52 protein-coding genes (2 of these 52 only partly in view) are annotated in these 56,281 nt (G+C 72.1%); 14 read left to right on the top strand and 38 right to left on the bottom strand.

Features of this window, described 5'->3' with window-relative positions; all coding sequences use genetic code 11:
* The 9 genes in view from PVE36_RS02725 to fabG are tightly spaced (at most 53 nt apart) and all read right to left on the bottom strand, a layout consistent with a single transcriptional unit that may run on beyond the window.
* Nucleotides 1-850, bottom strand: partial view of an AMP-binding protein gene (locus tag PVE36_RS02725; RefSeq protein ID WP_277454421.1) — the 5' portion only. Its footprint begins 824 nt before the window's first position; 850 of the gene's 1,674 nt are visible here — the first part of the coding sequence; it begins with the start codon at nt 848-850; its stop codon lies beyond the left edge, outside the window.
* 14 nt (nt 851-864) lie between these two features.
* Nucleotides 865-4,053 carry a carboxyl transferase domain-containing protein gene (locus PVE36_RS02720; RefSeq protein ID WP_277454420.1) on the bottom strand — a complete coding sequence of 1,063 codons (3,189 nt, stop codon included), beginning with the start codon at nt 4,051-4,053 and terminating at the stop codon, nt 865-867.
* Between the two features lie 53 nt (nt 4,054-4,106).
* Nucleotides 4,107-5,303: an acetyl-CoA C-acyltransferase gene (locus PVE36_RS02715; protein ID WP_277454419.1), complete on the bottom strand. Its 1,197-nt coding sequence runs from the start codon at nt 5,301-5,303 to the stop codon at nt 4,107-4,109.
* A 31-nt stretch (nt 5,304-5,334) separates the two neighbouring features.
* Nucleotides 5,335-6,405, bottom strand: coding sequence for an acyl-CoA dehydrogenase family protein (locus PVE36_RS02710; protein WP_277454418.1), 1,071 nt, complete (start codon nt 6,403-6,405; stop codon nt 5,335-5,337).
* Complete coding sequence (locus PVE36_RS02705; protein ID WP_277454417.1) at nt 6,402-7,589, bottom strand: acyl-CoA dehydrogenase family protein; 1,188 nt, start codon at nt 7,587-7,589, stop codon at nt 6,402-6,404. Before PVE36_RS02705 ends, PVE36_RS02710 begins: the two co-directional genes overlap by 4 nt.
* On the bottom strand, nt 7,582-8,799 hold the full coding sequence (locus tag PVE36_RS02700) for an acyl-CoA dehydrogenase family protein (protein ID WP_277454415.1): 1,218 nt from the start codon (nt 8,797-8,799) through the stop codon (nt 7,582-7,584). The genes PVE36_RS02705 and PVE36_RS02700 overlap by 8 nt, the downstream gene beginning before the upstream one ends.
* A 15-nt stretch (nt 8,800-8,814) precedes the next feature.
* A complete protein-coding gene (locus tag PVE36_RS02695) occupies nt 8,815-10,338 on the bottom strand; it encodes an AMP-binding protein (protein ID WP_277454413.1) in 1,524 nt (507 codons plus the stop codon).
* Entirely contained in the window at nt 10,338-11,141 is an 804-nt protein-coding gene (locus PVE36_RS02690) for an SDR family oxidoreductase (protein ID WP_277454412.1), read from the bottom strand. Before PVE36_RS02690 ends, PVE36_RS02695 begins: the two co-directional genes overlap by 1 nt.
* 11 nt (nt 11,142-11,152) lie before the next feature.
* Complete coding sequence (gene fabG, locus PVE36_RS02685) at nt 11,153-11,914, bottom strand: 3-oxoacyl-ACP reductase FabG (protein ID WP_277454411.1); 762 nt, start codon at nt 11,912-11,914, stop codon at nt 11,153-11,155.
* Between the two features lie 107 nt (nt 11,915-12,021).
* Between fabG and PVE36_RS02680 the strand changes: the two genes are divergently transcribed.
* Nucleotides 12,022-12,492, top strand: coding sequence for a MaoC family dehydratase (locus PVE36_RS02680; RefSeq protein WP_277454409.1), 471 nt, complete (start codon nt 12,022-12,024; stop codon nt 12,490-12,492).
* Nucleotides 12,493-12,591: 99 nt separating this feature from the next.
* Here PVE36_RS02680 and PVE36_RS02675 read toward each other — a convergent pair whose 3' ends face one another.
* The 3 genes from PVE36_RS02675 to PVE36_RS02665 form a co-directional block, all read right to left on the bottom strand.
* Nucleotides 12,592-13,098 carry a thioesterase family protein gene (locus tag PVE36_RS02675; RefSeq protein ID WP_277454408.1) on the bottom strand — a complete coding sequence of 169 codons (507 nt, stop codon included), beginning with the start codon at nt 13,096-13,098 and terminating at the stop codon, nt 12,592-12,594.
* Nucleotides 13,095-14,048, bottom strand: coding sequence for an NADPH:quinone oxidoreductase family protein (locus PVE36_RS02670; RefSeq protein ID WP_277454407.1), 954 nt, complete (start codon nt 14,046-14,048; stop codon nt 13,095-13,097). The genes PVE36_RS02675 and PVE36_RS02670 overlap by 4 nt, the downstream gene beginning before the upstream one ends.
* A 91-nt stretch (nt 14,049-14,139) precedes the next feature.
* The gene (locus tag PVE36_RS02665) at nt 14,140-15,141 is read right to left on the bottom strand and encodes an NADP-dependent oxidoreductase (protein ID WP_277454406.1); all 1,002 of its coding nucleotides are present in this window, start codon (nt 15,139-15,141) and stop codon (nt 14,140-14,142) included.
* Between the two features lie 140 nt (nt 15,142-15,281).
* On the opposite strand from PVE36_RS02665, the gene PVE36_RS02660 reads away from it, so the two are divergent.
* Nucleotides 15,282-16,067 carry an SDR family oxidoreductase gene (locus tag PVE36_RS02660; RefSeq protein WP_277454405.1) on the top strand — a complete coding sequence of 262 codons (786 nt, stop codon included), beginning with the start codon at nt 15,282-15,284 and terminating at the stop codon, nt 16,065-16,067.
* A gap of 113 nt (nt 16,068-16,180) precedes the next feature.
* Here the strand turns inward: PVE36_RS02660 and PVE36_RS02655 are convergent, their stop codons facing one another.
* From PVE36_RS02655 to PVE36_RS02640, 4 genes are read right to left on the bottom strand one after another with little or no spacing between them, the layout of a single operon-like run.
* Nucleotides 16,181-16,864, bottom strand: coding sequence for a TetR/AcrR family transcriptional regulator (locus PVE36_RS02655; RefSeq protein WP_277454404.1), 684 nt, complete (start codon nt 16,862-16,864; stop codon nt 16,181-16,183).
* A gap of 10 nt (nt 16,865-16,874) precedes the next feature.
* A complete protein-coding gene (locus tag PVE36_RS02650) occupies nt 16,875-17,918 on the bottom strand; it encodes a phosphotransferase family protein (RefSeq protein WP_277454402.1) in 1,044 nt (347 codons plus the stop codon).
* A gap of 23 nt (nt 17,919-17,941) precedes the next feature.
* Entirely contained in the window at nt 17,942-19,165 is a 1,224-nt protein-coding gene (locus PVE36_RS02645; RefSeq protein WP_277454401.1) for an acyl-CoA dehydrogenase family protein, read from the bottom strand.
* Between the two features lie 38 nt (nt 19,166-19,203).
* A complete protein-coding gene (locus PVE36_RS02640) occupies nt 19,204-19,884 on the bottom strand; it encodes an HAD family phosphatase (RefSeq protein ID WP_277454400.1) in 681 nt (226 codons plus the stop codon).
* A gap of 82 nt (nt 19,885-19,966) precedes the next feature.
* Here PVE36_RS02640 and PVE36_RS02635 point away from each other — a divergent pair, with 82 nt between their 5' ends.
* Genes PVE36_RS02635 through PVE36_RS02625 form a run of 3 tightly spaced genes read left to right on the top strand, consistent with a single transcriptional unit; the run spans nt 19,967 to nt 22,785 of the window.
* Nucleotides 19,967-21,298, top strand: coding sequence for an MFS transporter (locus PVE36_RS02635; protein ID WP_277454399.1), 1,332 nt, complete (start codon nt 19,967-19,969; stop codon nt 21,296-21,298).
* Between the two features lie 45 nt (nt 21,299-21,343).
* Nucleotides 21,344-22,153 carry an enoyl-CoA hydratase-related protein gene (locus PVE36_RS02630; protein WP_277454397.1) on the top strand — a complete coding sequence of 270 codons (810 nt, stop codon included), beginning with the start codon at nt 21,344-21,346 and terminating at the stop codon, nt 22,151-22,153.
* A gap of 32 nt (nt 22,154-22,185) precedes the next feature.
* Nucleotides 22,186-22,785, top strand: coding sequence for a dienelactone hydrolase family protein (locus PVE36_RS02625; protein ID WP_277454395.1), 600 nt, complete (start codon nt 22,186-22,188; stop codon nt 22,783-22,785).
* 6 nt (nt 22,786-22,791) lie between these two features.
* Here the strand turns inward: PVE36_RS02625 and PVE36_RS02620 are convergent, their stop codons facing one another.
* The 10 genes from PVE36_RS02620 to PVE36_RS02575 form a co-directional block, all read right to left on the bottom strand.
* Complete coding sequence (locus PVE36_RS02620; protein ID WP_277454393.1) at nt 22,792-23,754, bottom strand: phosphotriesterase-related protein; 963 nt, start codon at nt 23,752-23,754, stop codon at nt 22,792-22,794.
* Between the two features lie 73 nt (nt 23,755-23,827).
* Complete coding sequence (locus PVE36_RS02615; RefSeq protein WP_277454391.1) at nt 23,828-25,174, bottom strand: MFS transporter; 1,347 nt, start codon at nt 25,172-25,174, stop codon at nt 23,828-23,830.
* A gap of 85 nt (nt 25,175-25,259) precedes the next feature.
* A complete protein-coding gene (locus PVE36_RS02610) occupies nt 25,260-26,150 on the bottom strand; it encodes an SRPBCC family protein (protein ID WP_277454390.1) in 891 nt (296 codons plus the stop codon).
* A gap of 3 nt (nt 26,151-26,153) precedes the next feature.
* The gene (locus tag PVE36_RS02605; protein WP_277454389.1) at nt 26,154-27,008 is read right to left on the bottom strand and encodes a xanthine dehydrogenase family protein subunit M; all 855 of its coding nucleotides are present in this window, start codon (nt 27,006-27,008) and stop codon (nt 26,154-26,156) included.
* Entirely contained in the window at nt 27,005-29,410 is a 2,406-nt protein-coding gene (locus PVE36_RS02600) for a xanthine dehydrogenase family protein molybdopterin-binding subunit (RefSeq protein WP_277454388.1), read from the bottom strand. The genes PVE36_RS02605 and PVE36_RS02600 overlap by 4 nt, the downstream gene beginning before the upstream one ends.
* Nucleotides 29,407-29,874, bottom strand: coding sequence for a (2Fe-2S)-binding protein (locus PVE36_RS02595; RefSeq protein ID WP_277239187.1), 468 nt, complete (start codon nt 29,872-29,874; stop codon nt 29,407-29,409). Before PVE36_RS02595 ends, PVE36_RS02600 begins: the two co-directional genes overlap by 4 nt.
* Nucleotides 29,875-29,899: 25 nt before the next feature.
* On the bottom strand, nt 29,900-31,078 hold the full coding sequence (locus tag PVE36_RS02590; protein WP_277454387.1) for an XdhC family protein: 1,179 nt from the start codon (nt 31,076-31,078) through the stop codon (nt 29,900-29,902).
* A gap of 282 nt (nt 31,079-31,360) precedes the next feature.
* Nucleotides 31,361-31,942: a methylated-DNA--[protein]-cysteine S-methyltransferase gene (locus PVE36_RS02585; protein ID WP_277454386.1), complete on the bottom strand. Its 582-nt coding sequence runs from the start codon at nt 31,940-31,942 to the stop codon at nt 31,361-31,363.
* Entirely contained in the window at nt 31,939-32,451 is a 513-nt protein-coding gene (locus tag PVE36_RS02580) for a sigma-70 family RNA polymerase sigma factor (protein ID WP_277454385.1), read from the bottom strand. The genes PVE36_RS02585 and PVE36_RS02580 overlap by 4 nt, the downstream gene beginning before the upstream one ends.
* Nucleotides 32,438-32,956 carry a methylated-DNA--[protein]-cysteine S-methyltransferase gene (locus PVE36_RS02575; protein WP_277454383.1) on the bottom strand — a complete coding sequence of 173 codons (519 nt, stop codon included), beginning with the start codon at nt 32,954-32,956 and terminating at the stop codon, nt 32,438-32,440. The genes PVE36_RS02580 and PVE36_RS02575 overlap by 14 nt, the downstream gene beginning before the upstream one ends.
* Nucleotides 32,957-33,034: 78 nt before the next feature.
* Here PVE36_RS02575 and PVE36_RS02570 point away from each other — a divergent pair, with 78 nt between their 5' ends.
* Complete coding sequence (locus PVE36_RS02570) at nt 33,035-34,030, top strand: NADPH:quinone oxidoreductase family protein (protein ID WP_277454382.1); 996 nt, start codon at nt 33,035-33,037, stop codon at nt 34,028-34,030.
* Nucleotides 34,031-34,139: 109 nt separating this feature from the next.
* On the opposite strand, the gene pepN is transcribed toward PVE36_RS02570, so the two are convergent.
* Nucleotides 34,140-36,611 (bottom strand): aminopeptidase N, encoded by a 2,472-nt coding sequence (gene pepN, locus PVE36_RS02565; protein ID WP_277454381.1) that lies wholly within the window; start codon nt 36,609-36,611, stop codon nt 34,140-34,142.
* Nucleotides 36,612-36,712: 101 nt separating this feature from the next.
* On the opposite strand from pepN, the gene PVE36_RS02560 reads away from it, so the two are divergent.
* The 3 genes from PVE36_RS02560 to PVE36_RS02550 all read left to right on the top strand — a co-directional run bounded on the left by PVE36_RS02560 (nt 36,713) and on the right by PVE36_RS02550 (nt 40,896).
* Nucleotides 36,713-37,936 (top strand): helix-turn-helix domain-containing protein, encoded by a 1,224-nt coding sequence (locus PVE36_RS02560; RefSeq protein ID WP_277454379.1) that lies wholly within the window; start codon nt 36,713-36,715, stop codon nt 37,934-37,936.
* A gap of 214 nt (nt 37,937-38,150) precedes the next feature.
* Nucleotides 38,151-40,409 carry a molybdopterin cofactor-binding domain-containing protein gene (locus PVE36_RS02555; RefSeq protein ID WP_277454378.1) on the top strand — a complete coding sequence of 753 codons (2,259 nt, stop codon included), beginning with the start codon at nt 38,151-38,153 and terminating at the stop codon, nt 40,407-40,409.
* A gap of 10 nt (nt 40,410-40,419) precedes the next feature.
* On the top strand, nt 40,420-40,896 hold the full coding sequence (locus PVE36_RS02550; protein ID WP_277239170.1) for a (2Fe-2S)-binding protein: 477 nt from the start codon (nt 40,420-40,422) through the stop codon (nt 40,894-40,896).
* A gap of 129 nt (nt 40,897-41,025) precedes the next feature.
* Here the strand turns inward: PVE36_RS02550 and htpX are convergent, their stop codons facing one another.
* The 11 genes from htpX to PVE36_RS02495 all read right to left on the bottom strand — a co-directional run bounded on the left by htpX (nt 41,026) and on the right by PVE36_RS02495 (nt 50,722).
* Nucleotides 41,026-41,880, bottom strand: coding sequence for a zinc metalloprotease HtpX (htpX, locus tag PVE36_RS02545; RefSeq protein WP_277454372.1), 855 nt, complete (start codon nt 41,878-41,880; stop codon nt 41,026-41,028).
* A 24-nt stretch (nt 41,881-41,904) separates the two neighbouring features.
* Nucleotides 41,905-43,431 (bottom strand): proton-conducting transporter membrane subunit, encoded by a 1,527-nt coding sequence (locus PVE36_RS02540; RefSeq protein WP_277454371.1) that lies wholly within the window; start codon nt 43,429-43,431, stop codon nt 41,905-41,907.
* A complete protein-coding gene (locus tag PVE36_RS02535; RefSeq protein WP_277454369.1) occupies nt 43,428-45,023 on the bottom strand; it encodes an NADH-quinone oxidoreductase subunit M in 1,596 nt (531 codons plus the stop codon). Before PVE36_RS02535 ends, PVE36_RS02540 begins: the two co-directional genes overlap by 4 nt.
* Complete coding sequence (locus PVE36_RS02530; RefSeq protein ID WP_277454367.1) at nt 45,020-46,888, bottom strand: proton-conducting transporter membrane subunit; 1,869 nt, start codon at nt 46,886-46,888, stop codon at nt 45,020-45,022. The genes PVE36_RS02535 and PVE36_RS02530 overlap by 4 nt, the downstream gene beginning before the upstream one ends.
* Nucleotides 46,885-47,184 (bottom strand): NADH-quinone oxidoreductase subunit NuoK, encoded by a 300-nt coding sequence (gene nuoK / locus PVE36_RS02525; RefSeq protein ID WP_277454364.1) that lies wholly within the window; start codon nt 47,182-47,184, stop codon nt 46,885-46,887. The genes PVE36_RS02530 and nuoK overlap by 4 nt, the downstream gene beginning before the upstream one ends.
* Entirely contained in the window at nt 47,181-47,693 is a 513-nt protein-coding gene (locus tag PVE36_RS02520; protein WP_277454363.1) for an NADH-quinone oxidoreductase subunit J, read from the bottom strand. The genes nuoK and PVE36_RS02520 overlap by 4 nt, the downstream gene beginning before the upstream one ends.
* Nucleotides 47,690-48,175: a 4Fe-4S binding protein gene (locus PVE36_RS02515; RefSeq protein ID WP_277455740.1), complete on the bottom strand. Its 486-nt coding sequence runs from the start codon at nt 48,173-48,175 to the stop codon at nt 47,690-47,692. The genes PVE36_RS02520 and PVE36_RS02515 overlap by 4 nt, the downstream gene beginning before the upstream one ends.
* 107 nt (nt 48,176-48,282) lie before the next feature.
* Complete coding sequence (nuoH, locus tag PVE36_RS02510; protein WP_277454362.1) at nt 48,283-49,239, bottom strand: NADH-quinone oxidoreductase subunit NuoH; 957 nt, start codon at nt 49,237-49,239, stop codon at nt 48,283-48,285.
* Entirely contained in the window at nt 49,236-49,790 is a 555-nt protein-coding gene (locus PVE36_RS02505) for an NADH-quinone oxidoreductase subunit C (protein WP_277454360.1), read from the bottom strand. Before PVE36_RS02505 ends, nuoH begins: the two co-directional genes overlap by 4 nt.
* Nucleotide 49,791: 1 nt before the next feature.
* Nucleotides 49,792-50,361: an NADH-quinone oxidoreductase subunit B gene (locus PVE36_RS02500; protein WP_277454359.1), complete on the bottom strand. Its 570-nt coding sequence runs from the start codon at nt 50,359-50,361 to the stop codon at nt 49,792-49,794.
* Nucleotides 50,362-50,365: 4 nt separating this feature from the next.
* Nucleotides 50,366-50,722, bottom strand: coding sequence for an NADH-quinone oxidoreductase subunit A (locus PVE36_RS02495; protein WP_277454358.1), 357 nt, complete (start codon nt 50,720-50,722; stop codon nt 50,366-50,368).
* Nucleotides 50,723-50,850: 128 nt separating this feature from the next.
* Between PVE36_RS02495 and PVE36_RS02490 the strand changes: the two genes are divergently transcribed.
* The 5 genes from PVE36_RS02490 to PVE36_RS02470 form a co-directional block, all read left to right on the top strand.
* The gene (locus PVE36_RS02490) at nt 50,851-52,368 is read left to right on the top strand and encodes a M20/M25/M40 family metallo-hydrolase (RefSeq protein WP_277454357.1); all 1,518 of its coding nucleotides are present in this window, start codon (nt 50,851-50,853) and stop codon (nt 52,366-52,368) included.
* 204 nt (nt 52,369-52,572) lie between these two features.
* Nucleotides 52,573-53,190, top strand: coding sequence for a DUF4870 domain-containing protein (locus tag PVE36_RS02485; RefSeq protein WP_277454356.1), 618 nt, complete (start codon nt 52,573-52,575; stop codon nt 53,188-53,190).
* Entirely contained in the window at nt 53,187-53,633 is a 447-nt protein-coding gene (locus tag PVE36_RS02480) for a hypothetical protein (RefSeq protein WP_277454354.1), read from the top strand. The genes PVE36_RS02485 and PVE36_RS02480 overlap by 4 nt, the downstream gene beginning before the upstream one ends.
* A gap of 177 nt (nt 53,634-53,810) precedes the next feature.
* Nucleotides 53,811-55,682, top strand: a complete 1,872-nt coding sequence (locus PVE36_RS02475) for a 2-oxoacid:acceptor oxidoreductase subunit alpha (protein WP_277454353.1) — start codon at nt 53,811-53,813, stop codon at nt 55,680-55,682.
* 2 nt (nt 55,683-55,684) lie between these two features.
* Nucleotides 55,685-56,281, top strand: partial view of a 2-oxoacid:ferredoxin oxidoreductase subunit beta gene (locus PVE36_RS02470; RefSeq protein ID WP_277454352.1) — the 5' portion only. 504 nt of this gene lie beyond the right edge of the window; the window shows 597 of its 1,101 coding nt (coding positions 1-597); the start codon lies at nt 55,685-55,687; the stop codon falls past the right edge of the window.

The raw sequence follows: 56,281 nt of genomic DNA, 5'->3' as shown, positions 1-56,281 counted from the left end.
GGTGGCGCTCGACGAGATCGACCACCGTGGCCGCGTCCCACCGCTCGAGCAGCACCGTCGTCCCGCCCATGACGAGCGGGATGAGGATGCCCAGGTCCTCCCCGGCGATCCAGAAGACGGGGATGAAGCACAGCGAGACGACATCGGTGCCGTCCAGCCCGTTGGCCCCCGAGGCACTCACCGCCGTGTAGACCATGTGCCGTTGGGTGTGCTCGCACCCCTTGGGCAGACCGGTCGTCCCGCCCGTGTAGTTGAGGGCGGCGAGCGCGTCGAGGTCACGGGCCGGCTCGCGGAGCGGCTCCGCGGCCAGGGTGTCGCTCCAGCGCACCACCTCGACACCCTCGACGACGGGAAGGGGGTCCCGCTCGCCGGCGAGGACCACGACCGTGCGCACCTCGGTCTCGGCCGCCGTGTCGCAGAGCCGCTGCGCCAGCGCCGCGCTCGTCACGACGACGCTCGCGCCGGAGTCCGCGAGCTCGTGGACGAGCTCGGCGTGCCGGAACATCGGGTTGACCGGCACGTGGACGCACCCGGCCCGCAGCGAGCCGAGGAAGGCGACGACGAATTCCGGGACGTTGCCCAGGTGGACGCCGACGCGCTCGCCGGGGGCGACCCCCTTCGCCCGCAGCCAGCCGGCCCACCGGGCCTGCCGGTCCGCGAGCTCCCGGTAGTCGATGACGACGTCGTCGTGGACCACGGCCGCCCGTCCCGGCCGGCGCTGCGCCCAGGCGTCGACGTACTCCGGCACGGTGAGCTCCCCGAGGGGGTGCACGACGTCCCGGGGCGTGTCCGCGGGACGGACCCGCTCCTGCCGCCGCCGGACCTCCTCGAGGTGCTGGGTGTACTCCACTGCTCGCTCCTTGCTCACCAGGTGTCGACGTACCGCGACGGCACGTCCGCGGGCGGCGACGACGACATCGCGGTGAGGATCCACTGCCGGGTGTCCACCGGGTCGATCACGTCGTCGAGCTCGACGACGGCGGCGGCGTTGACCGCCCGCCCTCGCTCGTACAGGTCGTCGAGGAGCCGCTGCTCCAGCGCGCGGCGCTCGACCGGGTCGGTGACCGCGTCGAGCTCACGGCGGAAGCCGAGGCGCACAGCGCCCTCGAGTCCCATCCCCCCGACCTCGCCCGTGGGCCAGGCGAGGGTGGCCGCCGGCCGCCGGAAGCTGCCCGCCGCCATCGCCTGGGCGCCCAGGCCGTAGGCCTTGCGCAGGACGACGGTGACGATGGGCACCCGCAGGTGGGCCCCGATGACGAAGAGACGCGCGAAGTGGCGCACCGTCGCGGTCCGCTCGTGGTCGGGTCCGACCATGAATCCCGGCGTGTCGCACAGGGACACGACCGGCAGTCCGTGCGCGTCGCACAGCTGGAGGAAGCGGGCGAGCTTGTCCGCGGCCGGGGTGTCGATCGCGCCCCCGAGGTGGCGCGGGTTGTTGGCCACGAGCCCCATCGGCCGTCCCTCGATGTGCACGAGCGCGGTGATGACACCAGGGGCGAAGCCGGAACGCAGCTCGAGGACCGACCCCTCGTCGGCGAGCGTCTCGACCGCCCGGTGGACGTCGTAGGCACGCACCCTGTTCTCCGGCACGACGTGGCGCAGTGCCCGCTGGTCGGCGGCGGTCCACTCCTCGCGCCGGCCCCGGAAGTAGCCCAGGTACTGGCGCGCCACGGCGACCGCCTCGGCCTCGTCCTCCACCACGACGTCGACGACGCCGTTGCTGCCCTGGACCTCGATCGGCCCGACCTCCTCGGGCGCGAAGACACCCAGGCCGCCGCCCTCGATCATCGCCGGTCCGCCCATCCCGATCGTCGAGTCGCGGGTGGCGATGATGACGTCGCAGCAGCCCAGGAGGGCCGCGTTGCCAGCGAAGCACCGGCCGGCGGCGATGCCGACCGTCGGGACGAGTCCGCTCAGCCGGCCCATCGTGGCGAAGGTGGGCACGTCCAGCCCGCTCGCGACGGTGGTGTCGGTGTCCCCGGGACGTCCGCCACCTCCCTCGGCGAAGAGGACGACGGGCAGGCGCTGCTGCTCGGCGGTCTCCAGGAGACGGTCGGTCTTCTTGTGGTTGAGGTAGCCCTGCGTGCCGGCGAGGACGGTGTAGTCGTAGGCCAGCACCGCGCAGCGGTCCTCGCCCCCGGCCGACGCTGCGCTCACCCGGCCGATCCCGGTGACGATCCCGTCGGCGGGCGTGCTCGCGATGAGGTCCTCCTCGCTGCGTCGGGCCCGCTGCGCCGCGACCGCGAGGCCGCCGTACTCGACGAAGCTGCCGTCGTCGACGAGGTCGGCGATGTTCTCCCGCGCGGTCCGCTGCCCGCGCCCGTGACGCTTCGCGACCGCGTCGGGCCGCGCCTCGTCCAGTCGACGGTCGCGCCGCTGCTGCAGCCGGGTGAGGTCGCTGCGCTCGGCGTCGAGGTCGGGACCCTCGACGGCGTCCGCGCCGCCCGACTGGTCCGCCGAGGGGCGCAGCCGCACGAGCAGGTCGTCGGGGGCGGTGCTCGCTCCGGGACGGGCACGCACGGTCGTCACCACGCCGGAGGCGGGCGCGGGCACGAGGTGCTCCATCTTCATCGCCTCGAGGACGACGAGCGGGTCACCCACGGCGACCGTCTGGCCCTCCTCGACGAGCACCGCGACGACCGTCCCGGCCATCTCGGCGACGACCTCGCCGTCGCCGGCGTCGCCGGCCGACGCGGCACGCGAGAGGCCCGACTGCCCGAACCACTGCGTCGTCACCGCCCACCGCGCGACGTCGTCGTGCTCGAGCAGCTCGCGCAGCAGGGGCAGGTTGGTCTCCACCCCCGCGATCTCGCACTCGACCGCGGCACGGCGCGCCTTGTGGAGAGCGCCGGTGACGCCGCCGTGGCTGTGCGTGACGAGCTTGGCCACGAGGGAGTCGAAGGCACCGTCGACCCGGGTCCCCTCGACGAGGTGGGTGTCGACGCGCACTCCCGGCCCGGTGGGCAGGGTCAGCCTGCCGACGACGCCGTGGGAAGGCAGCGCCTCACCGCTCGCGCCGATCCGCTCGGCGGCCACCCGCAGCTCGACCGCCGCCCCGCTCACAGGCGGTGGGGTGCGCAGACCGAGGTCGTCGAGGGACGCCCCGGCGGCCAGACGCAGCTGGGTCAGGACGAGGTCGACCCCCGTGACGAGCTCGGTCACCGGGTGCTCGACCTGCAGGCGCGGGTTGACCTCGATGAACCACCAGCGAGCCGGGTCGTCGGCGTCGACGAGGAACTCGACGGTCGCGAGCCCGCGGTAGCCACGGCCGGCGAGCAGCCGCACGGCCGCGTCGTGGAGGGCCGTGCGGACCTCCTGGGGCAGTCCCGGCGCCGGGGCCACCTCGACCACCTTCTGGAAGCGGCGCTGGAGGGTGCAGTCCCGCTCACCGAGGTGGACGACGCCCCCTTCGCCGTCGGCCGCGACCTGGACCTCGACGTGGCGGGCGCGCTCGACGTACAGCTCCGCGAACAGGTCTGCGGACCCGAAGCTGCGCCCGGCCTCGGACCCGGCCCGCTGCCAGGCCTCCGTGAGCGACGCGCCGGCGGGGACGGCCCGCATCCCGCGGCCGCCCCCGCCGGCGGCCGCCTTGATCATCACGCCGGCCGGGCGCTGGGCGGCCGCGAACTCCGCGGCCTCGGCCTCGGTGACCCCGACCGGGGTGGCCGGCAGGACCGGCACCCCGGACCCGACCGCGGCCTCGCGCGCCCGGCCCTTGTCGCCGAAGAGCTCCAGGAGCGCGGCGTCCGGCCCGATGAAGACCACCCCGGCCCCGGCACACGCCCTGGCCAGCACCGGGCTCTCGCTGAGGAACCCGTAGCCCGGGTGCAGCATCGTGCACCCGTGCTCGGTGGCCCCCGCGACGAGCACCTCCGCATCGAGGTAGGCAGCCGCGCCCTCACCGGGCAGGACGTGGACCCCCGTGGCCAGACGGGCGGCGAGCGAGTCCGTCTCCGCCCGGGTCACGGCCACGACGACCTCGTGCCCCGCCTCCAGCGCGGCCCGGACGATCCGGACGGCGATCTCCCCACGGTTGGCGACGTAGACGGACACGCGGTGGCTCCTCGGTGGTGTGCGGCGGTCGGGCCGGCGTCGGGCGGGGTCGGTCAGAAGATCTCGAAGAGACCGGCGGCGCCCATGCCACCACCGACGCACATGGTCACCACGCCGTACCGGGCGCCACGACGCCGGCCCTCGATGAGCACGTGGCCGGCCATCCGCGCGCCGCTCATGCCATAGGGGTGGCCGATGGAGATCGCACCCCCGTTGACGTTGTACTTCGCCGGGTCGATGCCCAGGTGGTCACGGCAGTAGAGCGCCTGGACGGCGAAGGCCTCGTTCAGCTCCCACAGGTCGATGTCGTCGACGGTCAGGCCGTGCTGCTTCAGCAGCTTCGGCACCGCGCGGACCGGACCGATGCCCATCTCGTCGGGCTCCACCCCGGCGACGGCCATCCCGCGAAAGGCACCGAGGGGGGTCAGGCCGCGGCGCGCGGCCTCCTCCGCCTCCATGACCACGGCAGCAGACGCGCCGTCGGACAGCTGGGAGGCGTTGCCGGCGGTGATCGAGAAACCCTCGGTGCCGTCCTTGGCCAGCACCGGGTTCAGCTTGGCGAGGTCCTCGATCGCCGTCCCGGGACGGTTGCCCTCGTCCTTGGCGAGCGTGACCTGCTCCGAGCCGACCTCGCCGGTCGTCTTGTCCTTGGTCAGCTTCGTCGACGGCAGCGGCACGATCTCGTCGTCGAAGGCCCCGGACTCCTGGGCCGCGGCGGTCCGCTGCTGCGACTGCAGGGCGTACTCGTCCTGCTGCTCGCGGGAGACGCCGTAGCGCTTGGCGACCACCTCCGCGGTCTCGAGCATCGACATGTAGGTCGCGGGCACGTGCTCGACGAGCCACGGGTCCTGGGCGCGGTGGGTGTTCATGTGCTCGTTCTGCACGAGCGAGATCGAGTCGACGCCGCCGCCAACGGCGACCTGCTGGCCGTCGAGGACGACCTGCTTGGCGGCGGTGGCGATGGCCATGAGGCCGCTCGCGCACTGCCGGTCGACGGACATGCCGGCGACGGTGACGGGCAGCCCGGCCCGCAGTGCGGCCTGGCGGCCGATGTTCATGGCGGTCGAGCCCTGCTGGAGGGCGGCGCCGATGATGACGTCCTCGACCAGGCCGCCCTCGACGCCGGAGCGCTCGACGGCGTGCCGGACGGCGTGCCCGATGAGCTCCTGGGCCTGGGTGTCGTTGAAGGCGCCGCGGTAGGCGCGCCCGATCGGGGTGCGGGCGGTGGAGACGATGACTGCTTCGCGCATGGTGGTCACTCCTGGTGTGGTGATGAGGTGGTCAGTGGGCGGGGAGGTCGACGAGCCCGGCGAGGTCGGCGCGGTGCCGCTCCGGGGTGCCGAGGGCCAGCTGGTCGGACTTCGCCCGCTTCAGGCGGGTGTGCACCGGGTGCTCCCAGGTCATGCCGATCCCGCCGTGCAGCTGCAGGGCCTCCTCCGCGGCGCGCACGGCGGCATCGCCGCAGAACGCCTGGGCGAGGGCCTGGGCGACGTGCTGGTCGGGGTCGCCGTCGGCGAGGGTCCCCGCGGCGTACCGGGCGGCGGCCTGGGTGTTGACGAGGAGCAGGTAGAGGTCGGCCAGGCGGTGCTTGATCGCCTGGAAGGAGCCGATCGGCCGGGCGAACTGCACGCGTGTCTTCGCGTACTCCACGGTCGTCTCGAGGCACCACTGCGCCAGCCCGAGCTGCTCGGACGCCAGGAGCGCGGCACCGGCGGCCAGGCCCGCGTCGACCGCGGCCTCGGCCTCCGGCCCGGAGGCGATCTCGGCCCCCTCGCCGCGCACGGTGACACGGGCGAGCGGGCGGGTCATGTCGAGCGAGGTGATCATCTCCACCTCGACGTCGCTCCGCTCGTACGCGCGAAGGGAGGTCACTCCCCCTTCGCCCGCGGTCGGCACGACGAAGAGGTCGGCGGCCAGTGCCCCGGCGACCGGCTCGGCACTCCCCCGCACCGGTGACCACGCGCCGCGACGCGCCGTCCACGGCAGGACGAGCGCCGCGGTGCGCTCACCGGAGGCCAGGGCGGGCAGGTGTGCCTCGTCGCCGGCGGCCAGGAGCGCGCTCGTGGCGATGACGGCGCTGGTGAGGAACGGTGTCGGAGCGACGGTGCGCCCGAGCTCCTCGAGGACGACGGCCGCCTCGCGCGGGCCGGCGCCGACGCCGCCGAGCGACTCAGGGACGAGCAGACCGGCCAGGCCGATCTGGCCGGCGAGCGCCTGCCAGATCCCGCTGGTGTCGGTACCCGGCTCGTCGTAGAGGCGGGCGGGCAGTCCCTCGTCGAGGGAGCGCTGGAGGGTGGACCGGACGCTGGATCGCAGGGACTCCTCGACGTCGGTGTAGAGCATGTCGGTCATCGCGGCACGTCCTTGAAGGGGATGCCCTTGTCGGGGCGGTGTTCCGGGGGGAGGCCGAGCACGCGCTCGGCGATGATGTTGCGCATGATCTCGCTGGTGCCACCCTCGATGGAGTTGCCCTTCGCCCGCAGGTAACGGAAGCCCGGGCCGTGGCCGAGGAAGGAGCCGCCCTCGGGGCGCACCATGGTCCAGTCGTGGTACGTCAGCCCCTCCTCGGGCGCGAGCTCGAGCGCGAACCCGGCCACCTGCTGCGCCTGGTGGGCGAAGGCGAGCTTCATCGCCGAGCTCTCCGGGCCGGGCTGGCCGACCTCGAGGCCCTGGCGCAGGCGCTCCCCGGCGAGCCGGGTCACCTCCGTCTCGACCCACCACTGCATCAGCTCGCTGTGGTTGCCGGCGGTGCGCACGGAGGGGTCGCGGCGCCAGCGCTCGGTCACCAGCCCGATCTGCCCGGCCTCGCGATCGTTGCCGGCGCCGATGGCGACGCGCTCGTTGTTCAGCGTCGTCGTCGCGACCTTCCACCCCTCACCGACGGCACCGACGCGGTTGCGGTCGTGGATGCGCACCCCGGTGAGGAAGACCTCGTTGAACTCGGCCTCGCCCGTGATCTGGCGAAGGGGGCGGACCTCGATCCCGGGGTCGGTCATGTCGACGACGAAGTAGGTCAGCCCGGCGTGCTTGGGGACCGAGGTGTCGGTACGGGCCACGAGGATGGCGTAGTCGGCGTTGTGCGCCCCGGAGGTCCACACCTTCTGCCCGTCGACGACCCACTCGTCACCGTCGGGGACGGCGCGGGTCGCGACGGCCGCCAGGTCGGAGCCGGCCCCGGGCTCGCTGAAGAGCTGGCACCAGATGTCGGTGCAGGTGAACAGCGGACGCAGGTAGCGCTGCTGCATCTCCTCGGTGCCGAAGGCCACCATCGTCGGTGCGGCCATGCCCAGACCGATCGAGTTGCGCCCGAAGTCGGGTCGCGGCGCGCCGGCGGCCTCGAGCCGCTCGTCGATCTCGGTCTGGCGGCCCCGGGAGAGGCCCAGTCCGCCCAGGCCCTCGGGAAAGTGGACCCAGGCGAGGCCTGCGTCGTACTGGGCGCCGAGGAAACTGGCAGGGGGTGTCGTCGCGGGGTCGTGGCTCGCGAGGAGCTCGTCGACCCGCTGCTGCAGGTCAGGACTCTGCTGCTGATCAGGCACGTGTGCTCAGCCTCCGGATCTCGTGTCGGGCAAGGGCGTTCTTGTGGACCTCGTCGGGCCCGTCGGCGAAGCGCAGGGTGCGCACCTGGGCGTACCACTCCGCGACCGGGAAATCCTGGCTGAGCCCACCGGCCCCGTGCACCTGGACGGCCTTGTCGAGGATCCACTCCACGGTGCTCGGCGCGGCGATCTTGATCGCCTGGATCTCGGTGTGGGCGCCCTTGTTGCCCACCGTGTCCATGAGCCAGGCCGCCTTGAGGGTGAGCAGCCGCAGCTGCTCGATGCGCACCCGGGACTCGGCGATCCAGTCGCGGACGACGCCCTGCTCGGACAGGGGCTTGCCGAAGGCCACGCGCTCGGACGCACGCGCGACCATCAGCTCGAGGGATCGCTCGGCGATGCCGATCAGACGCATGCAGTGGTGGATGCGCCCCGGACCGAGGCGGGCCTGGGCGATGGCGAAGCCGCCGCCCTCCTCGCCGATGAGGTTGCCGACGGGGACGCGCACGTCGGTGAAGTCGATCTCCGCGTGCCCGCCGTGGTCGCGGTCGTCGTATCCGAAGACCTTCATGCCGCGGCGCACGTCGACACCGGGGGTGTCCCGCGGCACGAGGATCATCGACTGCTGGCGGTGCCGGTCCGCGGACGGGTCGGTCTTGCCCATGACGATGAGGACCTTGGCGTTGGGATTCATCGCGCCGGAGATGTACCACTTGCGGCCGTTGATGACGTACTCGTCACCGTCGCGCACGATCGAGGTCTCGATGTTGGTGGCGTCGGAGCTGGCCACCCGCGGCTCGGTCATGGCGAAGGCCGAGCGGATCTCGCCGTCGAGCAGTGGCCGCAGCCACTGCTCCTTCTGCTCCGGGGTGCCGAACATGTGCAGCACCTCCATGTTGCCGGTGTCCGGTGCTGCGCAGTTCGTGGCGACGGGGGCGATGTGCAGGCTGCGCCCCAGGACCTCGCACAGGGGCGCGTACTGGAGGTTGGTCAGGCCGGCGCCGTCCTGCCCGGGGAGGAAGAGGTTCCACAGCCCCTGGGTGCGGGCGGCCTCCTTGGCCTGCTCGATGACCGGAGGCGGCGACCACCGGTCGGGAGCGTCGTCGAGCTGCTCCTGGTAGGTCGCCTCGATCGGGTAGACGTGCTCGTCCATGAAGGCGGTGAGCTGCTCGCGCAGCTCGAGGGTCCTCGGGTCCGGTGCGAAGTCCACGTCTCGCTCCCTTCGTCAGTGGGTGGAGGTGGCGGCCCGGGACGGGCGGTCACCGGAGGCGGAGACGGACTCCCGGTCGATCCCCCGCTTGAGGATCTTGCCGGTCGCGCCCTTCGGCAGCTCCTCGACGAGCTGGTAGATGCGCGGGACCTTGTAGGCGGCGACCCGCTTCTCCAGCCAGGCGCGCAGCTCGGTCGGGTCGATGTGGACGCCCGGCTGCGGCGAGATCACCGCGGCGATCTCCTCGCCGAGTCGCGCGTCGGGCACCCCCACGACGGCCACCTCCCGGATGTCCGGGTGCCCGTAGAGCACCTCCTCGACCTCGCGCGGGTAGACGTTGAACCCGCCACGGATGACCAGGTCCTTCTTGCGGTCGACGATCCACAGGTCGCCGTCCTCGTCCATCCGCCCGATGTCGCCGGTGAGGAACCACTCGCCGTGCCGGACCGCCTCGGTCGCCTCGGGTCGGTTCCAGTACTCCCGCATGACGAAGGGCCCGCTGATGGCGACCTCTCCGACCTCACCCGGCGCCAGCGGCTTCCGGTCCTCGTCGAGGATGGCGAGCTTGCTGCCCGGGAGGGCACGGCCCACGCTCATCTCCTTGCGCGGGTGCTTCGCACGGTTGAACGTCGAGGCGCCCGCCGTCTCGCTCAGGCCGTAGCCGTCGAGGACGAGCGCCCCGAACCGGTCCTTGAAGGCCTTGGACACCTCGAGGGGGAGCGCAGCGCCACCCGAGCAGGCCAGCCGCAGGTCGGCGAGGTCCTCCGCGGTGACGTCCGTCTCGGCGTGGAGCATCGCGTTCCACATCGTCGGCACGCCCGCGAGCCCGGTCAGCCGCTGGTCCGCCGCCATCCGCAGCAGCGCCGCGGCGTCGAAGGGGCGCTGCAGGGAGAGCGAGGCGCCGATGGTGAAGCAGGTGAGCATCACCGCCGCCTGGCCGAAGACGTGGAAGAGGGGGAGGGCGGTGCCCATCCGGTCGTCCGGCGTCTGGTCGAGCGCCTCGGCCAGTGCCGCACCGCAGGCCAGGAGGTTGCCGTGGGTGAGCACGGCCCCCTTGGGCGCACCGGTGGTGCCCGAGGTGTAGAGCAGGACCGCGGCGTCGTCGCTCGCGACGTCGGCGGGCTCGACGTCCCCACCGGGTGTGACGCCGCCCGGCCCGAGCAGCCACAGCGGGATGCCGGCGGACTCGGCGGTGGCCGCGACCGCGGCGGCGTCCTCCTGCCAGCCCAGGGCGAACGAGCACCCGGCGTCGTCGACGAAGTGGCCCAGCTCCCGCTCGGTGCACAGCGGGTTGACGGTCACGGCGGTCGCGCCGAGCGCGAGGACCGCGTGGTAGGTCAGGACGAACTCGGCACTCGTCGGGAGGACGACGAGCACCCGGTCACCGCGGCCCACGCCGCGTGTGGCCAGCTCGGCCATGGCGCCGCGGACCCCGTCGCGCAGCTGCGCGTAGGTCCACGACCGGTCACCCTCGCGCAGGGCGAGGGCATCGGGGGTCTGCTCGGCCCAGGTCCAGACCAGTCGGACGGTGTTGTCCATCACGAGTTCTCCTTCAGCTGTCGCTGGTAGCGCTGCATCCCGCGGATCCACCGGTCGTGGTCGTCGACCTTGCGTCGGAGGAACTCGCGCACGTCGGCGTGCGGGGTGATGAGGAAGGTGCCCTCCTCGACGGCCCGGAGGACCTGCTCGGCCACGTCACCGGGGGCGAGCACCTCACCGGCGCTGGTCACCGCCGCGGCGGCGACCTTCCCCCCTTCGCCACCCGCCGAGGTCATCCCGGACCGGAGCATGTCGGTGTCGACCCCCATCGGGCACAGGCAGCTGACGCCGACGCCGTCGTCGCCGTAGGTCACCGCGAGCCACTCGGCGAAACCGACGGCACCGTGCTTGGACGCCGAGTAGGTGGCCGAACCGATCTGCGTGAGCAGCCCGGCGGCCGAGGCGGTGGAGACGAAGTAGCCCCTCCCCCGCTCGACCCAGCCGGGCACGAGCTGGCGGGCGGCACGCACGTGGGCGAGGAGGTTGACGTCGAGCGCCCGCTGCCACTGCTCGTCGTCCGCCGCCAGGCCGGAACCGTCGCCGACACCGGCATTGGCGAAGAAGAGGTCGACCGGGCCGAAGTGCTCCTCGGCAGCCGCGATCATCGCGGCGATGTCGGCGTCGCTGGAGGCGTCACCCGCGACGGCGACCGCCCCCAGCCGCTCGGCCGTCCCGGCGAGGCGCTGCTCGTCGACGTCCGAGACGACGACCCGGGCGCCTCCCGCCAGGAGTGCCTCGGCCAGAGCCGCGCCGATGCCCCCGGCGGCTCCGGTGACGACGGCGACGGTGTCCTTGATCTGCATCGCGGGCGCCATCAGTCGCAGGGCCCGCCGGCGACGTAGAGGACCTGGCCGGTGGTGAAGCCGGCGCCCTCACTGGCGAAGAAGGAGACGGCGTGGGCGATGTCCTCCGGCCTGCCGGTGCGGGCGACCGCGGCTCGCGCCGAGGCGTTGGCCTTGAGGTCGTCGAAGCTGATGCCGATCCGGGCCGCGGTCTCCGCGGTCATCTCGGTCTCGATGAACCCGGGGGCGATCGCGTTCGCGGTGACCCCGAACTTCCCGAGCTCGATGGCCAGGGTCTTGGTGAAGCCCTGCATGCCGGCCTTGGCCGCGGAGTAGTTGACCTGCCCACGGTTGCCCTGGGCGGACGTGGACGAGAGGTTGATGATCCGGCCGTACTTCGCCTGGGTCATGTGGGCCTGGCAGGCCTTGGTCATGAGGAAGGCGCCGCGCAGGTGCACCGCCATGACGGAGTCCCAGTCCTCGACGCTCATCCTGAACAGCAGGTTGTCGCGGATGATGCCGGCGTTGTTGACCAGGACCGTGGGAGCCCCGAGCTCCTCGGCGATGCGACGGACCGCGGCCTCGACCTGCTCGGGGTCGGAGACGTCCGCGCCCACGGCGAGGGCCCGGCCCCCGGCCGCGGTGATGTCGTCGACGACGGTCGCGCAGGCCGACTCGTCGAGGTCGAGGACGGCGACGGCCATCCCGTCCGCGGCGAGGCGGCGGGCGACGCCGGCTCCGATGCCCCGTGCCGCGCCGGTGACGACGGCGACGCGCTGCTGGTCAGTGGTCATGTGAGAACTCCTGTGGTCTCGACGTCCGGTTGCTCCGAACCTACTTGAACCCGCCTTCAAGTTCAACTAGTTTCGGAGCGTCCGATTCGTGATCGAAGGAGCTCACCGTGACCCAGACCGCGCAGTACCGCCCGACCTCCGTGCAGGAACTCAAGGACCTCGTCGGCGTCGAACTCGGCCCCACCGGGTGGCACGTCGTCGACCAGGCCGCGATCGACGGTTTCGCCGACCTCACCGGGGACCACCAGTGGATCCACGTGGACCCCGCGAGGGCCGCGGACTCCCCCTTCGGCTCGACGATCGCGCACGGCCTCTACAGCCTGTCGCGCACACCGGCCTTCTTCGAGGAGCTGATGGCCTTCGACGGCTTCACGCACAGCCTCAACTACGGCTACGACCGGATCCGCTTCCTCCACCCGCTGCCCGTGGACTCGCGCATCCGGATGCGCGCGGAGGTGACCTCGGTCGAGGAGACCGCCCCCGGCCAGGTCAACGTCGTCACCAAGCTGACCGTCGAGGCGGACGGCATCGACAAGCCGATCCTCATCGCCAACTCGATCGGTCGCTTCAGCGTCTGAGCCGGCCCCCGGTTCGCAACTGCTTAGGCTCCTGCGACACCCCGGCCGCCCCCCGTTCGCAACTGCTTAGGCTCTTGCGAGCGGGGGAAGGGGGGCGCGTCAGCGGCGCACACCCATCGCACCCGCGAGCGGCAGCTGCCACGGCAGCGCGCGATGGCGGGCCACCTCGGCGTCGATCGCCTCCGCGAGGTCGTCGGGGAAGGGAGCCAGTCGGCGGCTGACGAGGTCGACGTGCCCCTCGAGGACCTCGAGGGTGTTTGCGATCCGACCGGTCGAGTGGTTGACCACGACGGAGATCCCATGGAAGACCTTCTCGCCACGGTCCAGCCACCGCACGTGGCCCGAGATCTCCTCGCCGACGTGCACCTCGTCGTGGAAGCGCAGGTGCTGCTCCATGCTGAAGACCCCGCGGCGCCGCAGCGTGCGGTACTCCTCGTCGACACCGATCCGGCGCAACGCCCCCTCCGCCGCCAGGATGTGGAAGCCGTAGAAGTGCTGGACGTTGACGTGACCGTTGCCGTCCTCCCACTCCGGGCCGGCGACCGTGCGGCAGACCTCGGGGAGCTGCGCGACCTCCTCCGCTGATGGCAGTCCTGCGCGGGTCATGGCACCAGGACGACCTTGCCGGTGACCGTGCGGCCCTCGAGGGAGGTCAGCGCTGTCGCCGCGGCCTCGAGCGCGTGGGTGGATCCGACGACCGGCCGCAGGGCACCGCTGCGCAGGTGCGGGAGCATGGCCTCCCACTCCTTCTGCACGTGGCCCGGACGGCTCATGGCGAACGCGCCCCAGCCGACCCCGACGACCGCGACGTTGTTCAGCAGCAGCCGGTTGACCTTGACGGTGGGGATCTCCCCGGCGGTGAAGCCGATGACGAGCAGCCGGCCGTGCTCCTTGAGCGCGCGGAGGGAGTCGGTGAACCGGTCCCCGCCCACCGGGTCCACGACGACGTCGACGGAGGACTTCCCGATCGTCGCGAGGAAGTCGTCGGCGAGGACGACCTCGTCGGCCCCCGCGGCACGCGCCACCTCCCCCTTCGCCTCGGTGGAGACCACCCCGATCACGCGACCGGCACCGAAGGCCTTGGCCATCTGGATGGCCGCCGTCCCGATGCCGCCGGCCGCGCCGTGGACGAGGACGCTCTCCCCCTCCGCGAGGCCACCGCGCTCGACGAGCGCGAAGTAGACGGTCGCGTAGTTGAAGGTGAAGGACGCCGCCTCCTCGAAGGCGACGTTGTCCGGCAGGGCGAAGGTGAGGTCCGGGCGGGCCTGCGCCTTCTCCGCGAAGCCCCCGAGCAGCGTGAGCGCCGCCACGCGGTCCCCCGGCGCGAAGCCGCTCCCCTCGGGAGCGCTCTCGACGACACCGGCGACCTCCGCCCCCGGGACGAAGGGGAGGTCGGGCTTCATCTGGTACAGGCCCCGGGTCTGGAGCAGCTCCGGGAAGGCGACGCCGGCCGCCTTGACCGCGATCGTCACCAGGGAGTCGTCGGACGGCTCCGGGACGTCGACGAGCTCGACCGCGTCGGGCCCGTCGAGGGAGGAGATGTGGATGGCGCGCACAGGGAAACCTTTCGTTGGACGCTGGCTGAGGTGCGAGGCCGCCTGCGGGCTGGGTCCCATGCTCTGCATGGGCGCCTCGAAGCCTCTTGGGTCAGACCTTGAGGAGCAGCTTGCCGGTGTTGACCCCGTCGAAGAGTCCGAGCAGCGCGTCGGGGAAGCCGGCGACGCCACCCTCGAGCACCGTCTCGGTGGCGACGAGGCGGTCCTGCTCGATCAGCTTCGAGATCGCCGCGATGCCCTCGGGGTAGCGGTCGAGGTAGTCCATGACGAGGAAGCCCTGCATGCTCGCGCGGAAGACGAGGAGGGCCATGTACCGACGCGGCCCCTCCGCCAGCGTCTCGTCGTTGTAGGTGGAGATGGCACCGCAGATCGCGATGCGGGCGCCACGGGCGAGGTTGGCCAGGGCGGCGTCGAGCAGCTCGCCACCCACGTTGTCGAAGTACACGTCCACGCCGTCGGGCGCTGCACGACGCACCTGGCGCAGCAGGTCGCCCTCCTTGCGGTCGATGACCTCGTCCAGCCCGAGGTCACGCAGCCAGGCGACCTTGTCCGGCCCGCCGGCGACGCCGATCACGCGGCACCCCTTCGCCTTGGCGAGCTGGGCGACGACGCTGCCGACCGCACCGGCAGCGGCCGAGACGAGCACGGTCTCCCCCGGCTGCGCGCGACCGACGTCCTCGAGACCGAAGTAGGCCGTCATGCCGGGCATCCCGAGCGCACCGAGCCAGGTCGCCATCGGGGCGACGTCGAGGTCGAGCTTCGTCACCCCCTTCCCGTCGGAGAGCACGTGCTCGCGCACGCCGAAGGTGCCGCTGACCGCGTCACCGACCGCGAAGTCCGCGTGCTCGGAGGCGATGACCTCCCCGGCCGCGAAGGCGCGCATGACCTCGCCGATGCCGACGGGCGGCACGTAGGAGCGCACGTCGTTGAGCCAGCCGCGCATCGCCGGGTCGAGGGAGATCAGGTCGATGCGCACGACGAACTCACCCGGGCCGGGCTCGGGGACCTCGGTCGTGGCGAGCTGCCACGTGCTCGCATCGGGTCGACCCTGCGGCCGCTGGGCCAGACGTACTTCCTGCGACGACCAGCTCATGGGAACTCCTGCCGATGGTGGGATGGACGGTCGCCGTCACCCTCCCACAACATGAATCCGACCTCAACTATATCTTGAATCGGAATTCAAGTATCGCTACTGTCGGCCCAACGCACCCCCTCCGACGCAAGGACCTGCACATGGACATCCCCTCCCTCTTCTCCCTCGACGGCCGCGTCGCCCTCGTGACCGGCGGCTCCCGCGGCATCGGCCGGATGATCGCCGAGGGCCTGCTCTGCCAGGGCGCCCGGGTCTACATCACCGCCCGCAAGGCCGAGGCCTGCGAGGCCACCGCGGCCGAGCTGTCGGAGCAGTACGGGCAGGGCCGCTGCGTGGCGCTCCCGGTCGACGTCTCCACCACCGACGGCATCGCCGCGCTGCTCGAGGCCTTCCGCACGCACGAGGACCACCTCGACATCCTCGTCAACAACGCCGGTGCGGCCTGGGGTGCGCCCTTCGACGAGTTCCCCGAGGACGGGTGGGACAAGGTCATGGACCTCAACGTCAAGACGCCGTTCTTCCTCACCCAGGCCGCCAAGGACCTCCTCCTCGCCGGCCACGAGCGCGGCGGACACCTGGCCAAGGTGATCAACATCGGCTCGATCGACGGCCTCTCCCTCAACCCGCTGGAGACGTACTCGTACCACGCGAGCAAGGCGGGGATCATCCACCTCACCAAGCGGATGGGTGTGCGACTGGCCCCGGAGGGGATCGTCGTCAGCGCCATCGCGCCGGGGGCCTTCGCCTCGAACATGAACAAGGACGCCCGCGACAACTCCGAGGAGGTCAGCGCCCACATCCCCTCCGGTCGCATCGGCCGCCCGGAGGACATGGCCGCCGCGGCCGTCTACCTCGCTTCCGCCGCCGGGGACTACGTCGTCGGCACCACCCTGACCGTCGACGGTGGGGTCACCATCGCCCGGTGATCCCCCCTTCGCCCGGCTCTGCATGACAAACCCCCGCTCCGCAAGGGTCTCGAACCCTTGCGGAGCGGGGGTTTATCGGGTGACCCGATATTCGGGGGGCACGTGGGGCCAGGTCAGTCGGCGCGCAGCTCCGGCGTGGTCAGGCCCAGGGCGTTGGTCCACATCCGGGTCGCCGCCTCGACCAGGTCGTCGACGGGCTCGGGTGCGTAGTCGCCGATGAAGACGTCCTGCGCCAGTCGCGAGATCATCCCGGACAGCGCCATCGCGGCGAGCTTGGCATCGATCTTGCGGTCGGCCAGGCCCCGCCGCTGCAGGTCGGCGATGGCGCGGGCGTTGCGGGTGACGAAGGCATCGGCGCGCGCCTGCCGCATCTGCCGGAACCGCGGGTCCACCGCGGCCACCTGCAGGAGCAGCTGGTTGAGCCGGGCATTGCGTCGGTAGGCCTCGAAGTAGGCGCGGTTGCTCGCCCCGATGATCTCCACGGGGTCGTCCACGCTCTCCATGCGCCCCGTGCCGGGGTGGAGCATCTCGCTCTGGGCCTCGTGCAGGACCGCGGCGAAGACCTCGTCCTTGCTGTCGAACCACGTGTAGAAGCTGCCGATCGAGCACTTCGCCTCGGCCGCGATGTCGACCAGCCGCGAGTCGACGTATCCGTCCCGCTCGAAGACCGTGCGGGCCGCGGCGATCAGCGCGGCGCGGGTGCGCTGGCCACGGGCCGTCTGCGGCTGCGTGCCCAGCTTCTGGGGGTCGACGAGGGCGGGGGCCTCGGTGGGAGCGCTCTCGCTCTGACTCGCCATGGCGGTCACCTCAGTCTTCCCGGTCCAGGACGCTGTGCCCGCACACGACGATCTCGTCGACCGCCGAGGCCGGGATGGCCCCGGCGGCGGTCAGGTTGCGCGGGTCGTCCTGCTGCCGGCGACGCACCCCCTCGAGGATGATCGCCAGCTTCCACAGGCCGAGCGCGTTCCAGAAGGGTACTGCCGAGACGTCCCGACCGGTGACCTGCGCGTAGTGCTCGACGAGCTCAGAGCGCGTGGCGAAGCCCGGGACCATCGAGGCGTCGAAGCGCCTCGACGGTGGGTCCCCGGGCTGCGGCCAGTAGGCCAGGAGGGTGCCGAGGTCGGCGAGCGGGTCCCCGAGCGTGCACAGCTCCCAGTCGAGGATGGCGCGCACGTCGGCCTCCTGCGGGTCGATGATCACGTTGCGCAGGTGGCTGTCCCCGTGGACGAGGGTGATCTCGCCCGGCCCGGGGTCGAGCGCGGCGAGCCGCTCCGTGAGCCGCTCGAGCTCGGGCAGCTCACGCGTCTTGGACAGGTCCCACTGACGGGACCACCGGCGCAGCTGCCGGGCGCCGTAGGGCTTGTGGCTGGCCAGGTCCGACAGGCCGACCTCCTCGAGGTCGACCGCGTGGATGTGCCCGAGGGTCTCGACGAGGGAGAACCCGACGCGGTGGCGGGCCGGTGGCGTGAGCTCCTCGGCGTCGGCGCGGTCGTCGAGGACCGCGCCCTCGACGAAGGAGACGACGAGCACGGGCACGTCCGTGACGGCCGGGTCCTCGCACAGCCCGTGCACGACCGGCAGGGGGACATCGCTCCCCTGCAGCGCCGAGAGGATGCGGTGCTCCCGCGCCACGTCGTGCGCGGAGGCGAGCAGCTCACCCAGGGGCGGCCGCCGCAGGACGAGCCGCTCCCCCTTCGCATCCGTCGCGAGGTAGGTGAGGTTGGACTGGCCCAGGCCCACCCGCTCGAAGGTCACGGGCGGCTCGAAGCCGATCCCCAGGCCCTCGAGCCAGCTCGACATGGCCTGCGGGTCCAGTCCCTCGGTCACGCTGCCGTCGCTCGCATCCTGCATCGCGTCTCCTTCGTCCGGCCGTTCTACTTCTTCTTGCCCCACTCGGGGCTGCGCCGCCGGTACTCGCGACGCGCGATGGTCATCTTGTGCACCTCGTCGGGCCCGTCCGCGAGACGCAGCGTACGCATGTGTGCGTACCACATCGCCAGCGGGAAGTCGTCGCTCACGCCGCCGCCGCCGTGCACCTGGATGGCCCGGTCGATCACCTTGAGCGCGACGTTGGGCGCGGCGACCTTGATCGCCGCGATCTCCGTGCGCGCCACCTTGTTGCCGACGGTGTCCATCATGTGCGCGGCCTTGAGGGTGAGCAGCCGGGCCATCTCGATCTCGATGCGGGACTCGGCCACCCAGTCCATGATGTTGGCGCGGTTGGCCACCGGCTCACCGAAGGTCGTGCGGCTCTGCGCCCTGTCGATCATCAGGTCCAGGGCGCGCTCGGCCACGCCGATGGCGCGCATGCAGTGGTGGATGCGGCCGGGCCCGAGACGGGCCTGGCTGATCATGAAGCCGTCACCCTCACCGGCCAGCAGGGCGTCGACGGGCACGCGCACGTCGGTGAAGGTCACCTCGGCGTGGCCCTCGCGGTCCATGTAGCCGAAGACCGGCAGACCCCGCTCGATCTTCACCCCGGGGGCGTCGATCGGCACGACCATCATCGACTGCTGCCGGTGGGTCGGGGCCTCCGGGTCGGTCTTGCCCATGACGATCATGACCTTGCAGTTCTTGTGCAGGGCGTTGGAGGTCCACCACTTGCGGCCGTTGATGACGTACTCGTCACCGTCGCGGACCATGCGCGTCTCGACGTTCGTCGCGTCGGAGCTGGCGACGGCCGGCTCGGTCATCGCGAAGGCCGAGGCCATCTCGCCGGCGAGCAGCGGCTTGAGGTACTTCTCCTTGTGCTCGTCGGTCCCGAAGAGGGTGAGCACCTCCATGTTGCCGGTGTCCGGGGCGTTGCAGTTGATCGCCTCGGGAGCGAGCTCCAGGCTGCGCCCGGTGATCTCGGCCAGGTGCGCGTACTCGAAGTTGGTCAGGCCCGGCCCCCACTCCGGGTGCGGGTGGAAGAGGTTCCACAGGCCGCGGCTGCGCGCCTCGGCCTTGAGGTCCTCGAGGACCTGGGGGTGGTGGTTGGGGTCGCCGGCCGCAGTCATCTGCTCCCGGTAGACCGACTCGGCCGGGTAGACGTGCTCGTCCATGAAGGCGAGCAGCCTGTCGCGGTACTCCTGACCGCGCTCACTGAGATCGAACATCGGAACCGTCCTTGGTTGGGTTGGCTGGTGGTGCTGGGTCATGGCGTGGCGGCGGGCGAAGGGAGGTCGAGCAACTCGCGCACGCGCGGCGCCGTCTCGCCCGCGTGCCGGTGGTGGACGCCGGTGATGCCCAGGCGCGCCGCGCCGACGAGGTTGTGCTCGAGGTCGTCGACGAGCACGCACTCCTGCGGCGGTAGACCGAGCCGCTCGCAGGCGATGGCGTAGATGCGCCGCGAGGGCTTGCGCACGCCCACCCGGCCCGAGATCACGGTGACGTCGAAGAGCTCGTCGAGGTCGACCCGGGCGTAGCAGTCACGCCCCAGGGAGTTGGACACGAGTGCCACCGGGACGTCCCGGCGGCGCACCTCGCGGACCAGCTCGACCATGGCCTCGTCCAGCTGCAGGCGCGCCGCGATGCGCGCCAGCAGCCCGCGGGCCTCCAGCCGGCCACCCGCCTCGGTGAGCGCCTGCGCGAAGGCGTCCTCGAAGCCCTCGTCGTCGAGACGGCCCTCCTCGTGCTCGCGGAGCGCGACGCGGGCCCCCTCGTGGCGGGCGAGCAGGGAGAGCGCCTCGCCGGGCGCCAGCCCGGCCTCGGCACCCAGGGCACCGAACGCATCGGCGATCGGGGTGGTGAGCACTCCGCCGAAGTCGATGAGCATGCCCGACAGCGGGCCGCCCGCCCCGCTCCCCGGCGCCTCGGGCGATGATGGTGAGCTCATGTGACTCCCCCTCCTCGGACAAAAGCGTGTGGGGACTGTATACTTGAACTCTGATTCATATTCAAGTGCGGATCGAGGCGATGTGGCGGAGCTGGCGTCCGGCCGGACCGAGGTGCGTGGCGCCGTGGCGACCGGCCTGGCGGTCCTCTTCGGCGTGACCGGCCTGGGCAGTGCCGCGGTCGCCGTGGCGCTGCCGACCATCGTGACGGACCTGGACGTCACCGCGGGTCGGGCCGCGCTCGTCGTCAGCTGCTACTCCCTCGCCCTGGCCGTCGGCAGCGCCATCTTCGGCCGGCTCGGCGACATCTTCGGCATCCGGGCACCCCTGGCGCTCGGGCTGTCGGTCATGGTGGCCGCCGCCTGCGCCGGTGCGCTCGCCGGCAACCTGCCGGCACTCATCGCCGCACGCACCCTGCAGGGGCTCGGCGCCGCCGCCGTGCCGGCCCTGACGCTGGCGGCCGTGCAGGCTCTCTTCGAGGGGGACGCGCGGGCCCGGGCGATGGCCACCTACGCCGGGGTCGGGGCCACCGTCAACGCCCTCGGACCGGTCATCGGGGCCATGCTCGTCGAGCCGCTCGGGTGGCGGCCCGTGGTGGCCATCCCCCTCGCCGCCCTCCTCGTGATGCCGTTGCTGTGGGGCGATCTGCCGACCCGACGGCAGGCCGGCGCGACCATCGACGCGCCCGGCGCCGCGCTCGTCGCGGTCGCGGCGACCGGAGCCGTCCTCGCCCTGCAGTGGGCCACGCTCGGACCCGTCCCGGCCCTCATCGGCCTCCTCGCCCTGGTCACCGCTGCCCCGGTGGCGGTCCTGCGGTCGCGCCGGCACCCGGACGGCATCGTGCAGGCGGCCCTCATCGGTGACCCCGGCGCCCGCCGGAGCCTGCTCACGGCCGTGAGCCTGCCGTCGGCGTGGTTCGGCATGCTCGTGGCCATCCCGACGGCACTGACCGCCCACGGGTGGACCGGTGTGCAGATCGGTTTGCTGCTCGTCCCGTGCGCGGCCCTGGGCATCGTGGCCCCCCGCGTCAACGGGCCGGCGCTCGTGCGCTTCGGCCCCGCCCGCGGCCAGCTCCTCGCGACGCTCGGCACCGCCCTCGCGCTCGTGCTGGCCACCGGCGGCGTGGCCCTGGTCTCCGGCCCCCTGCTCGTGCTCGCGACGCTGGTGCTCATGCTCTCCTTCGGCCTGGGGCAGCCGGCCATGACCACGCTCGTCGCCGACTCCGTCCCGGTCCGCACGCGGGGCGGCGCCCTCGGGCTGCTCACCCTCGTCTTCCTCATGGGCGGCAGCCTCGGTGCGGCGACCGTCGGCGGACTGGGTGCGCAGATCGGTCTGGCCGGTGCCCTGCTCACACTCGTCGTCCTCCCCCTCGCGGCCGCCGCCGCCTTCGCCCCGTCCCTACGCACCCGCCGCTGACCCGCAGAGACCACCCCCGCCCCCTTCCACACCCGAGGAGCTCCCATGACCGACACCGACCACGTGCTCTACGACCTCACCGACGGGGTCGCCACCATCACCCTCAACCGGCCGGAGCGCCGCAACGCCATGTCCGGGCCGATGATCGAGGGGCTCGGCGAGCTGCTGCAGGAGAGCGCCGACGACCCACGGGTCAGGGCACTGGTCCTCACCGGTGCCGGTCGCGCGTTCTGCGCGGGCGGGGACGTGCAGCAGTTCGATGCCGACGGCGGCGAAGGGGGCGGTGCCAGCGAGGTGGACCCCGCAGCCGTGGCCGAGCAGGTGCGCCACCAGGAGATGACCGTCGGTCAGATCCACGCCTTCCCCAAGCCGGTCCTGGCCTCCCTCCCCGGCGCGGCCGCGGGCGCCGGCCTCGGCCTGGCCTTCGCCGCGGACCTGCGCATCGGCACCCCGCGGACCGTCATGGCCACGGCCTTCGCCACCGTGGCCCTGTCCGGGGACTTCGGCGTGGCGTGGTTCCTCCACCAGCTCGTCGGGCCGGCGCGGGCGCGGGAGCTGCTCCTGCTCAACCCGCGCCTGGACGGGCAGGCCTGCCTCGACCTCGGGCTGGTCAACCAGCTGGTGCCCGAGGACGAGCTGGCGGAGCGCACCCACGAGATGGCTCGACGGCTGGCGGACGGGCCGGCACTGGCGCTTGCGCACCTCAAGCAGAACCTGCGGGAGGTGCCCTTCCAGACCCTCTCGGAGGCGATGCGCGCGGAGGTGCCCCGCCACAAGGAGTGCGGCCTGACCGAGGACCACATCGAGGCCGTGAGCGCCTTCGTGGAGAAGCGCCCGCCGGTCTTCGGCCGCTGACGGCTGTCACCGGCCTGCCCTAGCGTGGTGACATGGCCCACGTACTCCTCTTCCCGTCCGTCCTCGGTGTGCGCCGGGGCGTCACCGACCTCGCCGACGCCCTGACCGGCGCCGGCCACGACGTCACGACCGTCGACCCGTACGACGGGCAGACCTTCGAGGACTATCCCAGCGGCATGGCCCGCACCAAGGAGATCGGCGAGGAGGCCCTGCGGGCACGGGGCCTGGAGGCGGCGAAGGGGGTCGGTGCCCCCTTCGTCGCCGTCGGCTTCTCGGTCGGTGCGGCCATCGCCCAGTGGGTGGCCGCCCAGTGCCCCGACACCGCCCGGGTCGTCGTGATGGTCGGCGGTGGCATCCCGATGCAGCACCTGGATGCGACGTGGCCGCCCGGGGTGGCCGGCCAGGTGCACGTGACCGCCGGGGACCCCTTCCACGAGGAGGACCGCCAGCTCGACGCCACGATCGACGAGCGGCTACAGGACGACGTGGAGCGGGCCGGTGGCGAGTTCACCTACGTCGAGTACCAGGGCGAGGGGCACATGTTCACCGACCCCTCACTCGGCGAGTACCAGCCCGAGGAGGCGCGGATCCTCACGCGTCGCGTCGTGGAGCTCGCGGACTCCGTGGGCTGATCCGGCCTACCGCTCGAAGTACGCCCGCGGGTTGGTCACGAGCATCGTCTCGATGTCCTGCTCGCTGGCGCCGCCCTCCAGGAGGGCGGGGATGACGTCCTCGCTGATGTGGCGGTAGTTCCACCGGGGGACGGTCTGGCGCTTGGCCTCGGGGTCGAACCAGTCGATGAAGCACGACGCGTCGTGCGCGAGCACCATCTTCTCCGCGTAGCCACGCCGCAGCAGCTCCAGGACGGTCGCCACCCGGTCCTCGAAGGGCAGCAGCACGTCGAGGCCGAAACGGTCCATGCCGAGGTAGGAGCCGGCGTCCGCGAGCTTCGTGAGGTAGTCGATCTCCGTCGTGTCCCCGGAGTGACCGATGACGACCTTCGACAGGTCGGCCCCCTCCTCCGCGAGCACCCGCTGGGCGACGAGTCCCGACCCGGTGTGCGGGTTGGTGTGCACCGTGATCGGGGCCCCGCTCTGGGCGCTGGCCTGGCCGACCGCCCGCATGACCCGCTCGACCCCCGGGGTGAGGCCCTGCTCCTCGATGGCGCACTTGAGGAAGCCGGCACGCACGCCGGTGTCCGCGATCCCCTCCCGCAGGTCCTTGAGGAAGAGCTCGGTGAGGGGCTCCGGCACGTCGAAGAGCAGCCCCGGGCCGGTGTAGTGGAACTGGAAGGGGATCTCGTTGTACGTGTACAGCCCGGTGGCCACCACGACATTGAGGTCGATCTGCTCGGCGACGCGCTGGACCCGGGGTAGGTAGCGCCCGAGCCCGAGGACCGTCGGGTCGAGGATGGTGTCGATGCCCAGGGACGGCAGCGCTCCCAGCTCCTCGACGGCCTCGGCCACCTTGGTGTCCTCGTCCCAGTCGTCCTGGTAGTTCTGCCGGTACTCCTCGCCCAGCACGAAGATGTGCTCGTGCGCGAGCACCCGGCCCAGCTCGGCGGAGTCGATGCTCCCGGTCACTGTCGGTACGGCCACCATGTCGCGCTCCCTCGAGGTCGTGTCCTCGGAGCATAGAGAGACCTGAACCCGGTTTCAAGAGTGGTGGAGCGGGTCACTCGGCCAGCTGCCGCCCCCGCAGCTCCGGCAGGAGGAAGGTGGCTGCCGCAGCGACGCCGAAGGCGGCGGTGAAGATCGAGAAGACGAGGACGTCGCCGCTCGCGCCACCGCGCTCGAGGAGGAAGGGCACCATCAGCGGAGCGAGGATGGAGGCAAGGCGCCCGAAGCCGGCCGCCGCGCCGGCGCCCGACCCGCGCACCGCGGTCGGGTAGATCTCCGGGGTGATGGCGTAGAGCGCGCCCCAGGCGCCGAGGTTGGCGAAGGAGAGCGCGCACCCGGCGACGATGATCGAGGTCACCGAGTCGGACTGGCCGAAGAACCACGCGGAGACGGCGGAGCCGACGAGGAAGGCCGCGAGCGTCGCCCGCCGCCCCCACACCTCGATGAGGACCGCGGAGAGGGCGTATCCCGGCAGCTGGGCCAGCGTGATGATCAGCGTGTACATGAAGGACGTCGTCACGTCGTGACCGCGGGCGACGAGCAGCGACGGGATCCACAGGAAGGCGCCGTAGTAGGCGAAGTTCACCGCGAACCACACGATCCAGATGCCCGCGGTGCGCCGCCGCAGCGCGGCGGACCACAACCCGTGCGCTGCGGTCACGGCATCGACCGGGGCCGGCTCCCCCTTCGCCCTCGCGACCGTCCCCGGCTCGATGCCCGCGGACTCCTCGAAGCCGCGCACGACCTCCTCGGCCTCCTCGTGGCGGCCGCGGCTCTCCAGCCACGCGGCGGACTCGGGCAGGCCGTAGCGCACGACGAGGGCGTAGACGGCAGGGACCAGGCCGAAGGCCAGGCCCCACCGCCAGCCGTCGTCCCCGTGGGGGATGACGTAGAAGCCGATGACCGCGGCGAGGATCCACCCCACGGCCCAGAAGGACTCGAGGGCGACCACGAGACGGCCGCGGATGCGCGTCGGGGACAGCTCGCTCACGAGCGTCGAGGCCACGGGCAGCTCCGCGCCGAGCCCCAGACCGACGAAGAACCTCAGGACCATGAAGAGCGCGACCCCGCCCACGAGCGCGGAGGCGCCGGTGGCCAGGCCGTAGACGACCAGGGTCGTCGCGAAGACCGCCCGGCGGCCGAACCGGTCCGCCAGCCGCCCGCCGAGCGTGGCGCCGATCGCCATCCCGATGAAGCCGATGGTGACGATCCACGACCTCTCCCCCGTCGTCAGGCCCCACTGCTCGGCGAGCACGACGATGACGAAGGAGATCAGCCCGACGTCCATCGCGTCGAGAGCCCACCCGACCCCCGAGCCGACGAGGAGACGGGTGTGCCGTCGCGTGTACGGCAGACCACCGAGTCGATCGCCTCGGGACGGGGCGCTTCCGGTGCTGGTCATGGACGTCCTCCTGTGTCGACGCATCGGGGCCATCCTCCACCCGGAGGACGGCCCCGATGCGACGGGTCCCGACGGCGCTGCCGCGTCAGCCCTGACCCGATCGACGGCCGAGCAGCCAGCCGAGGACGAGTCCCGCGACCCCCGCGAGCGCGTACGGCGCGTAGGTGCGCAGGAGGACCGGCCCCACCGCCGCGCCGAGGTCGAGGGCGTCGGTGGCACCGCCGCGCCCCGCGCCGACCGCGTCGGTGCCCTCGGAGCCGCTCCGGCTGGGCGGGGCATCGGTCACGCCCACCGGAGGCGGGCCGGCCGCCGCAGGTGGCGAGGCTGCCGCGGGTGGCCGACCCGACGCGGCAGCGGCGCCCGCCACCGCGGAGGCCGGCATCGCCGCAGCGGCGGGCGGCGGCCCGGCATCGCTTCCGGGCGCCTCCCCCGCCGGCTCGGCGCCGCCTGGGGCAGCCGGGGCGGCCGGCGCCGCGGCGTCGCCACCCGCCGGGGCGGACTCCTCCGGCGAGTCCGCCGAGCCGGGGGACGCCGGAGCGCCGACCTTGGTGGCCAGGCAGTCGACGAACTGGCCCAGCAGCTTGTCGGAGACGTCCTGCATGACACCCCGTCCGAACTGCGCGGGCTTGCCGGTGACGTTGAGGTCGGTGACGACGGTGACCGAGGTCTCCGAGCCGGACTCGACCATGCTCATCGTCACCGTGGCCCCGGCCGTGCCGTTGCCGCGCTTGTCCCGGCCCTTGGCCTCGATGACGGCCCGGTGGGCGCCGTCGTCACGCTCGACGAAGGCCCCGCTGCCCTTGTAGACCATGGCGATCGGCCCGAGCTTGACCTTGACCGTGCCCTCGAAGGAGTCACCGTCCGCTGCGGTCAGCGTGGCCCCGGGGAAGCACTCGGCGACCCCCTCGATGTCCATCATCGTGGCCCATGCGGTGTCGATGGGCGCGGTGACGCTGAACTGGTGTTCCAGATCCATGACTCACACTCCTGCTGCGGCGAGCACGGCGCGGCGCGTCAGGACGCCGGCCAGGTGCCGTCGGTAGTCGGCTGCTCCGTTGAGGTCGGAGGGGGGCTCGGTGCCGTCGGCGGCCCTCGTCGCCGCCTCGCGGACGGCGTCAGCGGTGGGGGCCTGCCCGATGAGGGCCTGCTCCACCGACCGCGCGCGAAGGGGGGTGGCCCCCATGTTGGTCAGCGCCACCCGGGCATCGGCGATGGTGCCGCCCTCGACCCTGACCGTCGCGGCGACCCCGACGATCGACCACTGGTGCTCGAGACGGACGAACTTCTCGTAGTGGGCTCCCCACCCGGTGTGCTTGGGGATGCGGATCTGCGTGAGCAGCTCGTCCTCGCCCACGGCACTGGTGAAGAGACCGACGAAGAAGTCCTGCGCCGCGACGGTGCGCGAACCGTTCGGACCGACGACGACCATCTGGGCGTCGAGGGCCAGAGCCACCGTGCCGATGTCCCCCGCGGGGTCGGCGTGCACCAGGGCCCCGCCGAGCGTGCCGCGGTGCCGGATCTGCGGATCGGCCACCTCGGCGAGCGTCACCGACAGCAACTTGGCGTGCTCGCTGACGAGCGGGTTCTTGCGCACCTCGTCGTGGGTGGCCATCGCGCCGACGACGATGCTGTCGCCGTCGTCGGCGATGTCGCGCAACCCGGGGATGCGCCCCAGGTCGATGACCGTCTCGGGGGTGTTCATCCGCAGCCGCAGGATCGGCAGCAGGCTCTGGCCACCGGCCAGGACCTTGGCCTCGTCACCGTGCTCGGCGAGCGCCGCGAGCGCCTCCTCGACCGTCTGCGGTGCCACGTAGTCGAACTGGGACGGGATCATCGGACTGCTCCTTCCGAACCGGCGTGGTCCTGGATCGCGCGCCACACCCGCTCGGGCGTGCACGGCATCGTGATGTCGGTGATGCCCCACGGCCGCAACGCGTCGACGACGGCGTTGACCACCGCCGGTGTCGAGGCGATGGTCCCGGCCTCGCCGACCCCCTTGACCCCCAAGGGGTTGTCGGTGGACGGGGTCACCGTCCGGCCGGTCCGGAAGGAGGGCAGGTCCGCCGCCGAGGGCAACGTGTAGTCGACGAAGGTGCCGGTGACGAGGTTGCCGTCGTCGTCGTAGATCGCCTCCTCGAAGAGCGCCTGGGCGATCCCCTGTGCGAGTCCGCCGTGCACCTGGCCGTCGATGAGCATCGGGTTGATCGCGGTCCCGATGTCATCGACACAGGCGTAGGTGCGCAGTGCGACGTGCCCCGTCTCGGTGTCCACCTCGACCGCGCACAGGTGCGTGCCGTGGGGGAAGGAGAAGTTCCCCGGGTCGTAGGTGGCCTCCGAGTTGAGGGTGGGCTCCATGCCATCGGGCAGATCGTGCCCGGTGAAGACCGCGAAGGCGATGTCACCGAAGGGGACCGACGAGCCCGGGGCACCCGCGACGGTGAACTTCCCGTCCGCGTACTCCAGGTCGTCCTCGTTGGCCTCCATCATGTGCGCGGCGATCCGGCGGGCCTTCTCGATCACCTTGTCGACCGCCTGGACGACGGCGACACCACCGACCGTCAACGAACGGGACCCGTAGGTGTCCAGTCCCTTCGGCGAGCTCTCGGTGTCGCCGTGGATGATCTCGATGTCATCGAAGGGCACCCCCAGGCGGTCGGCGACGATCTGGCTGAACCCGGTGACGTGTCCCTGCCCGTGCGGGCTGATCCCGGTGACGACCTCGACCTTGCCGGTCGGCAGCACTCGTACGGATGCGCTCTCCCAGCCGCCGGCGCCGTAGTCGAGGGAGCCGAGGACGCGGGAGGGCGCCAGACCGCACATCTCGGTGAAGGTCGAGATGCCCAGGCCGAGTTGGACCGGGTCGTTGCTCTCGCGGCGCCGGGCCTGCTCGGCCTTCAGCTCCTCCCAGCCGGCGAGCTCGAGCGCCTTCTCGGTCGCCGCCTCGTAGTTGCCGGAGTCATAGGTGAGGCCGGCGACGGTGGTGAAGGGGAACTCCTCGTGGGTGATCCAGTTCTTGCGCCGCAACTCGAGCGGGTCCATCTCCAGCTCGGCCGCGAGCTCGTCCATGATCCGCTCGACGCCGAAGGTGGCCTCCGGCCGTCCCGCGCCGCGGTAGGCGTCGGTGGGGACCTTCGTCGTGAAGACCCCGTCGCACCGGAAGCGGTAGGCGGGGAACTTGTAGATGCCGGGGAACATGAAGGCCCCGAGCACCGGCACGCCCGGGGTGAGCAGCCGGAGGTAGGCGCCCATGTCGGCGATGAGGTGGACGTCCAGCCCGGTCACCTTCCCGTCGCGGGTGGCGGTGATGGTGAGGTCCTGGATCTGGCCGCGACCGTGGTGGGCAGCCGCCATCGACTCCGACCGGGACTCGGTGTACTTCGCCGGTCGACCGAGCGCGCGGGCCACCAGCGTGGTGATGACCTCCTCCGGGGTGATCGTGATCTTGCCGCCGAAGCCACCCCCGACGTCGGGCGCGACGACCCGGACCTTGTGCTCCGGGATGCCCAGGGTCAGACCGAGCATCGTGCGCAGGATGTGCGGGATCTGCGTGCTCGACCAGACGGTGATCGCGTCGTCGGCCGGCTGGACCACGACCGAGCGCGGTTCCATGAAGCCGGGGCTGAGGCGCTGCTGGACGAAGCGTCGCTTGACCGTCACCTCGGCGTCCCGGGCCGCGTCCTCGACGGAGCCGCCGGAGCCGGCGGCCGCGGAGTCGAGCTCCCACGTGTAGGACTTGTTGGTGCCCGCGGACTCGTGGACGAGGTCTGCCCCGTCGGCGAGTGCGGCCTCGAGGTCGAGGACCGGGGGCAGCGGCTCGTAGTCGACGTCGATCTCCTCGAGCGCGTCGACCGCCTCGCCGGGCGTCCGGGCGGCGACGACGGCGACGGCGTCACCGGCGAAGTTGACCTGGTCGACGGCCAGAGACGGCGCGCCGGGGTTGACCATGTCGGGCGTGACCGGCCAGGCGCAGGGCAGGTCGCCCTGGACGTCGGCGAAGTCCTTGCCCGACCACGCGCCGAGGACCCCGGGGGCCGTGCGGGCGTCACCGACGTCGATCGAGGTGATCTTCGCGTGGGCCATCGGGCTGCGCAGGATGGCCAGGTGGACCATGCCCGGCAGGATCATGTTGTCCACCCAAGTGGTCCGCCCCGTGACGAGGTGGCGGTCCTCCTTGCGCGTGCGCGAGGCGCCGATCTCCGAGGTGGTGCTCGTGGGCTGGTCGTCGACGGCGGTCATGACCGGTCACCCCCCGCCACCTGCTGCACGGCGCGCACGATGTTCTGGTACCCGGTGCAGCGGCAGAGGTTGCCCTCGAGCCCGGTGCGGATCTCCTCCTCGGTGGGGTCCGGGTTGTCCTTGAGCAGGTCGAGGGAGGCCATGATCATCCCCGGCGTGCAGTAGCCGCACTGCAGCGAGTGGCAGTCGGTGAAGGCCTGCTGCATCGGGTGCAGCTCACCGTCCTTCGCCAGACCCTCCACGGTGTCGACCGACGTGCCGTCGGCCTGGACGGCGAGCACCGTGCAGGACTTCACGCTCGACCCGTCGAGGTGCACGGTGCAGGCGCCGCAGCTGCTCGTGTCGCACCCCACCACGGTCCCGGTCTTGCCGAGCCGTTCGCGCAGGTAGTGCACCAGCAGGGTGCGTGGTTCGACGTCGTCGGTGTACTCGACACCGTCGACGTGGACACTGATCCGGGTCATCGTTGACTCCTTCGTTGGTGTGTCGTCAGGTCATGATCTGGTGGTCCAGCAGCTCGGGCGCCGTCTCCTCCGACGCCCCGTCGCGGTTCGTGTGGTGGATCGGCCCGCGGGTGTCGGTCAGGCGCCGGCCCTGCCCTCCCCAGCGGTGGGCGATGATCTCGGCGGCGATGCTCACCGCAGTCTCCTCGGGGGTGCGGGCACCCAGGTCCAGCCCGATCGGGCTGGACAGCCGACCCAGCTCCTCCTCGGTCAGGCCGCACTCCCGCAGGCGGGCCATCCGGTCGTCGTGCGTGCGACGAGATCCCATCGCGCCGACGTAGGCGACCTGCGGGGCGCGCAGGGCCACCTCGAGCAGCGGCACGTCGAACTTCGGGTCGTGGGTGAGCAGGCAGATGACGGTGCGGGAGTCGATGCGCCCCGCCTCCAGCTGGGCGGTGAGGTACCGGTGCGGCCAGTCGACGACGACCTCGTCGGCCTCGGGGAATCGGGACCTCGTCGCGAAGACGGGACGCGCGTCGCAGACGGTCACCTCGTAGCCGAGGAAGGACCCGACCCGCGCACAGGCGGTGGCGAAGTCGATCGCGCCGAAGACGAGCATCCGTGGCGCGGGCGCGTACACGGCGGCGAAGACCCGCATGCCCTCCCCCCTTCGCTCCCCGTCGGGACCGTAGGTGAGGGTCTCGCTGTGGCCGCCGGCGAGCAACCCGCGGACGTCGTCGAGGACGGCTGCGTCGGCGCGGTCGCTGCCGATGGCACCGTCGTGGTCCTCGTGGTGGACGACCATGCGACGTCCCACCCACGCGGGGTCGGTGTGCTCGACCACCGTCGCGACGGCGACGGGTCGTCCGGCGTCGATGTCCGCGGCGACGCCCTCGAGCTCGGGGAAGGTCGTCGGGGAGACCTTCTCGACGTAGACGTCGAGGATGCCGCCGCAGGTCAGACCCACGGCCATCGCGTCGTCGTCGCTGACCCCGTACCGGTGCAGCTGCGGTCGCCCGTCCCCGAGCACCTGCTCGCCGACCTCGTAGACCGCGCCCTCCACGCACCCGCCGGACACGGAGCCGACGGCCTCGCCGTCGGGACCGATGAGCATCGAGGCACCCGGCCCCCGCGGCGAGGAGCGCCAGGTCGCGACGACCGTGCCCATCGCGACGTCCTCACCGGCACGCCACCACCGGATCAGCTCCCCGAGCACGTCACGCACGCCCGACCACCCCCGTGGGACGGCGTCCGGTCACAACGGGACCCGGGTGCGGTGAAACCGTCGGTCGAGACATCGACCGACGCCACTGTCGGGTCCATGATCGGATCATCGTCCATAGCCGCAGCCACGGCAAGAGGTCCCGGACATCGCAGGAGCCCAAGCAGTTGCGAAGGTAGTCGCCTCCGGACCTCGCAGGAGCCCAAGCAGTTGCGAAGACAGCGGGCCGAAACTCGCAGGAGCCTAAGCAGTTGCGTAGGGGGGCGGGCCGGACCTCGCAGGAGCCTAAGCAGTTGCGAAGGGAGTGGCCTCCAGCGCCAACAGCTGCCGCTTCGCCTCGGGACCGCCGCGGTACCCCCCGTCGCTCCCGTCGCTGCGGACCACCCGGTGGCACGGCAGGACCAGCGGGACCGGGTTGTTGGCGCAGGCGCTGCCGACGGCACGCACGGCACCGGGGCGGCCGGTGGCCGCGGCCACCTGGGCGTACGTCGCGGTGCGGCCGTAGCCGATGGTCGGCAGGGCCCCGACGACCTCGCGCCGGTAGCCGCGGAGCAGGCGCAGGTCGACGGGCACGTCGACCTGCCGGCTGCGGCCGTCGAGGTAGTCGGTGAGCGCGCGGGTGACGGTGTCGAGCCGGGCCGGGGCCTCCAGCACGCGCGGGCTGACCCGATCGGCCAGGTCGGCGAGGACGGCATTGTGGTCCTCCAGGGCGAACGCCACCCGGACGACACCCGCCTCCGTCGCCGCGAGGAGCAGCGGGCCGAGCGGGGAGTCGATGACGCGGTAGGCGATGTCGAGCAGCCCCGCCGCAGCGGCATCGGCCGTGAAGCGGTGGTGCAGACGATGCAGCAGCTCGTTGTCGTTCATCGGATCTCCTTCTCCCGCAGTGCCTTCAGTCCGTCACTGGCGGCGCGACGCGTCGCCGCCTCGGTGCCGCCGACGAGCCGCGCGACCCGGGCGTGCGACAACCCGCCGAGGTAGCGGTAGGTGATGACCTGGCGTTGCTTGGTGGGCAGCTCGGCGACGTGCCGCCACACCCCTTCGCCCTCGTCCGGCTCGTCCTCGGTGACGACCTCCGGCAGCTCGGCCACGGGATCGGTCCGGCGGCGGGCGCGGGCCCGGTGGACGTCGGTGCACTTGCGGCGCGCGACCGTCGCCAGCCACGCGGCGACGTCGAGATCCGGCGGCAGGTCCGGCCACGCGGACAACGCCGCCAGGAAGGTCTCGCTCCAGGCGTCGTCGACGTCCGCCGCGTCCAGCCGCGAACGGCAGATGGCGAGCACCCGCGGCCCGTGCTCCCGGACGACGAGCTCGAAGGGGGGCAGCCTCGCCCCGTCGTGGGGCCGGCCCCGCGCACCGTGATCAGAAGAGGGCATCGCGCTCGCTCGCGGCCGGCTCCTCGAGCGCGAGCAGGTGACGCTTGCGCTCGAGCCCACCCGCGTACCCGGTGAGCGACCCGTCCGCACCGACGACGCGGTGGCACGGGACGACGATCGAGACCGGGTTGGCCCCGACGGCCCGACCGACCGCCTGGGCGGCGCCCCCGCTCTCGGCCGCGAGCTCCCCGTACGTGAGCGTCGCGCCGTAGGGGATGCGGCTCAGCCGTTCCCACACGCGGCGGTGGTGCTCGCCACCCCGCAGGTCCAGGGGCAGGTCGAACTCGCGCCGGCGCCCGTCGAGGTACTCCCCCAGCTGGGCCGCGAGCGCGACGAGGACCGGCTCGTCGGCGTCCGTGCGGGGACCGAAGCTCTCGGGGTCCGGCAGCGTCCAGTGCCCGGGGAAGTACAGGCCCACGAGCGCCGTCCCGCGCCCCTCGGCCTCGTCGAGCACGGCCGTCAGCTCACCGACACCCGTCGGGAGCAGCGCGTGCCGAGTGGTCATGGGTCCGATCATGGTGGATGTCGTCACACCATGTGAACGCACGGCCACCCGGATGCGTGAGGTCAGTACCCTCCCGGCATGAGCATCCGCGCGTGGCAGGCCCAGCAGCTCGGCACCCCGGCCGAGGTCCTCACCCTCGTCGAGGCGCCCACCCCGGCGCCCGGCCCCGGGCAGGTGCGGGTGCGGGTGCGGGCGAGCGCGGTGAACTTCGCCGACACCCTCATGTGCGCCGGGGAGTACCAGGTGAGGCCGGAGCCTCCCTTCGTCCCCGGTCTCGAGGTGTGCGGCGACGTGCTCGAGGTCGGCGAGGGGGTGACCGGGGTGGCGGTCGGCGACCGGGTGCTCGGCGGGACGGCGGTCCCCCACGGCGGGTTCGCGACGGAGTGCCTCATGGACGCGGCCCGTACCTACCCCGCCCCCACCGGGCTCGACGACGCGGCGAGCGCCGCGCTGATGATCAGCTACCAGACCGGGTGGTTCGGCCTGCACCGACGGGCGGCACTGCGCGAAGGGGAGACCCTCCTGGTCCACGCCGCCTCCGGTGGCGTGGGGTCGGCTGCCGTCCAGCTGGGCAAGGCGGCGGGAGCGCGGGTCATCGGCGTCGTCGGCGGTCGCGACAAGGTCGACATCGCCGCGCGGATGGGGTGTGACGTCGTCATCGACCGCAAGGCGGAGGACATCATCACCCGGGTCAAGGAGATCACCGACGGGCACGGCGCCGACGTCGTCTACGACCCGGTCGGCGGCTCCGCCTACACCGCGAGCACGAAGTGCATCGCCTTCGAGGGGCGGATCATCGTCGTCGGCTTCGCCAGCGGGCAGGTCCCCGAGCCGCGGCTCAACCACGCCATGGTGAAGAACTACACGATCCTCGGGCTGCACTGGAGCCTGTACGAGCAGCACGAGCCGCAGCTGGTGCAGGAGTGCCACGCCGAGCTGGTGCGTCTGGCCGACGCGGGGTTGGTGGAGCCGCTCGTGACGGAGCGCTTCGACTTCGCCGATACCCCGGCCGCGCTGACCCGGATCGCCGGCGGCTCGAGCACGGGCCGGATCGTTGTGGAGCACGCTCGCTGAAAGCGGGGGCGACCCGCACCCGCTCCGCCGAGGAGAACGAACGGGCACGCCCTTGGTCGTTCGTTTTCTCACTCCCTGAGTCGGGTGCACTCCGCTCGTTCTTCTCGGCTCAGCTCCCGGGGAAGGCCTTGCGCGAGGCGAGGGCCTCCTCGAGCTCGGACTGGGCGTCGATCATCTGGCGGCGCACCCCCTGCTGCAGGTCCTCGCGTGCCAAGCAGGCGCGCGAGAGCTGAAGGGTCTCCTCGCTGACGAATCGGGAGGGGTAGTTCACCGCGGCCACCCGGGAGAGGGCGTCCTCGCCGAGCCACTCGGTCATCAGCGGGACCTCGGTGAAGTAACGCGCGACGTAGGGCTCGACGAGCGAGAGGTCCTCCGGGCCCCAGAAGCCGGCCGAGATGGCGACGAGCTCGTGGTTGCTGCGCTCGCGGTTGGTCGTCAGGTCGGCCCAGGCCGCCCCCTTCGCCTCCGCGGTGGGGATCGCGGCGCGTGCGCTGAGGGCGCCGAGCTGCCCGGTCATCGTCCGGTCCTCCTCGAGGGCGCGGTCGATCTCCTCGGCGCCGATGACGCCACGACGGCTGAGCTGCCCCAGCAGGATCCACCGGAAGTCGGCATCGCCCTCGAGCCCGGCGGGCAGGCCGCGCCCGTCCGCCCACGGCACCAGCCGCCCCTCGACGTCGTCGGTGGTGCGGGCCACGAGACGGGCGGCGTGCAGTGCCCGCGAGGACCCCGGCTCGGCGGCGGCGAGGACCTTCTCCCCCACGTGGGCCAGGCGCGCCCGGGCCGCCGCCTGCTCCTCCTCCGGCAGCAGCACCCGGATGACGCGAGCGGTCAGGTGCATCCCGGCGCGAGAGAAGATCGAGTCGTTGTCCTCGGTGACCAGCGCGTCCTCACCGAGGTCGACGAGCAGACGCGGGTCGACCCGTGCCGTGGCGACGCCGTCACGCAGACCGACCCAGATGACCGCCCTGGCCTGCGCGTCCGAGAGCAGCGGCAGCTGCCCGCGCAGGGAGTCGAGCGACCGGTCGTCGAGGACCGGCGTGGCCCAGGTGCGGTCGCCGGCGTTGGGCAGGATCAGGGGCGCTTCCATGTCGACGTCGGGCACGGGCGCCTCCGCGCCCTCGAGGGTGAGGTCCACGCGGGAGGTCTCGACCCCGCCGTCGTAGGTGGCGATGTCCAGGACGTGCGGACGGTCCGCCGGGTACGCGACCGGGGCGGTGCGCGAGACGGTGCCGGCCATCCTCGCCACCTCGATCTCGTCGACACCGGCGGTCTCGAGCCAGCCACGGCTCCACGTGTCGAGCTCGCGTCCGCTGGCGCTCTCCATCGCACGCAGGAAGTCCGCGAGCGTGCCGTTGCCGAAGGAGTGCGCCGCCAGGTACTCCCGGATGCCGGTGAGGAAGGCGTCGTCACCGATGAACTCGATCAGCTGGCGGATGACGGCGGCGCCCTTGGCGTAGGAGATGCCGTCGAAGTTCGCCAGGGCGGACTTCGCGTCCGGGGCGGGCGAGCCGGCCACCGGGTGGGTCGAGGGCTTGCGCTCGGCCGAGTAGCCCCACGACTTGCGCGACATCGTCGAGTCGATCCACGCCTCGGTGTAGTCGGTGGCCTCCACGAGGCAGCGGTGGGCCATGTACTCGGCGAAGGACTCGTTGAGCCACAGGTCGTCCCACCACTGCGGGCTGACGAGGTCGCCGAACCACATGTGTGCCATCTCGTGGCTGATCGTGTTGGCGCGGGTGAGCAGCTCGTCGCGCCCCACCGCCCCGCGGAAGAGGTAGGAGTCGCGCAGGACGACGCACCCCGGGTTCTCCATCGCGCCGGCGTTGAACTCCGGGACGAAGACCTGGTCGTAGTCGTCGAAGGGGTAGCGGATGCCGAAGATCGAGTGGAAGTAGTCGAAGCTCGCCCGGGTCACCGCGAGCATCTCCGGCGCGTGCTCCTCGAGCTGCTCGGCCATCGATGCCCGCGCCCACAGGCCGAGCCTGATCCCGTCGTGCTCGTCGAGGACGGAGACGTACGGCCCTGCGCACAGCGCAACGAAGTACGTGGACAGCGGCTTGGTCTCGGCGAGGTGCCACACTCCCCCGTCGGCCATCGTGCCGGCGCCGTTGCCGATGACCTTCCACTGCGCCGGTGCCTTGACGGACACGGCGTAGGGAGCCTTGATGTCGGGCTGGTCGAGGCAGGCGAAGACGGCGGGCGCGGCGTCGAGGAAGAGGTGGCTGAAGACGTAGTCCTCGCCGTCCGCGGGGTCCGTTGCGCGGTGCAGGCCCTCACCGTCGTGGCTGAAGCCCATCGTCGCCTCGACCTCGAGGACGTGCTCACCCGTGGTCACCGTCAGCGGCAGTCGCCCCTCGGCGAGGGTCGCGACGTCGACCGGTCGGCCGTCGAGGGTGGCCGAGTGCAGCGTGACCGGCGTGCAGTCGACGAAGGTCGTCCCCTCGCCGCTCGCCGTCAGGTGCATGCGGGTGAGGGAGCCGAAGGTCTCGGCGCCCCGGTCGAGGTCGAGCTCGACCTCCATCCGGGTCACGGACAGCAGATCGGCACGGTGGAGGGCTTCGTCGCGGGTCAGGGAGGGCACACCCGCATCCTGTCATCGTCGGCCCGAGGGCGTGCTGTCACCCAGCGGCCTACACTGACCGCCCTGCAACGACGCGGACGACAGTGGTGGACGGAGACGCGATGAGCACCGAGGCCCGACCCCCCGGCCTGCTGCCACTGCTGCTCGCGCGCGCCCGCGCCGAACGGGTGGAGCCGATCACCCGACGCCTCGTCGCCTCTATCGCCCGGGAGAACGCCGCCTACGACACGAGCCGCGTGGTCCCCGACGACGACCTGTGGCGCTCCTGCTTCGACAACGTCGAGCGCGTGCTCGACATGCTCGTCCTGGCGGTGCTTCCCGATGGCCGCCTCACCTCCGTCGAGGACATGGAGTACCTCTTCGACGCCGCCCGGGCAACCGGTCAACGACGGGCCGAGCAGGGACTGCCCCTCGACGACGTGCTGCGCTCCTTCCGCATCGGCGGACGGCTGATCTGGGAGGACCTCGTCGAGCGCGCCGACCCACCGCTCGACCCGGAGAGTTTCCGGGACCTGGGCGTGTGGCTCTGGGCCAGTGTCGACAAGTCCTCCGCCGAGGTCGCCCGCTCATACCGCCAGACCGAGCACGGCCTCCTGCGCGCCGACGCCCAACGGATGGCGGCGCTGTGGGAAGGCCTGCTCAGTGGCCGGGCCCGGGAGCAGGCCTTCGCCCAGGAAGCCGCCCGGAGCATGGACCTTCCCGCCGATGCCCCACTCCTCCTGCTGCTCCTGCGCGACACCACTCTGGAGGACGCGGCCGAAGCCGTGAGTACCGTCATGCACTCTCACGAACCGAGGACGGCCTGGCAGGCCCGGTCCGGTGGGGACGTCATCGGCCTGCTCGTCCCCCCCGACGGGACGGACCACCGGTCACTGATCGCCGCACTCGGCGAGCTGACCGGGCTGGACGGTGGTGTGTCCGGCCTGTGCCGGGGCCTCGCCGAGGTCGATCGGGCCTTCGAGCAGGCGCGGGTGGCTACCGAGGGGCGCGGCGCGGAAGCAGGCATCCTCTCCTACGACCAACGCCTCGTGCCCGCCCTGCTCCTGAACTCCCCACAGATCGCCCGGCAGCTCGTGGACCACTGGCTCGGCCCCCTTCTCGCCCTACCCGGGGCCGAAGGAGCCGAGTTGCTCGACACCCTCGACGCCTGGGCGAACGCCGGTGGATCCACCAGTCGCGCAGCCGCCCAACTGCCCTGCCACCGCAACACCGTGCTCAACCGACTGGCGCGGATCTCCGCCCTCACCGGCCACCACCTCGCGGATGATCCGCCGCCGACGGGTCTGGCTCTGGCGCTGCAAGCCCGCGCGCTCGGTCTCGGCTGAGCCCTCCCCGCGGGAGCAGGCTCCGCCGGTTGTGCGAAATGCACAGAGTCGCCGTGCTGAACGTGGGCGGCGTCGCGTCGCGGCAGCATCTCCCGTGGGGTCTACTGGCAGGGCACCCACGCCACCGCCGTCGACCCGGGAGCCGAAGATGACTGAAGTCCACCCCACGAGCCCAAGTGAGCCACCCGCTCCCGGGCCGAGCCGTCGTTCCTTCATGGGGTACGTCATCGCCGGCGCGACGCTCGCGACGGCCGCCGACATGGCGCTGGGCAGCGAGTCCGCCGAGGCGGTCGTCCCCACACCACCGCAGGCGCCCGAGGTCATGGACCTCAACGACCTGCTGACCCTGGCGGCCCAGCCCACCGCGAACCTCATCACCGTCAGGATCGGCGAGGACGGCCGGGCCTCCTTCGCGCTGCCGCGGGCCGAGGTCGGCCAGGGCATCGTGACCTCCACCGCGATGATGATCGCCGAGGAGCTGGACCTGCCGGTCGACCGGATCGACGTCACCCTGGCCAAGGCGCGCCCCGAGCTGGCGTTCAACCAGCTGACCGGCGGCTCCAACACGACGATCTCCACCTACACCCCGATCCGGGTCGCCGCGGCCCTGGCCAGGCAGCGCCTGCTGGAGGCCGCCGCGATCGTCCTCGGCGACACCGTCGACGCGCTGACGGCCAAGGACGGCCTCATCACCGACAGCACCGGCCGGAGTATCGGCTACGGCGAGCTGTCGGCCAGGGCCGCTGCCGGCGAGACGGTCACCGCCGAGGTCACGCTGAAGGACCGCGCCGACCACACGGTCATCGGCACCCCGCAGCGCCGCACCGATGCCCGCGCCGCGGTGACCGGCACCAAGGTCTTCGCGATGGACCTCGAGGTGCCCGACGCCCTTCCGACGATGGTCTGCCGCCCGCCGACGCACAACGGCGCCCCGGTCCGTCTGCTCAACGAGGCAGCCGTCACGGCCATGCCCGGGGTCACGGACGTCGCCATGGTCCCCACGGGGGTCGCGGTCCGGGCGAAGACCTTCGGCCAGTGCATCGACGCCATCATCGAGATGGACGTGGAGTGGGAAGGGGGCGAGCTGGCCGGCGAGGACGACGCCTCGATCCTGGCGAACCTCAGGAAGGCCGAGGTGCCGATGGCGGTGCCGGAGGTGCCGCTGCTCGCCAAGCAGGTGGACGCAGAGTTCACCTTCCGCTTCCGCAGCAACTCCTCGCTCGAGCCCAACTGCGCGATCGCCGACGTGCGGTCCGGCTCGGCGCGGATCTGGGGCTCGATGAAGTCCCCGGTCGTCGCCCAGGAGGAGATCGCCGCCGAGCTGGGTCTGCCCGTCTCCGCGGTGACGGTCGAGGTCACCCAGGGTGGTGGGTCCTTCGGTCGCAAGCTCTTCCACGACGCGGCGCTCGAGGCGTCCCGGATCTCCCGGGCGATGGGCAAGCCGGTGAAGCTGATGTGGCACCGGGCCGACGAGCCGCGCCAGGGCAGGCTGCACCCGATGTGCACCTCCCGGGTGCGGGCGACCCACCTGCTGGGCGAGGTGCTTTCCTTCGAGCAGCGGCACACGAGCGTCAAGACCGACTTCGGTCACGGCCTGGGCGAGATCATCACCGGGCAGGCGGCGAAGCTGCCCGTCGGCGACCTGTCCTTCTCCCAGACGATCTTCGCCCTCACCCAGGAGATCCCGTACAACTTCGGCGCCGTCACCCAGCTGCTCAACGAGACCGACGACCGCTTCAACACCGGCAGCATGCGCAACATTTACTCACCCGACGTTCGCGTGGCGAACGAGCTGGTCGTCGACGAACTGGCCCGCAGGATGCGCAAGGACCCGGTCGCCTTCCGCCGCTCCTTCCTGCGCAACGAGCGGGCCAGGGCCGCGCTGGACCGGGTCGCCGAGGTCGGTGAGTGGGGCCGGGACCTCCCCGAGGGCATCACCCAGGGCGTGGCGATCCACAAGGAGTACAAGGGCGTCACCGCGTGCCTCGTCGAGCTCGACATGCGACCCGAGACGGTCAACCGCGAGATCCGGGCGGCGGTCACGGGTCCGCGGGTGACCAAGGTCGTCTTCGCCGTCGACGCCGGCCTGGTCATCAACCCGACCGGGCTGGACGCGCAGATGCTCGGTGGCGTCATGGACGGCATCGCGCTCGCCCTCACTTCCAGCTGCCACTTCGATGAGGGCCACTTCCTCGAGGCCAGCTGGGACAACTACTTCTACACCCGCCAGTGGAACGCCCCGCCGGAGCTGCGCGTGGAGATCATGCCCTCCGACGAGGGCCAGCCCGGCGGTGCCGGCGAGGCCGGGGTCGCGGCCAGCTTCGCCGCCATCGCCTGCGCGTACGCGCGCGCCACGGGAGCGATGCCCACCGAGTTCCCGATCAACCACGCCGACCCGCTCGCCTTCGAGCCGAAGCCCTTCGTGCCCGCGGTCCCGCAGTCGCCGACCAACGGCCTGAACTTCACCTACTGAGGAGCCCGCAATGTCCAGTCACACCTTCGTCCTCAACGGCGAGAAGGTCACGGTCGACGTCGAGCCGGGCGTGCGCCTGCTCTGGGTCCTGCGCGATGTCCTCGGCGTCACCGGCCCGAAGTACGGGTGCGGCATCAACGTCTGCAAGGCGTGCACGTCGCACGTCAATGGCAAGGCCTTCAACCCCTGCTCGGTCCCGGTCGACCAGATCTCCGCGGACGACGAGATCACCACCATCGAGGGCCTGGCCGACACCGTCGATGGTGACCTGCACCCGATGCAGGAGGCGTGGATCGAGCACGACGTCGCCCAGTGCGGCTACTGCCAGCCCGGCCAGATCATGGCCGCGGTCGCCCTCGTGCGCAAGGTCCGTCGGGAGGGCCGCGCGATCAGCGAGGCCGACCTCGACGGCATCCGCAACATCTGCCGCTGCGGCACGTACACCCGCATCCGGGAGGCCATCCGCACGGGCGAGCAGCAGATGTGACGGTTTACCGCCCGACCCCCGCAAGAGCCTAAGCAGTTGCGAAGGGTGGGCCGACCCCCGCAAGAGCCTAAGCAGTTGCGAAGGGTGGGCCGGCCCCCCGCAAGAGCCCAAGCAGCTGCGAAGGGAGGGTCAGCGCAGCCCCTGCGGCCCACGGGCCATCGCCTCGAGGCGCTCGATCCGCTGGTCCATCGGCGGGTGGGTGGAGAAGAACTTCGAGACGTCCGCGGCCTTGAACGGGTTCGCGATCATCATGTGGCTGGTGTTCTGCAGCTGCGGGGTGGGCTGCAGCGGCGCCCTGGCCACCCCGTGCTGGAGCTTGTTCAGCGCCGAGGCCAGCGCGAGCGGGTCACCGGTCAGCGCGGCGCCGTCCTCGTCGGCGTCGTACTCGCGGGTGCGGCTGATCGCCATCTGGATGACCATCGCGGCCACCGGGGCGAGCAGCGCCACGGCGATGGCGGCGATCGGGTTGCGGTCGCGACCACCGAACCACAGGCCGATCGAGGCGACCGAGGAGATGACACCGGCGATGGCGCCCGCGACCGAGCTGGTGAGGATGTCGCGGTTGTAGACGTGCATCAGCTCGTGGCCGAGGACGCCGCGCAGCTCGCGCTCGTCGAGCAGCTCGAGGATGCCCTCGGTGCAGCACACGGCGGCGTGCTCGGGGTTGCGGCCGGTGGCGAAGGCGTTGGGCGCCCGTGTCGGCGAGACGTACAGGCGCGGCATCGGCTGGTTCGCCTTCTGGCTCAGCTCCTGAACGATCCGGTACATCGCGGGGAACTGCATCGGGTCGGCCGGCTGGGCGCGCATCGCCTTGATCGCCAGCTTGTCGGAGTTCCAGTACGAGTACGCGGTCATCCCCACGCCGACCAGGCCGAACAGCCACATGTACATGCTGCCGCCGAGGGCATAGCCCACGAGCAGCAGCAGCGTGAAGATCCCGCCGAAGAGGGCTGCTGTCTTCAGCCCGTTGAAGTGGTTGTGCATGTCAGTCCCAACGTCGAAGGATGGTCATCTCGTTCCCGCCCCCAGCAGCAGCACCGGCAGGACCGTGGCAGTCAGCAGCACGAGGCCGGCGACGACGGCGACGCTCGTGCCGGTCCGAGTCACGGCCTCCGGCTCGCGCGGGACGCGATCGGGCAGCAGCACCAGCGCCAGCCAGCGCAGGTAGACGGCGAAGCCGAGGGCCGCAGCGAGGACGGCCGGCAGGGCGATCCACCACAGTCCGGCATCGGCGAGGGGGCGCAGCGCGACGAACTTCGCGAGCAGGCCGGCGACCCCGGGCGGCAGGCCGGCGAGGGTGAGCAGTCCCAACCCGAGGAGGGCGGCGTGGACGGGACGGCGCCGCAGCAGCCCACGGTCGTCCGCGAGCGTGCGGCCGCCGTCGGGCGAGAGATCGGCGACGACGGCGAGGACCGTGGTGACCGCGACGACGTAGACGGACAGGTAGCCGATGGCCGCGGCGGTGTCGCCTGCGGCAAGGGGGGCGACCACCCAGCCGCCCTGGGTGACCGCGGACCAGGCGATGAGGCGAAGGGGGTCGCTCGCCCGCAGCGCGAGGACGGCACCGACCAGCATGGAGGCCACGGCCAGCACCCCGATGACCGGGACGAGGTCGGGCAGGACGCCGGCCGCGCCCTCCATGACGGCGATCAGCGCGCCGACGGCCGCGATCGCCGAGACGCTCGCGAGGAGCATCGTCACGACCGCACCGGCGCGCGGGTAGGTGGCCGGCGTCCACGCGTGGAAGGGCACGAGGGAGAGCTTGAAGGCGACGGCCGCGAGCAGCAGCACCAGCGCGAGGGTCAGCACGGCACGGGTCCCGTCCTCCTGCCACGCCGACCATGCCGCCCCTCCCCCGAGGCGGATGCTGCCGGTGGCGGTGGCCCACAGGCCGGCCCCGAGGACGGCGATGCCGAAGGAGCTGATCGAGGTCATGATCAGCTGCATCGCTCCGCTGTCCCGGGCACCGCCTCGCAGTACGGCCAGCGCGACCACCGGGAGCGTGGCCAGCTCCAGGCCGACGAGCCACGTGCCGAGGTCGTGGGCGACGGCCACGGTGGTCGCACCGGTGACGGTCGCCAGCACCAGCGCGGTCTCGACCCCAACGTCCGCTCGTCGCGCCTCAGTTGGTGGTTGAGGCGTGAGGCCGCCCCGCGGCCGAGCCTCGAAACCACCCAGCAGCGCGAGCACGGCCAGGCCGGCGGCCGCGGCCAGCGCCTGCAGGAGCGCGCCGGACTGGCCGACCTGGAGCAGGCAGTGGCCGACCTCGCTCCCCTCGGGGGCAGCCAGCTGCAGGGCGGGGTCGCCGGGCAGGCAGACCGTGCTCAGCTCCCCCGCGGTCATGGATCGCAGGCGAAGGGAGATCGCCGCACCGAGCCCGAGGAGCAGCGCGAGCGCCCCGACGACCAGGGCCGGGGTGCGTCGGTGCGGCCAGAGGGCGTCCAGGGCGAGGACGAGTACGGCGCCGATCGCCGGGGCGAGGACGGGGCCGGCGACCAGGACGTCGATCTGCGGGGCCGCGGCGCTCGGCATCATCGGGTCACCACCGCGGTCAGGGCGGGCTCGGTGACGACGAGCACGAGCACCGGCGCGACACCGAGGACGAGGACGGCGAGGGCGAGGACGAGACCGGGGACCGTCTCGGCCCGGCCGAGCTCGCCGCTACGGCCCACTCCGGCGATCTCCGACGCGGCGACGGGCATCGTCCGGGTGTCCGCGGTCCCGACCGCGTCAGTGTCGGCTTCCGTGTCGGGGTCCGGCGCGGGCCCGGCGTCGGGACCCGTCTCGGGCGGCGCGTCGAGGTACCCCTCGCCGAGCCAGACGAGGCGGGCCACCCGCAGGGCGTAGGCGGCGGCCAGCACCGCACCGGCCGCGGCCACCGCGGCACAGGCGGCGAACAGGGCGGTGGACCTCCCTTCGCCCGGGTCGAGGGCCGCGATGATCGCGGGGAACTCACCCCAGAAGCCGGCGAGACCCGGCAGGCCGAGGCCCGCGGCCAGACCGGTGAGCAGCAGCAGCCCGGTGACGGGTGCGTGGTCGCGCAGGGCCGGTCGCGGGATGTCCAGGTCGTCACCGCCCCAGCGGTGCTTCAGGCCGCCGACGACGAGGAAGAGCAGCGCGGAGATCAGGCCGTGGGCGAGGTTGCCGTACAGCGCGGCGGTCACGCCGGTCGCCGTCCCGGTCGCCAGGGCGAGCGCGACGAAGCCCATGTGCGCGATGGAGGACCAGGCGATGAGGCGCTTCAGCTCGCGCTCGACGAGGCAGACGAGCCCGCCCCAGATGATGCCGATGACACCGCAGACCGCGAGGGCGGGCGCGAGACGCGCGAAGCCGTCGGGCACGGTGGCCAGCGGCAGCCGGACCAGCCCGTAGGTGCCCATCTTCAGCAGCACGGCCGCGAGCAGCATCGAGCCCGCGGTCGGTGCGGTGGTGTGGGCCAGCGGCAGCCACGAGTGCAGTGGCCACACCGGGACCTTGACCGCCAGGCCGAGCGTGAGCAGCACGGCGATGACCAGCTGGGTCCCTGCGTCGAGCCCGTCGCCCCGGGCGGCGCCGAGGGCGGCGAGGTCGGCGGTGCCGGCCCGGGCGATGAGCAGCAGCACCCCCAGGAGCATGAGCGTGGAGCCCGTCCCGGTGTAGATGACGAAGCGCGCGCCCGCCTCCCGCCTGGCCTGCGGGTCACGATCGTCGCCGAACCGGGTGATGAGCACCCACATCGGGACGAGCACGAGCTCGAAGGCGATGACGAAGAGGAGGGCGTCCCTGGCGGCGAAGGTGGCCACGGCCCCGCCGAGGGTGAGCAGGAGGCAGCCGACGAAGGTCGCCCCGCTGCCCCCGCGGGGACGCTCGGCGAGCAGGGTCGTGCAGGCGGCCGCGGTGACCAGCGCCGCCAGGACGGCGAGCGGGCCGCTGATCCCGTCCAACCCGAGGTGCAGCCGCAGGTCGAGCGCCGGGAGCCACGCGATGTCGACGACGGCGTCGGTGGTCCAGGCGGCGGCGACGAGCACGAGCGTCACCAGGGAGGCGCCGATGCCGGTGCGGGCTGCGGTGCGCCCGGACATCTCGGTCCCCCCGCCGAGCAGGACGACTCCGGCGAGCAGCGGCAGCGCGCAGGCGAGGCCGATCACGAGGTCCCCCGCAGGGCGAGCACGCCGACGCCGGCGACGAGGAGGACGCCGACCCCCAGCAGGGCGAGGCCCGACGTGGGGCGGGAGCGGGCATGGGCTCGCGTGCCGGCCTCGCCCACGCCGAGCGCGGCCGAGGCAGCAGCGCGCACGTAGCTGTCGATGACCTCCCGGTCGAGGAAGGCGACGAATCGCGCGAGGGCGAGGACGGGGCGGACGACGAGCAGCTGCTGCAACCGCCGGACGTGCAGCCCCTGCCCCACGAGTGCACCGGGACGCCCGTCGACGAGTCGGCGCTGCAGACCGGTGACGTCGAGCAGGTAGCCGACCGCGATCCCGAGGAGCACGAGCGCGAGGATGCCGATGAAGAGCAGGAGGGGGACCTCCCCCGCCCGCGGCAGGCGCACGCCGAGGGCGATCCCGCCGAGGATGCTGGCGACACCGAGGACGATGAGGATGCCGGCGACGGCACCGGGCATGACCGCTCGGGCGCGGACGGCACGTGGCCCGACCCTGCCCACGCCTCGGACGGCCACGAGCAGCGCCCGGGTGGCGTACGCGGCGGTGACCACGGCGGTCACGAGCAGGCTGGTCAGGACGAGGCCGGCCACCGGGCCGCGGGAGTCGGCCTCCTGCGCGACTGCCGCGATGACGTGCTCCTTGGTGACGCCGCCGAGCACGAGCGGCACCCCTGCCAGGGAGAGGAGGCCGGCGCCCCACGCGAAGAGCGCGACGGAGTGCGTGCGGGCGCTGCCGAGGAGCGAGTCCCACCGGGTCGAGCCGCCGGTCACGGCGAGCCAGCCGATGGTCAGGAAGAGCAGTGCCTTGAAGATCGCGTGCCCGTAGAGGTGACCGAGGGCGCTGCCGACGGCGGGTCCGGTCCCCGCGGCGGCGAGCGGAGCCAGCATCACCCCGACCTGGCTGATCGTCGACCAGGCGAGCAGGCGCTTCAGGTCCGGCTCGACGAGGGCGAGGAGCGCGGCGAGGAGCATCGTCACCGCGACGGAGACGCCCAGGACCGCGCGCGCCGCGTCGGCCTGCGCGAGCACCGGGAAGAGCTGCCCCAGCACGACCGTGCCGGCGGCGACCATCGTCGCGGCGTGGATCAGGGCGGAGGCGGGCGTCGGGCCCTCCATCGCGTCGAGCAACCAGTCGTGGAAGGGCAGCTGCGCCGACTTGCCCAGGACCCCGATGACGACGAGGACCAGGGCGGTCGAGCGCAGCGCCGGGTCCCCGGCCGAGGTCCAGTGCTCGACGACCTCGGCCCGCCCGGTGCTGCCGGCTCCGGCGATGAGCACCGCCGTGCCGAGGAGGAGCCCGATGTCGGCGAGGCGGGTGACCATGAAGGCGGTGTGCGCCGCGCGGCGGGGCGCCGGCCGCCGCGACCAGTGGCCGATGAGCAGGTAGGAGCACCAGCCCATGACCTCCCAGCCGACGACCGTCAGGACGAGGTCGGAGGAGAGAACGACGAGGGTCATCGCCCCGGCGAAGAGCGCGATGGTGGCGTGGAAAACCCCCCGGCGGTCGTCGTCGGCGAGGAACCACGCCGAGTACGTCTGCACGGCCGCGACGACGAGGGAGACCGTCAGGACGAGGAAGGCGCTGGTGCTCGACAGGCCCAGGGCGAGGGGCAGGTCGACCCCGCCGATCACCAGGTCACCACCGGTGGCACGGCGGTCGGCGAAGGGGTCCCCGGCCGCCCCCGCACCGGCGCCGGCGAGCGCGACGACCGAGACGACGAGGGAGGCGACGGCCCCGAGGATCGCGAGCATGCCGGCGAGGACCGCGTGCCGCGCCAGCCCGAGGACGAGCGCGGCCGTGCCCGCGGGGAGGAGGACGAGGATCGTCGCGGTCGTCGTACCCGTCACACCGCGTCCTCGGCCAGGTCGATGGTGCCGCGACGCCGGTAGGCCGCGACGATGACGGCCAGGGCGATGACCACCTCGGCGGCGGCGATGGTGATGACGAAGAGCGTGAGCACCTGGCCCGACCAGGCCTCGTCACGTCCGAGCGCCCCGGCGGTGACGAGCAGCAGGCTGCCCCCGGCGATGAGCAGCTCGGTCCCGACGAGGACGAGGACGGCGTTGCGCCGGGCGAGGACCCCGTAGAGCCCCAGGCCCACGAGGACGCTGGCCAGCAGGTACGGACCGGCGGCGTGGATCATCGCGGCTCCTCCCCCTTCGCCCCGGTCAGGCCGGACACCGCGAAGGCTCCGACGAGAGCGGCCAGGAGCAGCAGCGAGAGCAGCTCGAAGGGCCACACCCAGGTGGAGAAGATCTGCCGCCCGAGCTCGGCGGTGCCCCCGGGCCGGACCTCCACGCGGGCGGCCGTCGGCAGCAGGACCGCGGCGACGAGCCCACCGGTCCCCGCGCCGACGAGGGCCGCGAGCGCCCGGTGCCCGCGTGAGGTGGAGTGCTCCGCCCGCGGGCCGATCGGCGCCCGGGTGAGCATGAGCGCGACGATCACGAGGACGACCACGGCCCCGACGTAGACGAGGACCTGGATGAGGGCGACGAGCTCCGCGCCGAGCACGAGGTAGCAGCCGGCGAGGCCGAGGAGAGCGACGACGAGCCACAGGGCGGAGTGGACGACCTGGCGTGTCGTGACCGCGATCGCACCTGCGGCGGCGGTGATGAGGCCGGTGGCGGCGAAGGCGAGATCCAGACCCGTCATCGGCGGCCTCTGCGCGTCGGTTTGTTGGCCGCCGTCACCTCCGGGGGGTCAGCGGCGGCGGGGTCGAGCTCGGGCGGGGCCGGGACCTCCTCGGCCCACTGCCCGAGCCGGTCCTTCTCGTGGAGCATGTCGCGGATGTCGGTCTCGGCGTACTCGAACTGCGGACTCCAGAAGAGGGCGTCGAAGGGGCACACCTCGACGCAGATGCCGCAGTACATGCACAGCGAGAAGTCGATGGCGAAGCGGTCGAGGACGTTGCGCTGGCGGGTGCGTCCCCCCTCCTTCGGTGGCGGGACCTCTTCCTTGTGCGAGTCGATGTAGATGCACCAGTCCGGGCACTCGCGGGCGCAGAGCATGCAGGAGGTGCAGTTGCTCTCGATGAGTGCGATGACGCCGCGGGAGCGCGCCGGCAGCTCGGGCGCGACGTCCGGGTACTCCGCGGTGTGCGGTGGACTGACCAGCTGTTTCGCGGTCGCTGCCATCCCCGAGACCAGTCCCGGGACGAAGCCGGTGCCGCCCTCCCGTCGGTCGGGACCCGTCGCCCGACCGCGGGTCGGCTCGGGCGTGCTGTCAGCGTGCTCGTGCCGGGTCATCCGACGATCACCACCCCTACGGCTGTCAGTGCGAGCTGGGCGAGGGCCAGCGGGACGAGGACCGTCCACGCCAGGCGCTGGAGCTGGTCCTCGCGCAGCCGCGGCCACGAGACCCGCATCCAGATGATGAGGAGGACGACGAGGGACCCCTTGGCCAGGGTCCACAGCCACCCGAGCTGCTCGGCCCAGGGGCCCTGCCACCCGCCGAGCCAGAGGATGCCGAAGAGCAGCCCCATGACGACCATGCCGGCGTACTCGGCGAGCATGAAGAAGGCGAAGCGCAGCCCGGTGTACTCCGTCAGCGGCCCCATGACGACCTCGCTGTCGGCGATCGGGGCGTCGAAGGGGGGTCGCTGCAGCTCCGCGGTCGCGGCCACGAGGAAGACCACCGCGCCGGGCAGCTGCCAGAGCAGCCACCACGGTGACCACGCCGCGATGACGCCGACGAGTGACAGGGTCCCGGCGGCCATGGCGATCGAGGCGACGGACAGCACGAGCGGCAGCTCGTAGGCGAGCAGCTGCGCGGCGGCGCGCATCCCGCCGATGAGGGCGTACTTGTTCGCGCTGGCCCACCCGGCCACGAGGGCGCCGAGGACACCGACCCCGACGACGGCGAGGACGAGCAGCAGGCTCGCCGGGACCTCCGCCGCGGCGACGCCGGGGTGGATCGGCAGCAGGGCCATGGCCACGACGTAGGGGACGAGCGCGATCGCCGGGGCGAGGCGGAAGATGCGCTGGTCGGCGGCCGCGGGGGTGATGTCCTCCTTCTGGACGAACTTCACCCCGTCGGCGAGGAGCTGTGCCCAGCCGTGGAAGCCGCCGGCGTACATCGGGCCGAGCCGGCCCTGCATGTGGGCCATGACCTTGTGCTCGGTCTGCCCGGCGACCAGGGGCAGGACGAGCACGGCCGCGAGCGCGGCGAGGGAGCGCAGGGTGATCTCGAGCAGGCTCACGGCTCCTCCCCCTTCGCGGGTCGGGGACCCCACTCCGGGCCGGGGACGCCGGGGGCGGACACGCGGCGACGGCTCGGGGACTTCTTCGTCGTGCTCGAGTGGCCCTCACCGGGCTCCTTGCCGCCGGGCCACGGCTTGGTCGCCCGGGCGGCGAGGACGAAGGACTTGCGCAGCGGCGTGCCCTCGAAACCGTCGGGCAGCAGCAGCGGGCGCATGCCCAGCCCGGTGCCGTCGTCGAAGCCGGTGAACTCCTGGCCGAACATCTCGTGCGTCTCGCGCTCGTGCCACGCCGCCCCGGCGAAGACGCCGGTCAGGCTGGGCAGCGGCACGCCGAGCGGCACACGGGTGCGCAGCAGCAGCGTGCGCAGGTCCCGCTCCGGGCCCGGGTGCGGGTCGAGCAGGTGGCAGACGACGTCGAGGCCGGGGTCCTCCTCGCGGTCGCTCTCATCGACCGCGGACAGCCAGTCGAAGAAGGTGTACCCGCGCTCCCGCGCGGCGCGCACCTCCCCGAGCCACTCCCCGGGGGCGGCGGTGAGCCTCTCCTGGGGCACGTCACTCCCCCTTCGCCGGGCGTCGCAGGAGGCCGCGCCGCACGGAGCCGGCGCTGACGGTGCGGCCGCTGTCGCGGCGTGCCCGGCCCGGCGACTCTGCAGCGATCGCGTCCTGGAGGGTGATGATCCCGTGGAGCAGCGCCTCGGGGCGGGGCGGGCAGCCGGGCACGTAGACGTCGACGGGGATGAGCTGGTCGACCCCCTTGGTCACCGAGTACGAGTCCCAGTACGGGCCGCCGGAGTTGGAGCAGGCCCCGAAGGAGATGACGTACTTCGGCTCGGGCATCTGGTCGTAGAGACGGCGGATCGACGGCGCCATCTTGTCGGTGACGGTGCCGGAGACGACCATGAGGTCGGCCTGCCGCGGTCCGGGCGCGAAGGGGATGACGCCCAACCGGATGAAGTCGTGCCGGGCCATCGAGGCGGCGATGAACTCGATCGCGCAGCAGGCCAGCCCGAAGTTGAAGACCCACAGGCTGTACCGCCGACCCCAGTTGAGGACGATCCTCATCGGCTTGGGCGCGTGCGCGGCCACGGGGCCCACGCGCGGCATCGGCAGATCGGTCGTCATGGCGTCACGTCCATCGCAGGAGCCCACGACGGAGCGCGTGGACGAGGCCGAGGAGGACGACACCGATGAAGATCGCGACCTCGACGAGGCTCGCGGGTCCCAGGTCGGTGCGCAGCACGAGCGCCCAGGGGAAGAGGTAGACGACGTCCACCGCGAAGATCACGTAGAGGAACGCGTAGCCGAGGTAGCGCACCCGCGTCTGCGCCCAGTGCTCCCCCACGGGGTCGACCCCGGACTCGTAGGTCGCCAGCTTGGTCCGGCTGGGGGCCGACGGCGCGAGCAGTCGACGGGCGGCGTACCCCGCGGCGACGAGGAGCACGCCGACGGCGAGCACCCCTGCGACGACGAGGTATCCATCCATCCCGCCAGCCTACTGTCGGCCGCCGTCTCGATCGGGGAGGCCGTAGGCCGTGCACGTGACGCCGATCACGTCTACCCTCTGGGGGCACGGTCGTGCAACGAGGCTCGACCGCGACCTTTGGAGGACACGTGCGTTCACGTACAGCAGCCGTCACCGCGGCCGCAGCCACCGCAGCCCTGGCGATGACGACCCTCGCCGCCGGGCCCGCCCAGGCGAAGAACCCGAACAACTCGAAGAAGATGACCGAAGCGGTCACCCTCGACAACGTCCATGACCACCTCGAGGAGTTCCAGGCCATCGCCGACGCCAACGACGGCAACCGCGGCGCCGGCACCTCCGGCTACGAGGCCAGCGCCCAGTACGTCGAGACGACCCTGCAGGACGCCGGCTACGAGACCGAGCGCCAGGACTTCACCTTCGTCTACGAGGAGGTGCACGCCACGAGCCTGAGCGAGATCTCCCCCGACGCCCGCGACGTCGACCACGTCCCGATGTCCTACAGCCAGCCCACCCCCGAGGGTGGCGTCACCGGCGAGCTCATCGCCCCCGCGAGCGCGACCGGCTGCGACGCCGCCGCCTGGGACGGCGTCGACCTCAGCGGCGACCGCGACATCGCCCTCGTCAGCCGCGGCGACTGCTCCTTCGCCGCCAAGGCCGTCGCCGCCGGCGAGTCCGGCGCCGAGGCCGTGATCATCTACAACAACGAGGAGGGCCCCCTCAACGGCACCCTGGGTGGCGTCGAGCCGACGAGCGCCCCGGCGACCGGCATCACCATGGCCGAGGGCCAGGCGCTGCTGGAGAAGATGGCGGCCGGCCCCGTGACCATGAACTTCGTCCTCGACAAGACGATGGAGGAGCGCGAGACCTTCAACGTCCTCGCCGAGACCGACACCGGCCGTGACGACAACGTCGTCATGCTCGGCGCCCACCTCGACAGCACCAACGAGGGCCCGGGCATCAACGACAACGGGTCCGGGACCGCCGGCATCCTCGAGACGGCCGTCCAGCTGGGCGAGGTCAACAAACTCAACAACAAGGTCCGCTTCGCCTTCTGGGGCGCCGAGGAGCTGGGGCTGATCGGCTCCGACCACTACGTCGCCGACCTGGCGGAGAACGACCCGGCCGCCCTGGACGACATCGCGACCTACCTGAACTTCGACATGATCGCCTCGCCGAACCACATCATCGGCGTCTACGACGCGGACGAGTCCACCTACGAGGCGCCGGTCGAGGTGCCCCAGGGGTCCGCGGCGACCGAGGAGGTCTTCACCGACTACTTCGACGCGGCCAACCAGCCGTGGGTGGACACCGAGTTCTCCGGTCGCAGCGACTACTCGGCCTTCATCAACGCCGGCGTCCCGGCCTCGGGCCTCTTCACCGGCGCTGACGGCACCAAGACCGAGGAGGAGGTCGAGATGTTCGGCGGCACCGCCGGCATCACCTACGACCCGAACTACCACACCGCCGAGGACGACATCGACAACATCAACATGGAGGCGCTGGACACGATGAGCGACGCGATCGCGCACTCCGCGATCACGCTCGGCCAGTCCACGAAGGAGATCAACGGCAAGACCAGCCGCGGCAAGTCCGGCAAGCCCGGACCGACCGTCCCGGTCGCGCCGGAGGGCAGCGACGCGGCCTGACCCGCTCCACCCCATGGCGAAGGGGGCGCTCCCGTTGCGGGAGCGCCCCTTCGTCATCCCCTCCCACGACGGTCGAGGTGCGAGGCCGCCCGCGGCCGAGCCTCGAGACCACCCGGGGAATACCCCACCCCTTACGGGCGTCCTCCTCATGGACTCCCCCGCCGGACAGGGCAGAGTCGTCGGTGAGACCACCAGGAGGCCCGCATGACCACCCCACCGCAGAACCCGCAGGACCCGAACCAGTCCGGGCAGAACCCGAGCCAGGGTCCCCCGCCGCCCCCGCCCGGGGCGACGCCGCAGGGTCCGCCGCCCCCGACCGGCACGACGCCGCAGGGCCAGACGCCCCCGGGCCAGACGCCCCCGGGGCAGGCGCCGCAGGGCCCACCCCCGCAGGCCCAGGGCGGCCAGGAGCCGTACGGCAACCCGCAGCGCCAGTTCCCCCCGCAGAGCGGGGTCTGGAACACCTCGACACCGCTGAAGCCGTCCGAGGAGCGCAGCCTCGGGATGCTCGCCCACCTCGTCCCCGCGATCCTGCTGCCGCTGAGCGCCGGCCTGCTCGGCTTCGTCGGCTCGCTCGTGATCTACCTGATCTACAAGGACCGCGGTCCCTTCGTGCGCCAGCACGCGGTCAACAGCCTCAACGTGCAGATCATCACCGCGATCCTGCTGATCCTGTCGTCGGTGCTGATGTTCGTGCTGATCGGTTTCCTCTTCTACCCGATCGTGATCGTCGTGGCGACCGTCATCCACGTCATCGGCGCGGTCAAGGCCAACAACGGCGAGTGGTGGATGCCGCCGCTGACGCCGCAGTTCGTCCGGTGACCCAGAGGGCGAAGGGGGTCGTCGTCGCCGGCCACGGGGTCGCCTCCGGCCGGGCGGGCGACTCCCCCTTCCCCTCGGGCACGATCGCCCTGCAGGCGCCGCACTTCGCGGCCCGGGGACTGGACCTGACCCCCTTCGTCCTGGCGACGATCAACCTCGACCTCGCCCCGCACCGGCTGCGGCCGCGCACGCCGCGGTGGACCTTCCGTGACGTGGAGTGGACCGACGTGCACGGCCCGGAGACCTTCTCCTTCGTCGAGTGCACGGTCCGGCGCGGCGATGAGGCCCACGACGGGCTCGTCTACCTCCCCCACCCGGAGACGAAGCCGATGCACCACCAGCCGTCGACGGTGGTCGAGCTGCTGCTCCCGCGCTTGCCGGAGCTCGCCGCGGGCGAGACACTCGAGGTGGCGATCCCCGACGGCCAGGGCCTGCTCGAGTGAGCCAGAGCCACGGCGCCTCCGGCCGGGCGATCGGGAGGTCACGACGCTCCATAACTCGGTGTTATGCGTCTCATAACGTGATCGACTAGGTTCTGGGTTTTTTTACGGCCTACCATGGAAGAACGCTCGGGATCCCGGGCGTGCATCGACTTTTCGCAAGGGGCACGACCACCCACCATGAGCAGCAGCACGCCGACCCAGACCAAGGACCGCGTCATCATCCGCTTCGCCGGCGACTCCGGTGACGGCATGCAGCTGACCGGTGACCGGTTCACCGCTGACAGCGCGGCCCTGGGCAACGACCTGTCCACGCTGCCGAACTTCCCGGCCGAGATCCGCGCCCCCCAGGGCACGATGGCCGGCGTGAGCTCCTTCCAGCTGCACTTCGCCAGCTGGGACATCCTCACCCCCGGCGACGCCCCCGACGTCCTCGTCGCGATGAACCCGGCCGCGCTCAAGGCCAATCTCGAGGACGTCCCGCGCGGGGCGACGATCATCGTCAACACCGACGAGTTCACCACCCGCAACCTGAAGAAGGTCGGCTGGGCGAGCAGCCCCGTCGACGACGACAGCCTCGACTCCTGGCACGTGCACCCGCTGCCGCTGACCTCGATCACCGTCGAGGCCCTCGCCGAGTTCGACTCCCTGACCCGCAAGGAGAAGGAGCGGGCGAAGAACATGTTCGCCCTCGGCCTGCTGTCGTGGATGTACTCGCGGCCCACGGACTCGACCGAGGAGTTCCTCGCCTCGAAGTTCGGCGCCAAGCCCGACATCCTCGCCGCCAACCTCGCCGCGCTGCGCGCGGGCTGGAACTACGGCGAGACGACCGAGGACTTCGCCGTGCCCTTCACGGTCGAGGCCGCTCCCACCCCGCCGGGCACCTACCGCAACATCACGGGCAACACCGCCCTGGCGCTGGGGCTGGTCACCGGAGCGCACCAGGCCGGCCGCCCCCTCGTGCTCGGGTCCTACCCGATCACCCCGGCCAGCGACGTGCTGCACGCCCTCTCCGGCTACAAGCGCCACGACGTGACGACCATCCAGGCCGAGGACGAGATCGCCGCCATCGGGATGGCGCTCGGTGCCTCCTTCGGCGGGTCGATCGGTGTGACGACGACCTCCGGCCCCGGCGTGGCGCTGAAGTCGGAGACGATCGGCCTGGCGGTCAGCCTCGAGCTGCCGCTCGTCATCGTCGACGTCCAGCGCGGCGGCCCGAGCACCGGGCTGCCGACCAAGACCGAGCAGTCCGACCTGCTGCAGGCGATGTTCGGGCGCAACGGCGAGTCACCGGTGCCGATCGTCGCCCCGCAGACCTCCGCCGACTGCTTCTCCGCCGCGGTGGAGGCGGTACGGATCGCCACGACGTACCGCACACCGGTCTTCCTGCTCTCCGACGGCTACCTGGCCAACGGCTCCGAGCCGTGGCAGGTGCCCGCCGTCGCGGACCTGCCGCAGTTCCCGGTCCGGCTGGCCACCGAGACCAACGGCGAGGACGCCAAGGGCAACCCCGTCTTCCACCCCTACGTCCGCGACGAGGAGACCCTCGCCCGGGCGTGGGCCGTGCCCGGCACCGCCGGCCTCGAGCACCGCGTCGGCGGCATCGAGAAGGACGCCACGACCGGCAACATCTCCTACGACCCGGACAACCACGACCTCATGGTGCGCACCCGCCAGGCAAAGGTCGACAAGGTCGCCGACTCCATCGGTGACCTGGCGGTCGACGACCCGAGCGGCGACGCCAAGGTCCTCGTCCTCGGCTGGGGCTCGACCTACGGCCCCAACCTCGCGGCCGTGCGCCGCCTGCGCGCCCGCGGCGAGTCCGTCGCCCACGCGCACCTGCGCCACCTCAACCCCTTCCCGGCCAACACCGGCGAGGTCCTGCGCCGCTACGAGCGCGTCATCGTGCCGGAGATGAACCTCGGCCAGCTGGCGATGCTCCTGCGCGCGGAGTACCTCGTCGACGTCCGTTCTCACACCTCGGTGCGCGGCCTGCCCTTCAAGGTCGCCGACCTCGCCGAGGTCATCGATGCAGCCCTCCAGGAGGTCTGAGCATGACCATGGATCTCGGTATCCCGACCGTCGCCTCCGGCACCGCCGGGGTTCCTGCCATCGCCGAGGGCGAGAAGCAGACCCGCAAGGACTTCGCGTCCGACCAGGAGGTGCGCTGGTGCCCCGGCTGCGGTGACTACGCGGTCCTCGCGGCCGTCCAGGGGTTCCTGCCCGAGCTCGGGCTGCGCAGGGAGAACATCACCTTCATCTCCGGCATCGGCTGCTCCTCGCGATTCCCGTACTACCTCGACACCTACGGCATGCACTCGATCCACGGGCGCGCCCCGGCGATCGCGACCGGTCTGGCGACCAGCCGGGAGGACCTGTCGGTGTGGGTCGTCACCGGTGACGGCGACGCGCTCTCGATCGGCGGCAACCACCTCATCCACGCGATGCGCCGCAACGTGAACATGACGATCCTGCTCTTCAACAACCGGATCTACGGCCTGACCAAGGGGCAGTACAGCCCGACCTCGCAGCCCGGCCTGGTGACCAAGTCCTCGCCGATGGGCAGCGTCGACGCCCCCTTCAACCCGGTCTCCCTCGCCCTGGGCGCCGAGGCGACCTTCGTCGCGCGCACCATGGACTCCGACCGCAAG

The organism is Janibacter sp. DB-40 (assembly GCF_029510815.1).
GTDB lineage: Bacteria > Actinomycetota > Actinomycetes > Actinomycetales > Dermatophilaceae > Janibacter.
Note: the sequence above shows the minus strand (reverse complement) of the source record. Positions and strands in the feature narration are given on the sequence as shown.

What these genes read in the sequence shown, in the direction of transcription:
- PVE36_RS02715 (WP_277454419.1), bottom strand. Translation starts at nt 5,303, where the DNA reads ATGCGCGAAGCAGTCATCGTCTCCACCGCCCGCACCCCGATCGGGCGC.
- PVE36_RS02710 (WP_277454418.1), bottom strand. Translation starts at nt 6,405, where the DNA reads ATGACCGACATGCTCTACACCGACGTCGAGGAGTCCCTGCGATCCAGC.
- PVE36_RS02695 (WP_277454413.1), bottom strand. Translation starts at nt 10,338, where the DNA reads ATGGACAACACCGTCCGACTGGTCTGGACCTGGGCCGAGCAGACCCCC.
- PVE36_RS02690 (WP_277454412.1), bottom strand. Translation starts at nt 11,141, where the DNA reads ATGCAGATCAAGGACACCGTCGCCGTCGTCACCGGAGCCGCCGGGGGC.
- fabG (WP_277454411.1), bottom strand. Translation starts at nt 11,914, where the DNA reads ATGACCACTGACCAGCAGCGCGTCGCCGTCGTCACCGGCGCGGCACGG.
- PVE36_RS02675 (WP_277454408.1), bottom strand. Translation starts at nt 13,098, where the DNA reads ATGACCCGCGCAGGACTGCCATCAGCGGAGGAGGTCGCGCAGCTCCCC.
- PVE36_RS02665 (WP_277454406.1), bottom strand. Translation starts at nt 15,141, where the DNA reads ATGAGCTGGTCGTCGCAGGAAGTACGTCTGGCCCAGCGGCCGCAGGGT.
- PVE36_RS02660 (WP_277454405.1), top strand. Translation starts at nt 15,282, where the DNA reads ATGGACATCCCCTCCCTCTTCTCCCTCGACGGCCGCGTCGCCCTCGTG.
- PVE36_RS02655 (WP_277454404.1), bottom strand. Translation starts at nt 16,864, where the DNA reads ATGGCGAGTCAGAGCGAGAGCGCTCCCACCGAGGCCCCCGCCCTCGTC.
- PVE36_RS02650 (WP_277454402.1), bottom strand. Translation starts at nt 17,918, where the DNA reads ATGCAGGATGCGAGCGACGGCAGCGTGACCGAGGGACTGGACCCGCAG.
- PVE36_RS02645 (WP_277454401.1), bottom strand. Translation starts at nt 19,165, where the DNA reads ATGTTCGATCTCAGTGAGCGCGGTCAGGAGTACCGCGACAGGCTGCTC.
- PVE36_RS02640 (WP_277454400.1), bottom strand. Translation starts at nt 19,884, where the DNA reads ATGAGCTCACCATCATCGCCCGAGGCGCCGGGGAGCGGGGCGGGCGGC.
- PVE36_RS02630 (WP_277454397.1), top strand. Translation starts at nt 21,344, where the DNA reads ATGACCGACACCGACCACGTGCTCTACGACCTCACCGACGGGGTCGCC.
- PVE36_RS02625 (WP_277454395.1), top strand. Translation starts at nt 22,186, where the DNA reads ATGGCCCACGTACTCCTCTTCCCGTCCGTCCTCGGTGTGCGCCGGGGC.
- PVE36_RS02620 (WP_277454393.1), bottom strand. Translation starts at nt 23,754, where the DNA reads ATGGTGGCCGTACCGACAGTGACCGGGAGCATCGACTCCGCCGAGCTG.
- PVE36_RS02615 (WP_277454391.1), bottom strand. Translation starts at nt 25,174, where the DNA reads ATGACCAGCACCGGAAGCGCCCCGTCCCGAGGCGATCGACTCGGTGGT.
- PVE36_RS02610 (WP_277454390.1), bottom strand. Translation starts at nt 26,150, where the DNA reads ATGGATCTGGAACACCAGTTCAGCGTCACCGCGCCCATCGACACCGCA.
- PVE36_RS02605 (WP_277454389.1), bottom strand. Translation starts at nt 27,008, where the DNA reads ATGATCCCGTCCCAGTTCGACTACGTGGCACCGCAGACGGTCGAGGAG.
- PVE36_RS02600 (WP_277454388.1), bottom strand. Translation starts at nt 29,410, where the DNA reads ATGACCGCCGTCGACGACCAGCCCACGAGCACCACCTCGGAGATCGGC.
- PVE36_RS02595 (WP_277239187.1), bottom strand. Translation starts at nt 29,874, where the DNA reads ATGACCCGGATCAGTGTCCACGTCGACGGTGTCGAGTACACCGACGAC.
- PVE36_RS02585 (WP_277454386.1), bottom strand. Translation starts at nt 31,942, where the DNA reads ATGAACGACAACGAGCTGCTGCATCGTCTGCACCACCGCTTCACGGCC.
- PVE36_RS02580 (WP_277454385.1), bottom strand. Translation starts at nt 32,451, where the DNA reads ATGCCCTCTTCTGATCACGGTGCGCGGGGCCGGCCCCACGACGGGGCG.
- PVE36_RS02575 (WP_277454383.1), bottom strand. Translation starts at nt 32,956, where the DNA reads ATGACCACTCGGCACGCGCTGCTCCCGACGGGTGTCGGTGAGCTGACG.
- PVE36_RS02570 (WP_277454382.1), top strand. Translation starts at nt 33,035, where the DNA reads ATGAGCATCCGCGCGTGGCAGGCCCAGCAGCTCGGCACCCCGGCCGAG.
- PVE36_RS02560 (WP_277454379.1), top strand. Translation starts at nt 36,713, where the DNA reads ATGAGCACCGAGGCCCGACCCCCCGGCCTGCTGCCACTGCTGCTCGCG.
- PVE36_RS02555 (WP_277454378.1), top strand. Translation starts at nt 38,151, where the DNA reads ATGGGGTACGTCATCGCCGGCGCGACGCTCGCGACGGCCGCCGACATG.
- PVE36_RS02550 (WP_277239170.1), top strand. Translation starts at nt 40,420, where the DNA reads ATGTCCAGTCACACCTTCGTCCTCAACGGCGAGAAGGTCACGGTCGAC.
- htpX (WP_277454372.1), bottom strand. Translation starts at nt 41,880, where the DNA reads ATGCACAACCACTTCAACGGGCTGAAGACAGCAGCCCTCTTCGGCGGG.
- PVE36_RS02540 (WP_277454371.1), bottom strand. Translation starts at nt 43,431, where the DNA reads ATGATGCCGAGCGCCGCGGCCCCGCAGATCGACGTCCTGGTCGCCGGC.
- nuoK (WP_277454364.1), bottom strand. Translation starts at nt 47,184, where the DNA reads ATGATCCACGCCGCCGGTCCGTACCTGCTGGCCAGCGTCCTCGTGGGC.
- PVE36_RS02520 (WP_277454363.1), bottom strand. Translation starts at nt 47,693, where the DNA reads ATGACGGGTCTGGATCTCGCCTTCGCCGCCACCGGCCTCATCACCGCC.
- PVE36_RS02515 (WP_277455740.1), bottom strand. Translation starts at nt 48,175, where the DNA reads ATGGCAGCGACCGCGAAACAGCTGGTCAGTCCACCGCACACCGCGGAG.
- PVE36_RS02500 (WP_277454359.1), bottom strand. Translation starts at nt 50,361, where the DNA reads ATGACGACCGATCTGCCGATGCCGCGCGTGGGCCCCGTGGCCGCGCAC.
- PVE36_RS02495 (WP_277454358.1), bottom strand. Translation starts at nt 50,722, where the DNA reads ATGGATGGATACCTCGTCGTCGCAGGGGTGCTCGCCGTCGGCGTGCTC.
- PVE36_RS02485 (WP_277454356.1), top strand. Translation starts at nt 52,573, where the DNA reads ATGACCACCCCACCGCAGAACCCGCAGGACCCGAACCAGTCCGGGCAG.
- PVE36_RS02475 (WP_277454353.1), top strand. Translation starts at nt 53,811, where the DNA reads ATGAGCAGCAGCACGCCGACCCAGACCAAGGACCGCGTCATCATCCGC.